The sequence below is a fragment of the Cytobacillus sp. GQ23 genome (assembly GCF_059758675.1).
Window position 1 is genome coordinate 1 of sequence record NZ_JCAXER010000036.1, and the last position, 47,122, is coordinate 47,122.

50 protein-coding genes and 3 riboswitches are annotated in these 47,122 nt (G+C 42.5%); of the genes, 11 read left to right on the forward strand and 39 right to left on the reverse strand.

Annotated features, from left to right (window positions below; genetic code table 11):
- Positions 1-87: 87 nt before the first annotated feature.
- From AC6CHU_RS22875 to AC6CHU_RS23000, 26 genes are all read right to left on the reverse strand, one after another.
- Positions 88-1,665 carry a Na+/H+ antiporter NhaC family protein gene (locus AC6CHU_RS22875; RefSeq protein WP_159867987.1) on the reverse strand — a complete coding sequence of 526 codons (1,578 nt, stop codon included), beginning with the start codon at positions 1,663-1,665 and terminating at the stop codon, positions 88-90.
- Between the two features lie 156 nt (positions 1,666-1,821).
- A riboswitch (Lysine riboswitch) is annotated at positions 1,822-2,028 on the reverse strand.
- Between the two features lie 65 nt (positions 2,029-2,093).
- A complete protein-coding gene (gene yunB / locus AC6CHU_RS22880) occupies positions 2,094-2,840 on the reverse strand; it encodes a sporulation protein YunB (RefSeq protein ID WP_159867990.1) in 747 nt (248 codons plus the stop codon).
- Between the two features lie 216 nt (positions 2,841-3,056).
- The gene (locus AC6CHU_RS22885) at positions 3,057-4,151 is read right to left on the reverse strand and encodes an HD-GYP domain-containing protein (protein ID WP_159867993.1); all 1,095 of its coding nucleotides are present in this window, start codon (positions 4,149-4,151) and stop codon (positions 3,057-3,059) included.
- Positions 4,152-4,658: 507 nt separating this feature from the next.
- Positions 4,659-4,961 (reverse strand): YunC family protein, encoded by a 303-nt coding sequence (locus AC6CHU_RS22890; protein WP_159867996.1) that lies wholly within the window; start codon positions 4,959-4,961, stop codon positions 4,659-4,661.
- Positions 4,962-5,078: 117 nt separating this feature from the next.
- A complete protein-coding gene (locus AC6CHU_RS22895; RefSeq protein ID WP_159867999.1) occupies positions 5,079-5,924 on the reverse strand; it encodes a DUF72 domain-containing protein in 846 nt (281 codons plus the stop codon).
- Positions 5,925-6,081: 157 nt separating this feature from the next.
- Positions 6,082-7,479: a Fe-S cluster assembly protein SufB gene (gene sufB, locus AC6CHU_RS22900; RefSeq protein WP_159868002.1), complete on the reverse strand. Its 1,398-nt coding sequence runs from the start codon at positions 7,477-7,479 to the stop codon at positions 6,082-6,084.
- A gap of 105 nt (positions 7,480-7,584) precedes the next feature.
- Positions 7,585-8,034, reverse strand: a complete 450-nt coding sequence (gene sufU / locus AC6CHU_RS22905) for a Fe-S cluster assembly sulfur transfer protein SufU (RefSeq protein WP_159868005.1) — start codon at positions 8,032-8,034, stop codon at positions 7,585-7,587.
- Complete coding sequence (locus tag AC6CHU_RS22910) at positions 8,024-9,253, reverse strand: cysteine desulfurase (RefSeq protein WP_159868008.1); 1,230 nt, start codon at positions 9,251-9,253, stop codon at positions 8,024-8,026. Before AC6CHU_RS22910 ends, sufU begins: the two co-directional genes overlap by 11 nt.
- A complete protein-coding gene (sufD, locus tag AC6CHU_RS22915) occupies positions 9,253-10,563 on the reverse strand; it encodes a Fe-S cluster assembly protein SufD (protein WP_159868011.1) in 1,311 nt (436 codons plus the stop codon). The genes AC6CHU_RS22910 and sufD overlap by 1 nt, the downstream gene beginning before the upstream one ends.
- A 17-nt stretch (positions 10,564-10,580) precedes the next feature.
- The gene (gene sufC, locus AC6CHU_RS22920) at positions 10,581-11,366 is read right to left on the reverse strand and encodes a Fe-S cluster assembly ATPase SufC (RefSeq protein ID WP_159868014.1); all 786 of its coding nucleotides are present in this window, start codon (positions 11,364-11,366) and stop codon (positions 10,581-10,583) included.
- Positions 11,367-11,699: 333 nt separating this feature from the next.
- Positions 11,700-11,954, reverse strand: a complete 255-nt coding sequence (locus AC6CHU_RS22925; protein WP_498122864.1) for a YuzK family famiily protein — start codon at positions 11,952-11,954, stop codon at positions 11,700-11,702.
- Positions 11,955-12,264: 310 nt separating this feature from the next.
- Positions 12,265-12,636 carry a carboxymuconolactone decarboxylase family protein gene (locus tag AC6CHU_RS22930; RefSeq protein ID WP_159868020.1) on the reverse strand — a complete coding sequence of 124 codons (372 nt, stop codon included), beginning with the start codon at positions 12,634-12,636 and terminating at the stop codon, positions 12,265-12,267.
- A gap of 122 nt (positions 12,637-12,758) precedes the next feature.
- Entirely contained in the window at positions 12,759-13,601 is an 843-nt protein-coding gene (locus AC6CHU_RS22935) for a MetQ/NlpA family ABC transporter substrate-binding protein (protein WP_498122865.1), read from the reverse strand.
- 12 nt (positions 13,602-13,613) lie between these two features.
- Complete coding sequence (locus AC6CHU_RS22940) at positions 13,614-14,282, reverse strand: methionine ABC transporter permease (protein ID WP_159868026.1); 669 nt, start codon at positions 14,280-14,282, stop codon at positions 13,614-13,616.
- On the reverse strand, positions 14,275-15,300 hold the full coding sequence (locus AC6CHU_RS22945; RefSeq protein ID WP_498122866.1) for a methionine ABC transporter ATP-binding protein: 1,026 nt from the start codon (positions 15,298-15,300) through the stop codon (positions 14,275-14,277). The genes AC6CHU_RS22940 and AC6CHU_RS22945 overlap by 8 nt, the downstream gene beginning before the upstream one ends.
- A 152-nt stretch (positions 15,301-15,452) precedes the next feature.
- Positions 15,453-15,557: riboswitch (SAM riboswitch) on the reverse strand.
- A 140-nt stretch (positions 15,558-15,697) separates the two neighbouring features.
- Entirely contained in the window at positions 15,698-17,014 is a 1,317-nt protein-coding gene (locus AC6CHU_RS22950; RefSeq protein ID WP_251284830.1) for an O-acetylhomoserine aminocarboxypropyltransferase/cysteine synthase family protein, read from the reverse strand.
- An 83-nt stretch (positions 17,015-17,097) separates the two neighbouring features.
- Positions 17,098-17,199, reverse strand: a riboswitch (SAM riboswitch).
- Positions 17,200-17,250: 51 nt separating this feature from the next.
- A complete protein-coding gene (locus AC6CHU_RS22955; RefSeq protein WP_498122868.1) occupies positions 17,251-17,589 on the reverse strand; it encodes an SCP2 sterol-binding domain-containing protein in 339 nt (112 codons plus the stop codon).
- A gap of 143 nt (positions 17,590-17,732) precedes the next feature.
- The gene (locus AC6CHU_RS22960; protein WP_251284819.1) at positions 17,733-19,004 is read right to left on the reverse strand and encodes an MFS transporter; all 1,272 of its coding nucleotides are present in this window, start codon (positions 19,002-19,004) and stop codon (positions 17,733-17,735) included.
- A gap of 155 nt (positions 19,005-19,159) precedes the next feature.
- A complete protein-coding gene (locus tag AC6CHU_RS22965; RefSeq protein WP_159868038.1) occupies positions 19,160-19,468 on the reverse strand; it encodes a thioredoxin family protein in 309 nt (102 codons plus the stop codon).
- An 18-nt stretch (positions 19,469-19,486) separates the two neighbouring features.
- Positions 19,487-19,840, reverse strand: coding sequence for a toprim domain-containing protein (locus AC6CHU_RS22970; protein WP_251284820.1), 354 nt, complete (start codon positions 19,838-19,840; stop codon positions 19,487-19,489).
- A gap of 513 nt (positions 19,841-20,353) precedes the next feature.
- Positions 20,354-20,593, reverse strand: coding sequence for a YusG family protein (locus AC6CHU_RS22975; protein WP_159868041.1), 240 nt, complete (start codon positions 20,591-20,593; stop codon positions 20,354-20,356).
- Between the two features lie 159 nt (positions 20,594-20,752).
- Entirely contained in the window at positions 20,753-21,136 is a 384-nt protein-coding gene (gene gcvH, locus AC6CHU_RS22980) for a glycine cleavage system protein GcvH (protein ID WP_159868043.1), read from the reverse strand.
- A 65-nt stretch (positions 21,137-21,201) separates the two neighbouring features.
- Positions 21,202-21,576, reverse strand: a complete 375-nt coding sequence (locus tag AC6CHU_RS22985) for an arsenate reductase family protein (protein ID WP_498122883.1) — start codon at positions 21,574-21,576, stop codon at positions 21,202-21,204.
- Positions 21,577-21,785: 209 nt separating this feature from the next.
- Positions 21,786-23,570, reverse strand: a complete 1,785-nt coding sequence (locus AC6CHU_RS22990; RefSeq protein WP_159871486.1) for an acyl-CoA dehydrogenase FadE — start codon at positions 23,568-23,570, stop codon at positions 21,786-21,788.
- Positions 23,571-23,635: 65 nt separating this feature from the next.
- A complete protein-coding gene (locus AC6CHU_RS22995) occupies positions 23,636-24,811 on the reverse strand; it encodes an acetyl-CoA C-acetyltransferase (protein WP_251284822.1) in 1,176 nt (391 codons plus the stop codon).
- A 40-nt stretch (positions 24,812-24,851) separates the two neighbouring features.
- Complete coding sequence (locus tag AC6CHU_RS23000) at positions 24,852-27,233, reverse strand: 3-hydroxyacyl-CoA dehydrogenase NAD-binding domain-containing protein (protein WP_159871492.1); 2,382 nt, start codon at positions 27,231-27,233, stop codon at positions 24,852-24,854.
- Positions 27,234-27,492: 259 nt separating this feature from the next.
- Here AC6CHU_RS23000 and AC6CHU_RS23005 point away from each other — a divergent pair, with 259 nt between their 5' ends.
- The 3 genes from AC6CHU_RS23005 (at position 27,493) to AC6CHU_RS23015 (ending at position 28,371) form a co-directional block, all read left to right on the forward strand.
- Positions 27,493-27,624 (forward strand): YuzL family protein, encoded by a 132-nt coding sequence (locus AC6CHU_RS23005; RefSeq protein ID WP_076258846.1) that lies wholly within the window; start codon positions 27,493-27,495, stop codon positions 27,622-27,624.
- Between the two features lie 112 nt (positions 27,625-27,736).
- The gene (locus AC6CHU_RS23010) at positions 27,737-28,009 is read left to right on the forward strand and encodes a hypothetical protein (protein WP_159871480.1); all 273 of its coding nucleotides are present in this window, start codon (positions 27,737-27,739) and stop codon (positions 28,007-28,009) included.
- A 14-nt stretch (positions 28,010-28,023) separates the two neighbouring features.
- Positions 28,024-28,371: a spore coat protein gene (locus tag AC6CHU_RS23015; RefSeq protein ID WP_159871477.1), complete on the forward strand. Its 348-nt coding sequence runs from the start codon at positions 28,024-28,026 to the stop codon at positions 28,369-28,371.
- A gap of 75 nt (positions 28,372-28,446) precedes the next feature.
- Here the strand turns inward: AC6CHU_RS23015 and AC6CHU_RS23020 are convergent, their stop codons facing one another.
- The 5 genes from AC6CHU_RS23020 to AC6CHU_RS23040 form a co-directional block, all read right to left on the reverse strand.
- Entirely contained in the window at positions 28,447-28,695 is a 249-nt protein-coding gene (locus AC6CHU_RS23020; protein ID WP_159871474.1) for a YusU family protein, read from the reverse strand.
- Positions 28,688-29,455: an IucA/IucC family C-terminal-domain containing protein gene (locus AC6CHU_RS23025; protein ID WP_251284823.1), complete on the reverse strand. Its 768-nt coding sequence runs from the start codon at positions 29,453-29,455 to the stop codon at positions 28,688-28,690. Before AC6CHU_RS23025 ends, AC6CHU_RS23020 begins: the two co-directional genes overlap by 8 nt.
- Positions 29,452-30,276: an ABC transporter ATP-binding protein gene (locus tag AC6CHU_RS23030; RefSeq protein ID WP_498122870.1), complete on the reverse strand. Its 825-nt coding sequence runs from the start codon at positions 30,274-30,276 to the stop codon at positions 29,452-29,454. Before AC6CHU_RS23030 ends, AC6CHU_RS23025 begins: the two co-directional genes overlap by 4 nt.
- A gap of 81 nt (positions 30,277-30,357) precedes the next feature.
- On the reverse strand, positions 30,358-31,413 hold the full coding sequence (locus AC6CHU_RS23035) for a FecCD family ABC transporter permease (RefSeq protein ID WP_498122871.1): 1,056 nt from the start codon (positions 31,411-31,413) through the stop codon (positions 30,358-30,360).
- On the reverse strand, positions 31,413-32,414 hold the full coding sequence (locus tag AC6CHU_RS23040) for a FecCD family ABC transporter permease (protein WP_251284824.1): 1,002 nt from the start codon (positions 32,412-32,414) through the stop codon (positions 31,413-31,415). The genes AC6CHU_RS23035 and AC6CHU_RS23040 overlap by 1 nt, the downstream gene beginning before the upstream one ends.
- Before the next feature lie 224 nt (positions 32,415-32,638).
- Between AC6CHU_RS23040 and AC6CHU_RS23045 the strand changes: the two genes are divergently transcribed.
- Genes AC6CHU_RS23045 through AC6CHU_RS23065 form a run of 5 tightly spaced genes read left to right on the forward strand, consistent with a single transcriptional unit; the run spans position 32,639 to position 37,562 of the window.
- A complete protein-coding gene (locus AC6CHU_RS23045) occupies positions 32,639-33,607 on the forward strand; it encodes an ABC transporter substrate-binding protein (RefSeq protein ID WP_251284825.1) in 969 nt (322 codons plus the stop codon).
- A gap of 59 nt (positions 33,608-33,666) precedes the next feature.
- Positions 33,667-33,879 carry a hypothetical protein gene (locus tag AC6CHU_RS23050; protein ID WP_159871456.1) on the forward strand — a complete coding sequence of 71 codons (213 nt, stop codon included), beginning with the start codon at positions 33,667-33,669 and terminating at the stop codon, positions 33,877-33,879.
- Positions 33,857-35,350, forward strand: a complete 1,494-nt coding sequence (locus AC6CHU_RS23055; protein ID WP_498122873.1) for a spore germination protein — start codon at positions 33,857-33,859, stop codon at positions 35,348-35,350. The genes AC6CHU_RS23050 and AC6CHU_RS23055 overlap by 23 nt, the downstream gene beginning before the upstream one ends.
- Positions 35,351-35,403: 53 nt before the next feature.
- Positions 35,404-36,507, forward strand: a complete 1,104-nt coding sequence (locus AC6CHU_RS23060; protein WP_159871450.1) for a GerAB/ArcD/ProY family transporter — start codon at positions 35,404-35,406, stop codon at positions 36,505-36,507.
- Positions 36,504-37,562 (forward strand): Ger(x)C family spore germination protein, encoded by a 1,059-nt coding sequence (locus AC6CHU_RS23065; RefSeq protein WP_159871447.1) that lies wholly within the window; start codon positions 36,504-36,506, stop codon positions 37,560-37,562. Before AC6CHU_RS23060 ends, AC6CHU_RS23065 begins: the two co-directional genes overlap by 4 nt.
- A gap of 31 nt (positions 37,563-37,593) precedes the next feature.
- On the opposite strand, the gene rodA is transcribed toward AC6CHU_RS23065, so the two are convergent.
- The 4 genes from rodA to AC6CHU_RS23085 form a co-directional block, all read right to left on the reverse strand.
- Positions 37,594-38,766, reverse strand: a complete 1,173-nt coding sequence (gene rodA, locus AC6CHU_RS23070; protein WP_251284829.1) for a rod shape-determining protein RodA — start codon at positions 38,764-38,766, stop codon at positions 37,594-37,596.
- A 482-nt stretch (positions 38,767-39,248) separates the two neighbouring features.
- Positions 39,249-40,031 carry a DUF4931 domain-containing protein gene (locus AC6CHU_RS23075; protein ID WP_498122875.1) on the reverse strand — a complete coding sequence of 261 codons (783 nt, stop codon included), beginning with the start codon at positions 40,029-40,031 and terminating at the stop codon, positions 39,249-39,251.
- 228 nt (positions 40,032-40,259) lie between these two features.
- Positions 40,260-41,021, reverse strand: coding sequence for a FixH family protein (locus AC6CHU_RS23080; RefSeq protein ID WP_498122877.1), 762 nt, complete (start codon positions 41,019-41,021; stop codon positions 40,260-40,262).
- Positions 41,022-41,174: 153 nt separating this feature from the next.
- Positions 41,175-41,627: a hypothetical protein gene (locus AC6CHU_RS23085; RefSeq protein ID WP_498122878.1), complete on the reverse strand. Its 453-nt coding sequence runs from the start codon at positions 41,625-41,627 to the stop codon at positions 41,175-41,177.
- 122 nt (positions 41,628-41,749) lie between these two features.
- Here AC6CHU_RS23085 and spoIIP point away from each other — a divergent pair, with 122 nt between their 5' ends.
- The 3 genes from spoIIP to AC6CHU_RS23100 all read left to right on the forward strand — a co-directional run bounded on the left by spoIIP (position 41,750) and on the right by AC6CHU_RS23100 (position 43,863).
- Entirely contained in the window at positions 41,750-42,883 is a 1,134-nt protein-coding gene (gene spoIIP, locus AC6CHU_RS23090; protein WP_498122879.1) for a stage II sporulation protein P, read from the forward strand.
- Positions 42,870-43,049, forward strand: coding sequence for a hypothetical protein (locus AC6CHU_RS23095; protein ID WP_159871432.1), 180 nt, complete (start codon positions 42,870-42,872; stop codon positions 43,047-43,049). The genes spoIIP and AC6CHU_RS23095 overlap by 14 nt, the downstream gene beginning before the upstream one ends.
- A 67-nt stretch (positions 43,050-43,116) precedes the next feature.
- Complete coding sequence (locus AC6CHU_RS23100; RefSeq protein ID WP_498122880.1) at positions 43,117-43,863, forward strand: (S)-benzoin forming benzil reductase; 747 nt, start codon at positions 43,117-43,119, stop codon at positions 43,861-43,863.
- Between the two features lie 33 nt (positions 43,864-43,896).
- Here AC6CHU_RS23100 and AC6CHU_RS23105 read toward each other — a convergent pair whose 3' ends face one another.
- The 4 genes from AC6CHU_RS23105 to AC6CHU_RS23120 all read right to left on the reverse strand — a co-directional run bounded on the left by AC6CHU_RS23105 (position 43,897) and on the right by AC6CHU_RS23120 (position 47,024).
- Positions 43,897-44,532, reverse strand: a complete 636-nt coding sequence (locus AC6CHU_RS23105; RefSeq protein WP_498122881.1) for a histidine kinase — start codon at positions 44,530-44,532, stop codon at positions 43,897-43,899.
- 229 nt (positions 44,533-44,761) lie between these two features.
- Positions 44,762-45,496: an amino acid ABC transporter ATP-binding protein gene (locus AC6CHU_RS23110; RefSeq protein ID WP_159871423.1), complete on the reverse strand. Its 735-nt coding sequence runs from the start codon at positions 45,494-45,496 to the stop codon at positions 44,762-44,764.
- Positions 45,497-45,514: 18 nt separating this feature from the next.
- Complete coding sequence (locus AC6CHU_RS23115; RefSeq protein ID WP_159871420.1) at positions 45,515-46,216, reverse strand: amino acid ABC transporter permease; 702 nt, start codon at positions 46,214-46,216, stop codon at positions 45,515-45,517.
- Positions 46,203-47,024: an amino acid ABC transporter substrate-binding protein gene (locus tag AC6CHU_RS23120; protein WP_159871417.1), complete on the reverse strand. Its 822-nt coding sequence runs from the start codon at positions 47,022-47,024 to the stop codon at positions 46,203-46,205. Before AC6CHU_RS23120 ends, AC6CHU_RS23115 begins: the two co-directional genes overlap by 14 nt.
- Positions 47,025-47,122: the final 98 nt, after the last annotated feature.

Below are 47,122 nucleotides of genomic sequence, written 5' to 3' on the forward strand. Positions count from 1 at the left end.
GGGTTCCCTCTGAGGGAACCCTTTTTCTTTTCGATGAACAGCACCAAAAAAGGCCTCTCTCAAAGAGAAAGCCTTTTTCAATAATTTTTAACTTGCCTTGCTTTCCTGCCAGGATTCTTTCTTTCCGCGGCCAAAGAAGGCAAATGCCGCTACAAGAACAGCTACTGCAAGTAATGCGATTACAGTGCTGCTGGTGAAACCTATGATTAAATAGCCAGCTGCAGCAATCCCCGCAGAAATCAAGGCATATGGCAGCTGAGTCATCACATGGTCTATATGGTTACAGCCAGCCCCTGTTGAAGAAAGGATGGTTGTATCGGAAATCGGTGAACAATGGTCACCGAATACCGCTCCGGCAAGAACAGCTGACATAGCCGGCAGTAACAGAGTAATATCAGTTGCAGCGGCAATGTCTCCTGCAATTGGAAGCAGAATTCCAAATGATCCCCATGAAGTTCCAGTACTGAAAGCCATTATTCCTGCTATGGCAAAAAGTAGAAACGGAAGCCATGAAGTGCTCATATTTGTGCTTTCCACAATACCCGCCAAATATTTTCCAGTCTCCAAACGGCCAATTAAATCCACAATTGCCCAGGCAAACAGCAAGATATAAACAGCCGGAAGCATGGATTTAATCCCTTCCCATACCCCTTTGCCGAAGACATTTGCTTTAACGCCTTTCAAAACAAAGGCCTGACGGAAGAATAAACCTAACGAAACCACTAGGCCCACTAGGCCACCGAGGATTAAGGATTTAGAGACATCTGTATTTTCAAAAATTTGTAAAACGGTGGCATTTCCTTCAACCGCCTGTGAACCTGTCCAAAACATTGAACCCACTGTACCGATTACAAGAGCTATAATAGGCCATACAAGATCTCCGACAGATCCTTTAGAACTTGTAGGAAGATCATCCTTCAATTCACCAGGTGCCGGCTTCTCGGGATCCATTACAAGCCCCTCTTCAGCTGCCCGCTTCTCATGAACTTTCATTGGCCCGATCTCTATGCCCCATAACGCTACGATAAATACAATGGCCAGAGTTGACCAAACATAAAGGTTCATTGGAATCATTTGAATAAACGCAGAGAAAGCAGAATACTCAGTAACATTATGGGCCGCAAGAATGGTCCCAATCAATGCAATAATGTACGCACCCCAGCTTGATACCGGTGATACGACACAAACAGGTGCTGAAGTTGAATCAATAAGATACGCAAGCTTCGCACGGGATACACGCTGGCGATCTGTAATCGGACGTGAAATCTGGCCGACTGCCAAAGCGTTGAAATAATCGTCAATGAAAATAATAATACCTAAAACAGCTCCGACAATCTGTGCGCCTGCACGGGTCTTAACCCGCTTCATCGCCCATTCCCCAAAAGCGCGGCTTCCGCCTGAAATAGATATAAATGCAGTAATAACACCTAATACAAGCAAGAATAAAATAATATATACATTCCAGGTGTTCAGTTCTCCATCTGAAACAAATATTCCTTTTACAGCATCCCAAATAATGCTGAAAGTTTCTGTAATGCTGAATTCAGCCAGCAATAATGCAGCTGTTACGATCCCCACTCCCAATGACAGCAAGACGCGCCTGGTCAGGATAACCATAGCGATTGCAACCAAAGGCGGCAGCAGGGAGAAAATCGTGTTTGCCATTTCTTGTCCTCCTCTTGTTTTTTGGGATCACACCATTTAAGGCGTGTCCGTTTTCAATCAGGGGAACAACAAGGATGATGACAGAGTCAAAATAAAAAAGAGTAACGATAGAGAAAAATCTATCATTACTCTTTTGAAGTAATTAGTTTCTCCATCACGATCTGTAGCTCCCCATTATGAAGGCTTTGACAAAGTATATTCATACTTTCCCCTCATAATGACAGTGTTACTCCTATTCGAAGTAACCCCAGCAAGATTAGTTCTGACTCACTAATCATACTTCGGCAACATTCCCTTTCGGCTGCGGTCATTGTTGTCATCCTCACTCAGCGTACTCTTGAATACTGCACCTCTACCCCATCGGATATGATAAGGTTTTTATGAAATTATAGTAGAATTTTATCAAAATACTAAACTATTTGCAAGTATTATTGGCTTGCCGGTATTTCGATTGATGGCGAGGTTCCTCCTCCGCCATTGTAAAATTGCGGGACCTTTCCCGGGTAAATGCCATAAGCGGCCAGCACATCTTCCTGTACTGTAATAATTTTGGTGGCAAAAGGAATGATAATTTGGACCTGAACGTCCAGGCGGACCAGTACCTTCACTTCCACATTATTTATGCCGTGATCCTTTGTTTCAGTTATAAAATTGGAGGTAACAGAACCGACTGCATTAAACTTCACTGGAATACGGGGACCCAAGTTACCAAGGAGTGCATTATTGGTTGCCTGGCCAAGCGGAACATAATAGACAATTCCATTTGAGTGCTGCATTTGCTCCGTATTAATTTCTACGTCTGTAAAAGACTCCAATGCATCCAAATCGCCTTTTTCTGCTTTCTTAATATTATCCTGAACCAGTTCGGTTACTTCCGCTTTGACTCTGTTCAGCTTTTCCACGTTAATGCTGACAACACCGCTCTCGCTTGCCTCAAACATATCTTCCAAATCCATCACATTGGTAATTTTTTTGTTAATCGCATTGTTTATTACCAATGATGCGATTTTCCTTGTCTGTGAATCTGCATAGCTCATGAGTGTGGGCTTAAGCCCTTCATTAATAATCCAAAGGCCGGCAGCTGTTGAGATAACGAAGAATACAAAGGTCAAAAGAAATACATAGCGGAATGGAAGAGGACCTTTCCGGGGCAGCCGGCCGCGAAATTTTGCCAAAACAAATCCCCCCTTTACATGCTATATGTATGCTGTAAAGGAGGGAACTAGGCTCAAAAATCCAAAATAGTTTATCGCAGTCTAACGGGCAATAAGACCGCACTTCAAGAGTCAACGGAATCAAAGGAGGATAAGTGGGGTCAAACTGCCAGTAAAGGCCCGATTGGTTCAACTAACCATCAAGGGGATAAGCCATCCCCTGATTGAAGTTTCAATTTATTGTTGTACAAAAGTCGTATCACAGCCCGTAATAACGGAATTCAATTCAGCCCCTAGGTCTGCTTCATATGGCTCAACGTTTCTGCCCTTTTCTTCAAGTATACGGATGACCGGCCTGTCGCTAAGTCCCGCATTCTGCCGGCAGACAACTCCTTTTCTTCCATCATTCAGCTCAACAGTAATACCAACCGGGTACACGGCTACCGCCTGACGGAAAACTTCAATGACTTTCTTATCAAACAGCTTGCCGGCCCCTGCATACAGGACTTCCAGGCCTTCATGCGGGAGCATAGCCTGCCTGTATATGCGGTTGGATGTAACTGCGTCAAACACATCGGCAATTGCAATAATCTTGCCGAAATCATGAATTTCGTTCCCCTGTAGTCCGCGAGGATAGCCTGACCCATTCAATCGTTCATGGTGCTGAAAGGCACAATGTGCAACAAGAAGAGGAATTGTCTCTACTTTTCTTAATATATTAAATCCATCTTCGGGATGCTTCTTAATGGATTCAAATTCTTCAGATGTCAATTTACCAGGTTTCAAAAGGATATCTGCAGGCACCTTCATCTTTCCGACATCATGGAGGATTGCACCCAGCCCAAGGATTTCAAGTTCCTTCGGCAGGAGCTGCAGCTTCATCCCGATTGCGAGTGAGTAAAGAGTTACGTTCAGAGAATGTGTGAAAATATAGTGATCATATGAATAAACATCTGATAGGATCGTAAGCAGCTCTTTATTTCCCCTTATTTCACTGATTAGCTGGCGAATCAGCCCTGAGAGCCTATTTGAAGCATTCTCCACGACCAGAGTGCTAGAAAATTCTTTATTTGCTTCTACTTCCTTTAGAACCGTTTCTATGGTTTCGATAGCCTTTTTCCGCATTTTGGGATTCAGAGGGTTCTTATATTGGATATCCTCAGTGCGCTGATCTTTGATATACACATAGGCAATACCCACTTCCTGCAGTTTATTTATTAATTTATCAGCCAGCTCCACACCTTCATGCAAAAGGACCTGACCCTTGTCATTATATATAGCTTTGGCCAAAACACTGCCAGTCTCAATTGTATTGGTTGCTGCTAATCTCATATGTATCTCCCATATCCTTTTTTTGCTCTACTTTATATTTCGGGAATTATTTGGTTTTATTTACATTATACGACAAAATTCCTGCATTGGCGGAAGTTCTTCTCTAAAGAAGAGATTTTTTAGGGAATTCCGATTAATTTTGTTGTGTCATCCTTCAATCCGGGCTGTTTTTTTAATCCGTTATCTATTTCTGTGCGGATAGCCTTTATTTATGTGCGGATAAATTTCTTTCTGTGCGGATAGCCGGCTTTTCTGTGCGGATAACTAATTTTATGTGCGGATAGGTTTTTTCCAAAGATGATAATGTCCCTTAATAGCCTAAATTCCGCTTTCTGAGGCTTGGTGCCTGAGCTTCCTGGACGCCCTGCCCCTTCGGAAACTCAGCTGTCCCCGTTATTTGGGCAGGACACCAAATAACGCTCTCGCACCTTCCTCAGTAAACGATTCAACATGCAACATCACTTACGAAAACTCCATAAAAAAAGACAAGCCTCTTAAGGCATGCCTTTAAATCATTTTGAGAAGTGCTTCTTTTCCGATCGTTCCTTTAACAATGCCCAATTCCTCGGCCTCGTAAGTGACAGACTCAAGCGGGGCATTCAACAGCTGATCTATCGTTTTTACACCGACAGCCCTGCCGGCAATTACTTTACGGTCCTTAAGCTTTTCGTTCAGCAAAGCTACATCCAGGGCTCCGCACATAATATACCCTTTATCATTCGTTACCACCAGCAGATTAGTCTTCGGCAGCTGCACCGAAACACTCAAAAAAGTGTGGCCACCTATTTCAATCGGCTTCAAATCAATCATACCTGCACCCACTCCTTTCCTTTTCCCTTACACAATATGTACGGACAAGGAAAAGGGTGAACGTGACAGGCACCTATACCAGTTTGCCGAAGTGGTATAGGTGCCTGTCACCCGGTTTTAAAATAAATCAAGTTGTCTGGGAGCTAGCTGCTGGTATTCGATATTCAGCATTTCGATCATTTGTTTAGCGTTGTCTGCCGCGTCACCGCCTGAGTTGTTGTTGAAGACGACGTATACATTTTTACATTTTTTCTTGAGCTTTTTTAGATGTTCTGCCCATTCTGCCAGTTCTTCTTCGTTATAGCGGTAAAGATAGCGGACCTCACGCCAGTTGTCCCCATTCTTTTTCTGCCAGCCGTGAAAATTGCGTCCGTGGAAACGAACGAGCACTTTGTCCATATTGGTTGTTTCCAGAACTGTTGGAACTGAACCTTCACCGGCTTGCGGCTCGTCACAGATGCTGTGAATCCATTCTTCCTCTTTCATAAAGCTTAGCGTGCTTTCCCTAAACTCCGGCCGAAACCATGATTGATGCCTGAACTCCAGAGCACAGGGGATCTCCCCCATCTTTTCCTTGCACCAGCGAAGATAATCAACATTGGCTTTTTTACAGTCAAACCATGGCGGAAATTGAAACAGCACCATTGCCAGTTTGCCGGACTCAATATAAGGCTCCAATGAATCCTTAAACGCCTCAAACATTTCTTCTTTGCTTTCAAAAGGGATCTCTCCTCTTTGATGGCCCGTCATACCCTGATAGGCTTTTACAATGAATTGAAAACCATCTGGGGTGTCATTAACCCATTTGGCGGAGTTGCGTTTTGGCTGCACGGCATAAAAAGCAGAGTCCACCTCTACTGTCGGGAAGTGGCCGGCGTACTCCTTTAATTTATCTCTTGGCGAAATGGCGCCTGGATAAAGGCTATCATGATCGCCCCAGCCTGTTACGCCTATGATAATCATTGAAATACCTCCGTTTGGCTAAGTATTGTCACGATAAACTGAGAACTAATTTTTATATCTCCACTTTAGCAATTTATCCAAAAATAATATACTCCCTGTTACCTATTTTAAAAACCCGCTTACCATGGCCGGTAAACGGGTTTTCATAAATTAGCTATTAACCGATGGAACCTTCCATTTCAAACTTGATCAGACGGTTCATTTCTACTGCGTATTCCATTGGAAGTTCTTTCGTAAATGGCTCGATGAAGCCCATTACGATCATTTCTGTTGCTTCTTCCTCTGAAATTCCACGGCTCATAAGGTAGAATAGCTGTTCTTCTGATACTTTTGAAACCTTCGCTTCATGCTCAAGAGAGATGTTGTCGTTTAGGATTTCATTGTATGGAATTGTATCTGAAGTTGACTGGTTATCCATAATTAACGTATCACATTCGATGTTGGCACGGGCACCTTCAGCTTTGCGGCCGAAGTGAACGATTCCGCGGTATGTTACTTTACCGCCCTGCTTGGAAATCGATTTTGACACGATCGTTGAAGACGTGTTCGGTGCAAGGTGAATCATTTTTGCACCTGCATCCTGATGCTGCCCTTTGCCTGCTAATGCAATGGAAAGGGTCATGCCGCGTGCGCCTTCTCCTTTAAGGATAACTGCAGGATATTTCATTGTCAGTTTTGAACCGATGTTTCCGTCAATCCATTCCATTGTTGCGTTTGATTCACAAACCGCACGCTTTGTAACCAGGTTGTATACGTTGTTTGCCCAGTTTTGGATGGTTGTATAACGGCAATATGCGTCTTTTTTGATAATAATTTCAACAACCGCACTATGAAGTGAGTTGGTTGTGTACACAGGTGCAGTACAGCCTTCTACATAGTGTACATGTGCGCCTTCATCAACTATGATAAGGGTACGCTCAAATTGCCCCATGTTCTCAGAGTTAATGCGGAAATAGGCCTGCAATGGCGTATCAACTTTAACACCTTTAGGAACATAGATGAACGATCCGCCAGACCAAACGGCTGAGTTTAATGCAGCAAATTTGTTGTCTGTTGGAGGGATAACCTTTGCCCAGTGCTCACGGAAAATATCTTCATTTTCGCGAAGAGCCGAATCGGTATCCTTGAATACAATTCCTTTTGCTTCCAGGTCTTCCTGCATATTATGGTAAACAACCTCTGATTCATACTGTGCAGAAACACCAGCAAGATACTTCTGCTCTGCTTCAGGAATACCTAATTTATCAAAGGTCTGTTTAATTTCATCAGGAACTTCATCCCAAGAACGTTCAGTCTTCTCAGAAGGCTTAACATAATACGTAATTTCATCAAAGTTTAATGACGCTAAATCTCCGCCCCATTGCGGCATAGGCATGTTATAGAAATGGTCCAGTGATTTTAAACGGAAGTCAAGCATCCATTGTGGCTCTTCCTTCAATTTTGAAATCTCTTCAACAATTTCTTTTGTCAAACCGCGTTTTGATCGGAAAATGGAAACGTCTTTATCGGCAAAACCATACTTATAATCGCCGATCTCAGGCATTTTTTTTGCCATCGTCGTATTCCTCCATTCATATAGGAAAGGGTGTACACCCTATCATTTCATAGTATTTTAGCACACAAGACAGATCATAAAGTATTAATCAAACGTTTGATTGATTTATTCCTGTTCTTCTTTCTCTGTGCCAACACCTTTTTCCATTGCTTTCCATGCTAAAGTGGCACATTTGATTCTGGCAGGGAATTGGGAAACTCCCTGAAGAGCTTCGATATCGCCAAGATCAAGATCATCTTCATCATATTCTTTCCCCAGCATCATGTCAGAGAAAACTTTGGAAAGCTTTAAGGCATCTTCAATATTTTTACCCTTGATGGCTTGAGTCATCATGGAAGCTGAGGACATGGAGATGGAACATCCTTCGCCTTCAAACTTTGCGTCTGCCACTTTGCCATCCTCAAGCTTCAGCGTCAATTGAATCCGGTCTCCGCAAGTAGGGTTATTCATATTGATCGTCAGGCTGTCATCTTCAAGTACCCCTTTGTTACGAGGGTTTTTATAATGATCCATTATAACCTGGCGGTAAAGGGTATCTAAATTTTTAGAAGACATCGCTGAAATACTCCTTTGTTTTGACAAGCCCGGAAACAAGCTTATCAATATCTTCTTCCGTATTGTACAGATAGAAGCTTGCACGTGCAGTTGCCGACACCTTGAGCCACTTCATAAGCGGCTGTGCACAATGGTGGCCGGCGCGGACTGCAATTCCTTCTGCATCCAATACAGTAGCCACATCATGTGGATGAACATCGTCTATATTAAATGTAACCAGACCTGCCCGCTTCGAGGCTTCTTTAGGTCCATAAATGGTCATTCCCTCGATAGCAGACATTTTTTCCATAGCATAAGCAGCCAGCTTGTGCTCATATGCCTCGATTTCATTCAAGCCAATCTGCTCAAGGAAATCAATTGCCGCACCAATTCCGATGGCACCTGCAATGATTGGCGTTCCCCCTTCGAATTTCCATGGTAGCTCCTTCCATGTCGATTCATAGAGGCCGACAAAGTCGATCATTTCACCGCCAAATTCAACAGGTTCCATTTTTTCAAGATGCTTTTTCTTACCGTAAAGAACACCGATGCCAGTAGGACCGCACATCTTATGTCCGGAAAAAGCAAGAAAATCACAATCCAGGTCCTGAACATCAATTTTCATATGCGGAGCACTTTGTGCACCATCCACAACCATAATCGCGCCATTCTCATGGGCGATTTTCGCAATTTCCTTAATCGGGTTCATCACACCCAATACATTCGATACCTGCATGATCGATACGATTTTCGTATTGGCTGTGACGGTTGCACGGACATCTTCAAGAGAGATGGTTCCGTCCTCCTGCAGTGGGAGGTACTTTAGCGTGGCACCGGTCTGTTTAGCTACCTGCTGCCACGGAATGATATTGCTGTGGTGTTCCATATAGGTGATAACTATTTCATCGCCTTCAGACAGGTTAGCGCGCCCGTAGCTTGCTGCCACTGTATTGATGGATGTTGTTGTTCCTCTTGTAAAAATAACTTCCTCAGTGGATTTTGCATTTATGAATTTTCGCACCTTTTCCCTGGCACCTTCATAGCCATCCGTTGCTCTGGTGCCCAAGGTATGGACGCCTCTATGAACATTCGAGTTATATTCCCTGTAGTATTTATCAATCGCCTCAATTACCGGAACAGGCTTTTGGGAAGTAGCGGCACTGTCCAGATAAACAAGGGGCTTTCCATTGACTTCCTGATCCAGTATGGGAAACATCTGCCGAATCTCACGGGCATTCATTATTTTACTTTCCCTTCAATAACGGCAGTAAGCTGCTTTTTAACACCTTCGATAGGAAGAGCGTTAACAACCGGCGCCAGGAAGCCGTGAATAACAAGACGTTCCGCCTCTTTCTGGGAGACACCGCGGCTCATTAAATAGTAAAGCTGCAATGGATCCACACGGCCAACTGAAGCTGCGTGACCAGCTGTTACATCATCTTCGTCGATTAATAAAATCGGGTTTGCATCTCCGCGGGCTTTTTCGCTTAGCATCAGAACGCGTGATTCCTGCTCGGCATTTGACTTGGAAGCACCGTGCTCGATTTTGCCGATTCCATTAAAGATGGAAGATGCAGAGTCTTTCATAACCCCATGTTTTAAAATGTAACCTTCGGAATTTTTTCCGAAATGAACTACTTTTGTTGTAAAGTTTTGGGTCTGTTCTCCGCGTCCTACAACAACTGTTTTGGTATCACCGAAAGAACCGTCTCCAACAAGATTAGTTGTATTCTCTGAAACTGTATTGCCGTCGTTCATTAGTCCAAGAGCCCATTCAATGCGTGCATCACGGCCTGCAACTCCTCGGCGGTTCACATACGCTGTTGTTCCCTTAGCAAGTGTATCAACCGCACCATACTGCACTCTTGCATTTGCATTGGCAATGACCTCAGTAACAATATTAAAGACGCTATTCGCTTCCTCAACCACGGAAACATAATTTTCCACGTAAGTAACTGAGCTGTTATCATCAGCTACCACCAATACATGGTTAAATAGGTTTGCCTCTTTATCATCATGGATATATACAGCCTGAATTGGCGCTGAAATTTCCACGTTTTTCGGAATGTACAAGAACGCTCCGCCATTTAAAAGAGCCGCGTGCAAAGCGGTTAAACGGTGTTCGTCCGTTTTGACGCCATCTTTCATGAAATACTTTTGAAGCAGCTCGCTATGTTCTCTTGCCGCTGTAAAGATGTCTGTGAAAATAACACCTTTTTCCTGAAGCTCTTTGGATATAGCCAAATGAGTCGGTCTATTATTTCGCTGAATATATAAGTTCTGATCGCCGGCTTCGGTATCAATCAGGTTTCTTACATCCTCCGGAAGGTCATTTAAAGACGTAAAGTCTTCGCTTCCGACAATATGCTTTTCGAACTGTGTAAAGTTCCATTTATCTATTTTCGTTTTATCAGGCCTTGGCATTGGCAGGCTTTCCGCGTTTGCAAGCGCATTTAGACGGAGTTCTGTCAGCCATGCCGGCTCGCCCATATCTTTTGAAAAGGAACTAACATAATCCTTATCAAATGGTAGTTTTATTTCCGTTGTCATAGTGATCCCCCTAACGCTTACGCTTCTTGCCCAACTGTTTCGTCTTCAATGCCCAATTCTTTCTTGATCCAATCATATCCTTCTGCTTCTAAGCGCTGTGCAAGTTCAGGTCCGCCTGATTTTACAACGCGGCCCTGCATCATCACATGAACATGGTCAGGAGTGATGTAGTTAAGAAGGCGCTGATAGTGTGTGATAATTAAGCAGCCAAATTCTTCTCCGCGCATTTCATTGATTCCTTTAGAAACCACTTTCAATGCATCGATATCCAAACCGGAGTCGATTTCATCCAGGATAGCGATTTTAGGTTCAAGCATCATTAATTGCAGGATTTCATTACGTTTCTTTTCTCCGCCTGAGAAACCTTCATTTAAATAACGCTGAGCCATGTCAAGGTCCATTTCCAGGAACTCCATCTTGCTGTCCATTTTGCGGATGAATTTCATAAGAGAAATTTCGTTGCCTTCATCAAGGCGGCTGTTAATTGCAGAACGTAAAAAATCGGCATTTGTTACGCCGCTGATTTCACTTGGATATTGCATTGCAAGAAAAAGTCCGGCACGTGCGCGCTCGTCAACTTCCATTTCAAGAACATCTTTACCATCCAATGTGATGCTTCCTTGTGTTACTTCGTATTTCGGATGCCCCATGATAGCAGAAGATAAAGTAGATTTACCTGTACCGTTCGGCCCCATGATTGCGTGGATTTCTCCACCTTTAATCTCAAGGTTTACACCTTTTAATATTTCTTTTCCCTCAATAGCAACATGAAGGTCTTTAATTGTAAGTACTGATCCTGCCATAATATATACCTCCGTCAATAAAAGAAGATTTGTAAACCGGTTTTATCCGCAAATCTCTATTCTCATTTTATTCTCATTACAATCTTATAACAAATCAAATATCATAGCAACTCTTTGAGACCATTAACAAACTTTTCAAACGAAAATGTTTAGAAAGCCTGTAAATATAGATTTTATCATACAAAACCAATGTCTTCAAAGAGTGAAATCACCGGGATCCAGGCATGTCCTATCTATTTTTTCCCGGTGCTGTAATTTCATGTATTGCAAAAAGAAAACCAGTGCATCATTGGCACTGGTTACTATTTACTTCATTATTATATATACCTAAACCTAGGAATGAATCTTTCTTTCAAGATCTGCAACTAACCTTTGGCTTTGAAGGTAATCTTCCTCACGTCTTTTTTCAACTTCCATTCGAATATCATGTTTCCGGCTGTACACTTCATATCCAACTCCATGGGCAGCTTGCATAGCTTTTTCCATTTCACTCGTGTAGTTCAGCTGTAACTGACTGATAATGAACCAATCCTTTCGGTTTTTATGCTTTTCAGCATTTAGTTTTACATCTAAAATCTTAACACTCACCATATACCCCGCACAAAGCGGAAAAAACCTGATTTTTTTAGCAATTTCAGGAGTGAGAACCGGTGAAACGCTTTCATATTCCATATCCTTAGAATACTGGCTGAATGCTCGGAAATAATGGTTGTTTTGTAAATTTTCTGAAAATATACATCTAAAAAGGCTCTTTTCGAATAAATTGTTTTTTATGCTTCTCAATGTCGTCCGTTGATTTCCGCTGCAGAATCACACTTTCCACCACAATCTGTAAATATATCCCAATAGAAGCGAACTTCCGAAAAAAAAGCCCCTGCTATTAAGCAGGAGCTGATTTTCAATGATTTTGCTGATTCAATTCTGTCATGGCCTCCTGGACGAGTGTAACCGCCTGGCTCATGGCTGCTCCGCCTCCAAAAGCCGCTGTTACTCCTACTGCCTCCAGAATTTCTTCTTCAGACGCTCCTTGGTCAATGCAGCCTTTTGTATGGTAAATAATGCAGTATTCATCCTGAGAATATAAACTGATTCCTAGCGCGATCAGCTGCTTCTCTTTTTGAGACAAAACTCCTTCCTTAAAGCAGGCTTCAGTAAAAGCATTATAATGCTGTGCCAAATCCGGCATTTTATCAGTGAATACACCTAATCCGACTTTATAATCATGAAGGGCTGCTTCTATTGAGTTAGAAGGTTCATGATAATGCTCCATCGATCTCCACTCCATTTCAAATAGTATCATGGTTAGTATGTTTGTTTGCTTTTCTATCTATACAGGGAGCGGGGCTGCTGATCTGCAAAAAAAACAGGCGCTGCGAACGCCTGTTTTTTTTCTTACTCAGATACCGGTACAACGGCACCTTCATATTGTTCAAGAATGAAATCCTGGATCTCCTTTGAACGAAGCACCTCTACAAGAGCTTTAATTCCTTCTTTCTCTTCATCACCTGTACGGACTGCAATTACATTTACATATGGTGAATCTTTGTCCTCAATAGCAATTGAATCTTTAAGAGGATTTAATCCTGCATCAATTGCATAGTTGGAGTTAATCAGAACTGCATCCCCTTCTCCATTATTGTAGATCTGAGGAAGAAGTGATGCTTCATATTCAGTATCAAACTCTAATTTTTTCGGATTGTCTTTTATATCTTCCAGTGTTGCTTCCGTTTTTTCAACATCTTCATTTAAAGTGATAAGTCCCTCAGCTTCCAGCATGGAAAGAATGCGGCCATGGTCTGCAACTGAGTTGCTCATGATGATTGTAGCACCCTCAGGAAGCTCCTCAAGATTCTTATATTTCTGGGAGTATACACCGATTGGCTCAATATGAATTCCGCCTGCATTTGTAAAATCATAGCCATGCTCAGCTTTCTGCGACTCAAGATAAGGAATATGCTGGAAGTAGTTTGCGTCAAGCTCTTTAGACTCAAGAGCCTGATTTGGCAATACATAATCCTGGAATGTTACAACATCAAGTTCAAAGCCTTTTTCTTCAAGTAATGGCTTTGCTTCTTCAAGAATTTCCGCGTGAGGCACATTGGATGCTCCCACCGTAATCTTTTTGCTATCTTTATCTCCGCCTTCTCCGGCACTGCCGTCTTTTTCTGAAGTGCCGCAAGCTGCAAGTACAAGGGCAACTGCCAGTGCAAGAGCAAGTGATAACCACTTTTTCATGTAAATCTCTCCTTATCGTTTGTCTAATTTTGTTGTAATAATATCTCCAATAAATTGGATGATAAATACGATGATTAAAATAATTACGGTCGCCATAAGCGTCACATCACTTCGGCTCCGCTGAAAACCTTCAAGGTATGCCAGATTCCCAAGTCCACCAGCGCCGATAACACCAGCCATAGCTGTGTAGCCAACCAGTGCGATAGCTGTTACAGTAATTCCCGAAACAAGGGCCGGCATTGATTCCGGAAGCAGCACCTTCCAGATGATCGTGCTTGTTTTTGCGCCCATTGACTTGGCTGCTTCAATTACCCCTTTATCTATCTCCCTCAAGCCGATTTCCACCATTCGGGCATAGAACGGAGCAGCACCAATAATTAATGCAGGCAATGCTGCATCCTCCCCAATCATTGTTCCCAATAGAAACTTCGTAAATGGAATTAATAAAACAATCAGGATGATAAATGGAATTGAACGGAATATATTGACGAACGCAGAGATAACTTTATTAATTGGCGCATTTTCCCAAATATTCCCCCTAGCTGTCAAAAAGAGCAGCAGCCCCAGCACCGCTCCCAAAATAAAGGTTGCGATAACAGAAATAGCAGTCATATAGAGGGTTTCCACAGTAGCCTCCCACATGGAATCCCATTTTACATTTGGAAACCATTCATTAAGCATTGGAAATCACCTCCACGCCTACCTGCTGGGAATGGATATATTCAATTGCTTTTGCAACTTCCTCTGCTTCTCCATCAACATGGATGAATAAGGTACCATAAGAACCATTCTGCGTCTGGGAAATCTTCCCTTGAAGAATATTTACAGTTACCTGGAAATGACGGATCAGGTTAGTAATCAATGGCTGTTCAGCTGATTCGCCGACAAATCCTAATTGAACTACTTTTCCTTGTGGATACAAATCTACAAGATGATCAATCGTTTCCTTCGTTTCTTCAGGCTCTGTCACCTGCTGAACAAACCGCTTTGTTATTTCTGCTTTTGGATTCTTAAAGACATCTAATACAGGTCCGATTTCAACAATTCGGCCGCCTTCCATAACAGCAACCCGATGGCAGATTTTACGGATCACGTGCATTTCATGTGTAATCAGAACAATGGTTAAGCCCAGGCGTTCATTGATGTCAACAAGCAGCTCCAAGATGGAATCTGTTGTTTGAGGATCAAGTGCAGATGTGGCCTCATCACAAAGCAGCACTTTTGGGTTGTTAGCAAGGGCTCTGGCAATTCCGACCCTTTGCTTTTGACCGCCGCTAAGCTGAGATGGGTAGGCTTCTTCCCTTCCTTCCAGACCAACTAGTTTAATGAGCTCGTCTACTCTTTTGAGCCTTTCCTGCCGGGAAACACCAGCGATTTCTAGCGGAAATGCAATATTTTCTCTTACTGTTCTCGACCATAACAGGTTGAAATGCTGGAAGATCATGCTTATTTCCTGACGTGCTTTTCTTAGGTTGCTTCCCTTTATCTTTGAAACCTCATTGCCGGCTACTGTTACGCTGCCATGGGTAGGAAGCTCCAGCCCATTCAGCATACGGATTAATGTACTTTTACCAGCACCGCTATATCCGATAACACCGAATATCTCTCCTTCTTTTACCTCCAGGTTTACATCATCCACAGCTTTTACCTGGCTGTTTTTTGAAGAGAATATCTTCTGAACATCTGTTATAGAAATCAATGTGATAGTCACCTCTTTTATCGAAAGATACAGATAATAATTAATTGGCTGCTTCTATTTACCTATTTTTTACTCACAATAGACTTTCATGCGCAAATGCAAAAATGCCTTCCTGCACATGAGCAGAAAGGCATAAATAAATTTAGTCCTTCCTCTCATCTATCAAAGCTATGCTTTGAGTGAATTGGCACCATTTCAACTAAATTGACGGTTGCCGGGCTTCATAGGGCACTTCCCTCCACCTCTCTTGATAAGAGCGTTACGTTCTATATTCAATTAATACTTTAAATTATTTAAGCAGTTTTTTAATTACGTTTGCTATCGTATCATAGGCGATAAAAAGGTGTCAACGATGAAATTTCAAACTTTCGGAAAAAAGCGAATGGTAAATTATCCTTTACGCTTTTGCGGCCAACGATGTAAGACCCGCAGCTGTTTCAATGGCCTGTTCCAGATCTTCAATCAAATCCTCCGCATTCTCAATTCCGATCGAAATCCGAATTAGATCTTCCGGTACACCGGCAGCCTTTAAACCTTCCTCATCCAGCTGCTGATGAGTGGTGCTTGCAGGGTGGATAATCAGGCTCTTTGCGTCCCCGACATTGGCCACATGTGCCCAAAGCTTCAGGCTATTGATCAGCTTGGCTCCAGCCTCTCTTCCGCCAGCGATTCCAAATACAGCCACTGCTCCGGCTCCTTTTGGCAAGTATTTATCTGCCAATTTTTTGTCCGGGTGGCTTTCATGGCCTGGATAAAGCACCCAATTAACAGCTGGATGCGCCTCCAGATATTCCACTACCTTTTTGGCATTGGCAACATGCTCCTTCATTCTTACATGAAGAGTTTCAAGGCCCAGTGTGAATTGGAATGCACTTTGTGCACTCATTGCAGGCCCTAAATCTCTCAACAGCTGTACTCGGGCTTTGATAATATAAGCCGCTTCACCAATTGCTTCACTATAAACAATATCATGATAGCTCGGATCCGGTTTTGTAAATCCCGGAAACTTAGGGGAATTCCAGTCGAAATTTCCGCCGTCAACAATTATACCGCCCATTGTAGTTCCATTGCCGAGCAGCCATTTTGTCGCAGAGTGTATTACAATGTCAGCCCCATGCTCAATTGGCCTGCAAAGATAAGGAGTAGCAAAAGTGTTATCGACAATTAGCGGCACACCATTTTCGTGTGCAATTGCGGCAACTTTTTCAATATCAAGGATCTTCAGGCTCGGGTTTCCAATCGTCTCGGCGAAGACAGCCTTTGTTTTATCTGTTATTGCACTGCGGAAATTTTCCGGATCCTTTGGATCGACGAGTCTCACCTTTATTCCGTACTTAGGAAGTGTGACTGCAAACAAATTATATGTACCTCCATATAAATTTGAGGCAGCAACAATTTCATCACCTGCTTCAGCAATATTTAAAATAGCCAGTGTTATGGCAGATTGGCCGCTTGCAAGAGCCAGCGCACCCACTCCTCCTTCAAGAAGGGCTACCCTTTCCTCAAATACACTGACAGTGGGGTTATGTATCCTGCTATAAATATATCCCTGCTCTTTCAGAGCAAAGAGGTCTGCAGCGTGATCTGTATCCTTGAATTGATAAGCATTGTTCTGATAAATCGGAACTGCCCTCGCACCGGTTACAGGGTCAGGCTTGAGTCCGCCATGCACTCCAATGGTTTCAAAACGGTAGTTTTGCTTTTTGTCTGTCATCATAATCTCTCCTCTATAATAATGTTTGTTCATATCGAAGAGCTGAAAAGGCCCTCTTCATAAGAAGAGGGCTGTATCGTCTCTTCTTATCTTCCAGAGCATTCCGCTCTGCTGGATTTAGCACCGTGTACTTTACCGGTTGCCGGGCTTCACTGGGCCAGTCCCTCCGCCTCTCTTGATAAGAATATTCCGTTAATTAACAATATAATGATATTATCATACTATTTAAAAAATGGTCAAGTATTGGTAAGTGAAATTTTTTCTAAACAGAAAAAGGACTCGATGAGCAGTTTTTTTCTGAAAGTGGCTTCCATGATTATTTTATTTCGGGAAATTGCTTCCCGTAGCTTTACTTCCCCGGTAATCAGTGACAGCACATCTTCTTCCAATCCCGAGATTTCCACATCAAAATGGCTGGTATGGCTTGCCTTCTTTATTTCCCCATTCGAAACTTTTAAAGGAATGCTTATATTTCCAGCTTTAATAAGCAAAGAAAAATTTGATTTTCTCAGGAAAAATTCAAGATGCCCTTTCGCCTTTAATTCCCTGATAAATAAATCAGGTAAATCTCTCACAGCCTCACCTCTTTTAATGGGTTTATTGTTTTTACTATTCAGTAATAAAGAGCTTTAATCCTTTATTTTTCATTCGACAAAATCAGAAAAGCACTGCCTGTTTGATTGGCATTGCTCTTTCATTTCCTGAGAAATATGTCAGATTAAATTATTTTTACAGAGGGTTCTGCAGCTTTTGTCTTATTATAGCCTCTGAATACAATGAAAAAATAGATAGACCCAATCAAATATAAAGTGGCTGTAATAGTGAATACCAGAGCATATCCCCAATAGTCCCCATATCTCATGACGATTCCTGTTGAAACAGGGCCCATCACAGCCCAACCCAGATTGAAAACCATCTGATTAACTGAGTTTGCCAGCCCTTTCATCGAATCATTTACCTTTGACATCATGAGTGACATTTGTATAGGATTTCCCGCATTCATGAGCGCCTGCCTGAACAAAAAGCAGATGGCAGCCAGCCAAAGATTTTCAGTATATCCTGTTAAAAGCAGGAAGGGCAGTGACATGAGCTGCAGGATCACAACGGCTTTAACCTCTCCCAGCTTTCTTACAACAACCGGACCGATTATCATGGCAAAGGCCGTGGCAGCCTGACCTAATGAGATAATAATGCCAATTGCTGAATTCGAGGCGTCAAAGCGGTCTGCAAAGTATAAATTTAGATAAGGGATAACAAGTCCTGCGCCAATTCCAATGAGGAGCTGAGCCAAAGCAAACATAACTATAATTTTGACACCTTCATTATTAGCAGAAAGGTTTTTGAATGACAGACCTTTTAAGCCCTTTGCATCTTTTTGATCTTTCAAAACCTCTGAGAAATGCAAAATTGGAAAAAAGCCGGCCATGAAGAACACACTTGCAATTAGAAGAGTTATGCGGATACTGGTGAGCTGATCCGTAAACAGGGAAAAAGCATCTGTTAAGACGCCTCCGCTTAAATTGCCGATCACATTTGCACCAGTCATGATAGCAAAATGTATACTGAATAAATGGACCCTTTGGTCAGCTTTTGAATTCTCAGCCAGCCATGGTATGCCCGATACCTGTATAAAAGCTGTTGTCAGTCCTGTTAAAAAAGCAAATAAAATCAGCAGTTCCTGCATTTCAGCTATACTTCTGAAAAGCATAACTGCACCTGTGGCAACTGCCCCAAACAGCATCGCTTTTTTTCTGCCAATTCGGTCGCTCGCAATCCCTGCCGGCACAAGAACCAGGGCTGTCGCGAGAGCAGTCATGGATATGATTTGCCCATTAACACTTTCAGAGTAGCCAAGTTCTCTTATATAGAAATTATAAATTACCATGAATATCCCGAAACCAATTTGTGTAAAGATATTCGCCATAAAAGCCAATTTTATGTTGCGGTTATAGCTTTTAAATTGACCTGCCCACTCCCTGTAAAATGCCATCCGGATCCCTTCCTGCACTGTATAATTTTTATTTCGCTTCCCTAAGTATCATACTCTGTCAGGTGGAATTTGTAAATGTATTTTGAAAAGCGGAAATGGCGCTTCCTCAATATTTAAGCATGCAAAAAACCAGGCCGCTTTTGCTCCTGGTTTCTTTAATGAATACTTCTAATGTGATCCAATAAATAGGGAACGGATCGGAATGCATATATTTTCTCCTGTAAAGTTCCTCTTCTGAAAATAAGGAGGCAGGGGACGCTTTCTACTCCCCATTTTTCAGCCAATTGCGGCATATAATTTAAGTCCGCTTTCCCCATTTTTTGATCTGGCAGCAATTGTTCTATAACTGCCAGCATCTTTCCTGCCATCTGGCAGGTTCCGCACATAGGCGTATACAAATAGATAAGTATCGTTTCTTGTCCGCTAATCGCTTTCTCAATTTCCTGCTGCGACCATTCCTGCATTTTATCATCCTTACTTTATTATCTGTCCAGATATTGTGTATAAACGTCAATGTTAGCACCCAAAAGCACTGTTGCCAAGTGATGCTCCGGTGCTGTCGCTACTTCTCTGTACATTCTATCGATGTATAGATGCTCTGCCTCGGGAAATTCCCTTTTGAATTGTTTTCTCAGCTTTTCACCTGCTGCATCAGCATCCACCAATATATATACATCCTTATCAAATAGTGTGTCAATTAATTCATCCAGTTTGGTAATGCTTATTGTTCCATTTGTACAGATAATCTCAACGGGCTCTCTTATAATGCTTTTAACCTTTGTTTTATCTGACTTTCCCTCGACAATAATCACTTTTTCCGGAATTCCATCGTTCATCGTCATCACCTGAAAGGAGTTATTTTGAAACGGTTCGTTTTAGTTAGGGCTGTTCTCTATTAGATTCTTGATAGATATAGATGTAGCCCGTTGATTTCAGCATAGGGGACATGCTTTCTGCGGGAATGATAGCCTCCCCCCCAGGACGTTGATTAAGCTTCCTTGAATCAGCACCGCTCGAAGAAAAAGCGGAGACATTTCGAGGAGCAGGTGCCCATAGCAAAAGATCAACTCAGTAAATTAATTATCCTCTGAAAAAATCTTTAGGAACAGCAAAAGCAAAAAGCTGCCAGTCATGCATTGGTTTTTATCTTAATATATTCAATATTCTCGGTTATGGTGTGAATCTCCTGCCCATTTTGGAGTTTAGGACTGCGCTGATTCCTTGCCCAATTTAGGGAAGAAAATGCTTTTGAAGAAAAATGTTAAAAACGGCTTATCTCATTGTATGCCTGGTCATATTGCTTTAGCCTATTAAATAAACAGCGGAAATCATTCCGCTGTTTACAGTAGTCAGCACCAGCCGCCTTCGTCACAGTCTGTGTAGCGCTCTTGCGCTTTATCCGGTACGGAGACATTCTGGTATATTTTTTGGTGTTCGGATTCAAAATGATGGGACAAATTGAAAGAAGAGCCTTCAGGAAGACTGATTTGACCAATTTTTTCGTCTTCAAGATAAAGATCTATCCCATTGTTGTTAAGCTTGCCGACAACCCGGTCAGTTATATCGATTTTCTGCTGCTTCAATGTCATGGATAACCAATCCTTTCATGCCTTTGGGGTACTTATAGTTTTGCCATGTCTCTGTAAAAGAAAAATAGCAATTAAAGGTAAGTACAAAAAGCAAATACGGCTTGATATGATTGCCCCATAGAACGAAAAAACCGGTTCGTAAGAGAACCGGCTTTCAAATTAGTCTTCGTTAGTCATTTCTTCGTATTGCTCAGCAGTCATCAAGCTTTCTACTTCGCTTAGATCTGTGGGCTCCACAACAACCATCCATGCTTTTTCATATGGAGATTCATTTACGAACTCAGGGTTGTCGTTAAGGTCTTCATTTACTTCAACCACTTTACCGCTTAGAGGCGCATAAAGCTCAGACACTGTTTTTACAGATTCTACGCTTCCGAATGGTTCATTTGCACTTAGCTCATCGCCAACTTCAGGAAGTTCAACGAATACGATGTCACCAAGTTCTGATTGCGCGAAATGTGTAATCCCAATGCGGACTTTCCCATCTTCTGTTTTTACCCACTCATGCTCTTCTGAATAACGTAATTCTTTTGGTGTGCTCATTATGTATCCCTCCGTATTAATATTTCAATTTATGATCAGTAAATCGATCTCCTGGTTAAGATGGCTTAAAAGCTCTGCACTTTAGTTAGCCATGTCTTTTCATATTCCTCTTCTTTAAAGCCCACAGTTACTTTCTCTCCATCTGTCAGCAGCGGACGCTTGATCAGCATGCAGTCTGTAGCCAGTATATCGAGCAGTTCTTCATCCGAAGAGGTTTTTACTTTGTCCTTCAAGCCAAGCTCCCTATATTTTTGGCCGCTCGTATTAAAGAACTTTTTTAGTTCCATCCCGCTCTTTTTATAAAGCGCTTCAATATCGCTTCGTGAAGGCGGATTATCTGTTATATGTATTGCTTCATAGGACAGATTATGTTCGTCAAGCCATTTCTTGGCTTTCCGGCATGTCCCGCATTTAGGATACCAATAAAAAGTCAACGCCATTCTTTTCACCACCCATTTTGCAATTTCAGGCTCAGTCAAAATTGCCGCCTTTTAATTGAATAGTAACATAAAAGGGTGACAAAGCATAACACTGATCACCAATTTAATATTCGACATTTTTCTATTTGTTCCTGCAAACTGTAAAAAGTTTTTTAATGGTTTTTTTTACAAGAATAAAGCCCTCTTCTTATGAAGAGGGCTAAGTCAAATTAAACTGTAAAACGTTCTGCATCAATCAGTTTTTCTGATGCTTCACGTTTCTTTGTAATTACGTTTACTGGCGTGTGGCGTGTGAATTTACGCAGTGCGGACATCATCATGCGCAGGGCATCACCGTTTTCAACTGCCACAAGTGTTTCTTTTGCATCCTGCTCAATTTCGTTAAATGCCTCCTGGCAGAAAATTTGAGTGTACAGAAGTTTTTGTTTGCTCTTTTCAAGCCCAGCTTTTTCAATGGCCTTTTCAGTGCGGAGAACCACAGATTCCATTGCGTAAGCATTCGAAATAATATCCGCAATGTTTACGAGTACTTCCTGTTCCTTTTCAAGAGCCTTTCCATACTTTTGTGCTGCCAGACCCGCAGCAAGCAGTCCGATCTTTTTCGCATTCTTGACCAGATATTTTTCCTGTGCAAGCGGCTCGTCACCAGGCTCTTCAGGCATCATCATCATAAGCTCTTCCTGCAGCGCCTGTGCTTTCTGGAATAATGGGAGCTCTCCTTTTAGCGCTTTGCGCAGATACGTGCCTGGTACCAGCAGTCGATTGATTTCGTTTGTACCTTCGAAAATACGGTTAATGCGTGAATCACGGTAAGCTCTTTCAATCTCGTACTCAGCCATGAAACCGTAGCCACCATGTATCTGAACACCTTCATCTACTACGTAGTCGAGTACTTCCGTATTAAAGAATTTATTCATGGAGCACTCAATGGCATATTCAGCAATTGACTTTGCGACTTCCTTGCCATCTTTTATTTCATCATCTGTCAGCTTGCTCATACGGTCCTCGAACAGGCCTACAGTACGATACACAGCACTTTCTGCTGCATAAATCTTGGAAGCCATTGTTCCCAGTTTTTCTTTAGTCAAGTTAAATTGAGAAATAGGTGTCTTAAACTGCTGGCGCTGATTTGCATACTGAACAGCCAGCTCGAATGCACGCTTTGCACCGCCAACCGCACCAACACCTAGCTTATAACGGCCAATGTTTAAGATATTAAAAGCAATCACATGACCCTTGCCAAATTCACCCAGCAGGTTTTCCTTTGGCACCTGGGCGTCTTCAAGAATTAATGTACGGGTAGAAGAGCTCTTAATTCCCATTTTCTTTTCTTCTGCCCCTACTGATACACCAGGAAACTCTCTTTCGACGATGAATGCAGAAAAGTGTTCGCCGTCAATTTTTGCGTATACAACGAAAACATCTGCAAAGCCTGCATTGGTGATCCATTGCTTTTCTCCGTTTAATACATAGTGTGTGCCCTCAGCATTCAGCTTTGCAGTCGTTTTTGCCCCAAGAGCGTCTGAACCGGAGCTTGGCTCTGTCAATGCATAAGCAGCAAGCTTTTCACCAGTAGCAAGTGCAGGAAGGTATTTTTGTTTTTGCTCTTCGTTTCCAAATAGAACAATCGGAAGGGAGCCAATGCCGACATGGGCGCCGTGTGAGATGGAAAAGCCGCCCGCACGAGCCATTTTCTCTGCAATAAGTGCTGAGCTTACTTTATCTAACGCAAGTCCGCCATATTCCTCCGGCACATCTGCGCCTAATAGGCCAAGATCTCCAGCTTGCTTCAATAGTTTTACTGAACGGTCAAATTCATGGTTTTCAAGATGTTCAATTTGCGGAACAACTTCATTTACTACATAATCTTCAGTCGTCTTTGCAATCATAACCTGTTCATCTGTATAGTCTTCAGGTGTAAAAATCCGGTCATATGAAACATCTTCGATTAAAAAGCTTCCGCCTTTGATTAGATTTTCAGTTTGATTTGACATGTTCTTTCCCCCATTCTGTTTTTCCGGAAAAAAGCCTGTGGCTTCCCTCCTTATTTCAGTTAATCCTATAAAAGTTCAAATACTCCGGCTGCACCCATTCCGCCTCCGATGCACATTGTTACTACTCCGAATTGCTGATTGCGGCGTTTCATCTCATGAATCAGTGACAGAGTGAGCTTGGCTCCGGAACAGCCCAGCGGATGTCCGAGTGCAATTGCTCCTCCGTTTACATTTACTTTCTCTTCATCTAAGCCTAATTCACGAATAATTTGAATGGATTGGGATGCAAATGCTTCATTCAATTCAAACAAATCGATATCCGAAATCTCCAGCCCTGCAAGCTTTAATGCTTTAGGAATAGCCACAACTGGACCGACACCCATGATTTCAGGAGGAACACCGCCCACCGCAAAGCTTCTGAATTTAGCTATTGGCTTCAACCCTGATGATTCTGCCTTTTCCCGGTCCATAACCATTACTGCTGCAGCTCCATCACTTGTCTGAGATGAGTTCCCTGCTGTAACAGTACCGGTTACCGAGAATGCGGGACGAAGTTTTCCAAGTGTTTCAACTGTGGAATCCGCCCGAACCCCTTCATCCTGACTGAAATGGATTGTTTTTTCTATCAGCTTATTGTCTGTTCCAACAGATCTGAACGTTACGTCTACAGGTACAATTTCATCAGCAAATTTTCCTTCCTGAATTGCCTTCGCAGCCTTCTGATGACTTCTAACAGCAAATGCATCCTGATCTTCACGAGTAATGCCATACTTCTTTGCAACCTCTTCAGCTGTATGTCCCATTCCCATATAGTATTGAGGAGCTGTTTCCGCCAGCCTGGCGTTCGGGCGTACTACATGCCCCATCATCGGCACCAGGCTCATAGATTCGGCTCCGCCAGCAATAATTGTATCTGCATGGCCAATCATAATTTTTTCAGCTGCATAGGCAATAGCCTGCAGGCCTGAAGAACAATAGCGATTGATTGTTATCCCCGGCACTTCATGAGAAAGTCCGGCAAGGGCTCCGATATTCCTGGCCATGTTCAGACCCTGTTCCGCTTCAGGCATAGAGCATCCGATAATTAAATCATCGATATTACCTTCGTAGTTTCCTGCTCGCTTTAGGGTTTCCTTTACAGCAAGCGCTCCTAAGTCATCCGGCCTCACGTTTGCAAGCGTGCCTTTTTTGGCTTTTCCGACCGGTGTCCTGGCACCTGCAACTATAACCGCTTCTCTCATTATGTTCCCTCTCTTTCTATTAATGTCCCAATCTATCACTTTAATTGCGCAATGGTTTCCCTTTTAAAAGCATGTGCTGCATGCGCTGCTGGGATTTCGGTTCCGCTACAAGGCTAAGGAATGCTTCGCGCTCAAGGTCAAGCAAATATTGCTCATCCACTTCTGTTCCGTATGGCACTTTTCCGCCTGCAATTACATAGGCAAGCTTTTTGGCTATTTTCAAATCATGCTCTGAGATATATCCGGAGTAAAGCATTGCCTGTGCTCCAAGCAGAAGGGTTGCATAACCTGTTTCACCGACAACCGGCACCTTTTTGCGGACGGGAGGCTTATAGCCGTTCTCATGCAGTGCTAGGACAGCCTGCTTTGCGTCATGAAGGAGATGGTCCCCATTCACACTGATTCCATCTGCCAGGTTCAGGAAGTTATTGTCTCTTGCTTCCTCGCCTGATGTTGAAACCTTTGCCATTGCAATCGATTCAAATACTTTATTCGCTACCTTTTGAAGGTCAAATTCCACACCATTTGGCATACTTTCAAGATGCTTCATATAAAGCTCCTTGTTTCCGCTGCCTCCCGGGATCAGACCGACACCCACTTCAACCAGTCCCATATATGTTTCACTTGATGCCTGTATATGTGCAGCAGGCAGACATACTTCAGCCCCACCGCCAAGCGTCATGCCAAATGGAGCCGCAACAACCGGTTTTGAGCTGTACTTAATTTTCATCATGGCATTCTGGAAGTGGCGGACTACCATATCCAATTCATAAATATTGTCATCCTGCGCTTCCATGAGAATCATCCCAAGATTGGCACCTACGCAGAAGTTTTTGCCCTGATTCCCGATTACAAGCCCTTTGTAATTCTTCTCCACTTCATCTATCGCAAAGTTAATCATTTGAATAATGTCCAATCCAATGGCATTGCTTTGAGAATGGAACTCCAGCAATGCAACACCATCGCCTAAATCAACAAGGCTTGCACCGGTGTTCTTTTTAATTACACCTTTTTGCTTCTTAAGCTGTTTTATATTAATTACTTTAGGGTTTTCCTCGATCAATCTGTACTCGCCATTATGGTAAAAGTACCGCTGGCCATCTTCTTCTTTGTAGAAAGAATGAAAGCCTTTTTCCAGCATCTCTTTTATCCATGCAGGCATTTCTTCGCCTGCTTCCTCCATTTTTTGAACCGATTTCTCTACTCCGATGGCATCCCAAGTTTCAAACGGACCCAATTCCCAGCCAAAGCCCCATTTCATTGCACGGTCTATCGCTGTCACATCATCAGCTATTTCTCCATGGAGCTGTGCTGAATAAAGAAGGGCGGAACTAAGGATGTTCCATAATAATTGGCCAGCGCGATCATCTGAATATACAAGCGCTTTCAATTTTCCTGGAGTCCCTTTTTCCTGTCTGGCCAGCTCAGTCGAAGCTGTCTTAAGCTTTTGACGCGGGCCATATTCCAGTGTTTCCGGATTCAGCTCCAGAATCTCTTTGCCCTTTTTAAGGAAGAATCCCTGCCCTGTTTTGCTTCCCAGCCAGCCTTTTTCCTGCATCACTTTCATGAAGTCTGGAACTTCAAAAACAACCTTTTCTTTCCCGTCGACCTGGTCATAAACATTGTTTGCCACGTGTATAAATGTATCAAGACCTACTACATCAAGCGTTCTGAAGGTAGCACTTTTCGGCCTGCCAATCAGCGGCCCAGTTATGGAATCCACTTCCCCGACACTGTATCCGCCTTTGAGCATCTCCTGTACTGTAACCAGCAAGCCATATGTGCCGATTCGGTTTGCGATAAAGTTCGGAGTATCTTTTGCTTCAACTACTCCTTTTCCCAGTACATCTTCGCCGAATTGCTTCATAAATGACAGCACTTTAGATGAAGTCTTTTTAGTAGGTATGACTTCAAGAAGCTTTAAGTATCGCGGAGGATTAAAGAAATGTGTTCCAAGGAAATGCTTTTGAAAATCCTCCGAGCGCCCTTCTGACATTGCTTCAACCGAAATTCCGGACGTATTGGAGCTGATGATGCTCCCTTGCTTACGGTGCTGGTCTACTTTTTCAAAAACCTGTTTCTTTATGCTGAGGTTTTCCACAACTACTTCAATAATCCAATCGACATCCTTCAGACGCTCCATGTCATCTTCAAAGTTTCCTGCCTCAATCAGAGCTATATTCTTTTTGGAAGTTAAAGGAGCGGGCTTTTGCTTTAATAGCTTTTGGCGGTTTTCTTCACTAATTCGATTGCGGACTGCTTTATTTTCAAGAGAGAGCCCTTTTGCCTTTTCGGCATCGGTTAATTCGCGAGGCGCGATATCCAGTAATAGTGTCGGAATTCCGATATTGGCCAGATGGGCTGCGATGCCCGAACCCATGACTCCTGAGCCTAAAACGGCTGCCTTTTTTATTTGTTGGATCAACTTTATTTCCCCCTTTTGCTTTTGAATGAATACTCATTCATTTTATTTTCAAAAAAAATATGCATCTCTTTAGAATGAGTTCTGTTAATTATAACTATAAAATATTTGCAAAATTTACGCAATGATTTTAAGCGGAAATTTACAAATGTTTTGAAATTTCATAATGACCTGCTGATATATTTTGTGCAATTTGAAATAAGTGTTTTGGACAATCTAAGAAGGAAAGATTTTTTAGTCTGTGACGGAGGTGAAATAAATGGGAAAAATGAAGAAAGATCCTTCTAAGGCAGGAGTAAGCGCTGCAAGTGTACAGGGCGATGCAGGACCTACGGTTGAAAGGGAAGGACCTAAGAAAAGAAATAGCCAAAATAATCAATATAAGAGATGATTTGTTTTTGCATCCCTGGCGTTTTTTATAGTTTGCCTTAAATTATTTTAACCATAGAAACCAGATATCTTCATAAAGAATTAAGCGTATTATTAAAATTGGAGGGAAAAAAATGCAACAGCAAAATATGAATATGCAGAACCAGCAGGGCATTATGCAGCAGCCTCCTGCTGTCATTTCCACTAAAGATGCCCTTTACTTAACAGATATGCTTTCCTGGAACCTTCTTGCATGTAAAAAAGCGCATTTTTATGCGCAGCAATGCCAGGACCAGGAACTAAAGACTCATTTCGAGCAATGCGGCCAAATGCATCAGCGCCACTACCAGCAGCTGCTTGTTCATTTAAACCAGCAAAGCCAGCAAAACTTTATGGGAATGCAATAGGAAGGAGCCTTAAAATGAACCAGAACCAGAATCCAAATACGATTCAAAACCCCGAAACCCAGGTGAATAAAACACCGCAAATGAACGAGCGTGATTTTACGAATGATCTTCTGTCTACTGAAAAGTATCTGACAGGCGCTTATTCGGTTGCCTTAAATGAGGCAAGCCATCAAAGTCTATATCAGGACATTCTTGCAGCATTCAATGAAACACAAAACCAGCAGAGGGAATTATATAACCTTATGTTCAGAAAAGGCTGGTATAAAGTTGAAGCTGCAGATCAGCAGAAGCTCCAGCAGTCTTATCAGCAGTTTCAAGGCTATACTAATCAATTGCCTTATGGCAATGGCCAGATGCAATAGCAAAAGCGCAACTCTTTCTGCATGCAGCAAAAATAAAATTAAACACCGCTGCTATTGATGGCAGCGGTGTTTTTGTTATTTATTTTGGTTTCTCTTTTCTTCATTCAGTGTTTTAATTTCTGCTATGAGTGTTTTCATTTCCTCTTTTGCATCAGGGTATGTATCATTCCAATGCTTGGCTAAAGGAGGCATGGATTTTGCAATAAATGAGTACAATGCCCAAGCTTCCACCTTTTCGATTAACTCCGGACTGGCCTCACCGATTAAGAGTTCGGTATATTTTTCAAGCAGGCCATCCAGCTGTTCCTTTAAACGATCATTCATCAGGATTCCTCCTTTTGCTCTTGCAGGAATGCGGGCAAGTCCCGCATCGTTTACCGCTGCTGGTCAAGTAAGAGTAGCAGCAGGTTTTCCTCGGTCTTACTGTTTTTCCAGTGCTTTCAATCACTATTTTTCTGCTGTCAAATTTCCTTAAGGGATTAGCAGTCTCGCTGCCGAATAAATTGCCTGAAGCTTCCTCCAGGATAAACCTATAATCTTCAGCCGCCCTTTCAGAGCATGTTTCCAATGGTAAAACCTTTTCGTAAAGCCAGAACAGGTAAATCGCAATATTCTCCCAAAGAATTAGTTTTGAGATTTTTGTCTCACTTGCTATTTTATTGAGCAAAGGAGAAATATGGCTGCTAAAAAGAGTGCGTACAGCATCCTCTCTCCATTGTTCTCTCTCCTTACCAGCGCCTTGGCCATGAAGGCGGGTAAAGCGAAAGCCCGGAAGCCATAGTCCATCTCTATCCTGACTGACTATTGTGATATTCTCATTCCTGATATCCAGCTTTACATTCCAGGACGTCATGCAATACAAGTAAATGACAGGCAGGAAGGCATACCTTTTCAATAATATGGAAGCTGCTGTTTTTTTATCAGGTGCTCCTAAATGGTTTTTCACTTTATCCAGATAAGCACCAGTTTGAGTTGTGTCCAGTAAATTTCCCACTTTAATGGTTAAAGGAGAGCTTTCCTCTGAATCCCGGGTAAGTCTGAACTGCCCCAGAGCTTCTGCCTGTTCTCCTGTCAATTTAATCATCCCGGGATCCCTTGCCCCTTTAAGATACAGCGCCCTTTTCCATATGGGATGCAAAGAGGTGTGCCGAATAACGGGTCCATCGTCACTTCGCATTCCATGCCAAAAACGTTTTTAACCAATCCGCAGTTAATGACATGTTCCGGCTTGCCCTGAGCAAAAACCTTTTGAGCCTTTATTGCCACAATATTATGAGCATACCGGCAGGCCAAATTCAGGTCATGAAGCACCATGACGATGGTCCGTTTTTCCTTTTCATTCAACTCAAATAATAAATCAAGAATTTCGATTTGATGTGTCATATCCAAATAGGTAGTTGGCTCATCCAGCAGAATGGTATCTGTGTCCTGTGCAAGAGTCATGGCAATCCAGGCCCTCTGACACTGCCCTCCGGATAGGGAGTCCACTGTCCGGTCTTTCAATTCTTCCATTCCTGTTGCCTTTAAAGCATTTCTGACTTTTAATTCGTCTTCAGTAGACCATTGCTTCAGCCAAGTTTGATAAGGGTATCTTCCCTGTTTGACAAGCTGAAGCACTGTGAGTCCTTCCGGAGCTGAAGGAGATTGGGGCAGAATCGCCATCTTTCTGGCAACATCCTTTGTGGAAAGCTTGGCTATAGCTTCACCTTCCAGTAATACAGCACCAGATTTCGGCTTTAGCAGCCTGGCAATAGACCTTAGCAATGTTGATTTCCCGCAGCCATTTCCACCAATAAATACAGTGATTTCCCCTTTTGGAATTTCCAGGTCCAGCTCATTAATTATAATGGTGTCTCCATATGACAAGGTTAAGTCTTTTGTAGCGATTGCTTGCCCTGCTGTCATGTCTGCCCTCTCCTTTTCCTAATATCTATATTTATAGGCTCTCCAGTTGCCGGTATGATACGAGCTTTAAGCTTTTCCAGCTTATGCGTTTCTTGTCTTAAAAAGCAGGTAAATAAAGTAAGGTGCGCCAATGCTGGCTGTAAACACCCCCGCCGGGATTTCAAGCGGCGAGAACAAAGTCCTGCCTATCAGATCGGCAGCCATGACCAGGATGCCTCCAATCAATGCAGAAGCCGGAAGCAAAGCGCCAAAAGCAGAGCCGACCATCCTTCTCGCCATATGAGGAGCCATTAAGCCCACAAAGCCTATCCCGCCGCCAAATGCCACAGCGCCGCCAATCAATGCCGTACTGACCATCAGGAGCAGAAACCGGTATTTCTGTACAGTGCTGCCTACTCCCATCGCAATATCATCGCCAAGTTCCTGGATATTAACATTGCGTGCCAGAATAAACGCAAGCACCAGAAACACGAGCGTCCATGGGACCAAAATGGCGACATTATCCCAATTTGAACCGTAGACTGTCCCGGTAATCCAAATATTCGCCTGGCTTGCCTGGAAAATTGGCCCAAAGACCATCATCAGAGTGGTAAGTGCCTTCGTCAAACTTGCAAGTCCAATTCCAATAAGAACAAGGCGTATTGGCGACACACCGTCCTTGTAAGCTAGAAAATACACAAGAAAAGCCAAAGCTGCAGCACCCGCAAAAGCAGCAAGAGGCATCCAATTAATACTTACAGTTAATGCATTGTTTTTATCACTAAAAAAAGCAAGAAAACCTACAACTGCTACAGATGCTCCCCCTGTAATACCGATAATATCAGGAGATGCAAGCGGATTTCTGATAATTCCCTGCAGGATTCCTCCAGCAGCAGCCAGCGCCATTCCCACCATAAAGGCAACAATGATTCTTGGAAGTCTGAATGACTGAATGATCAGCTTTTCCATATCTGACCCCCCGCCAAAGAACACCTGTACAACCTTAAGGGGGCTGATTTTCATTTCACCTGTGCCGGTGCTGATTACAAATACTCCAGCAGCAGCTGCTGCCAAAAATAAAAAAGTGATAAGTGCTTTCCGGTTTACTAAAAAAGATATCTTATCGCCTAAAAGGCGGAGATTATAATATTTTTTCACTATTTATTGAACCCCCTTCTGGCAATGTACACGAAGAAAGGAGTTCCAATGACGGCAGTCATAACGCCGACAGGGACTTCCTGCGGCATGATGATGTACCTTGATGCTATGTCTGCAATCAGAAGGAGCATCCCGCCAAGAAGACCTGCATAGGGAATCACCCAGCGATGATCAATGCCAACGACAGCCCGGGTCAAATGTGGAATGACAATGCCGAGGAAGCCTATAGGACCTGCAACAGCAACCGCTCCTCCTGACAGAAGCACAATAACAATGCCGGCACCCAGTTTAAGCAATCCCGTTTTCAAGCCCAGCCCCTTTGCTACGTCCTCCCCCATTGACAAAACGTTTAATTTTCCAGCAATAACGAGTGAAAAAATCCAGCCAGCTAGTAAATAGGGGAATACAGCTGAAAGTGTCTCAAGCTTCCTTCCTGATACAGATCCGGCAAGCCAAAACAGCACCTGTTCCAGAGCAGTCTCATTGATGACGAGAAAGCCTTGTGTCATTGAAGCAAACATGGCACTCATCGCTGCACCGGCAAGTGTCAATTTCATCGGTGTCAGGCCTTCCCTGCCGATTGACCCGATAATGTATACGAATATAAAGGAAACAGCAGCTCCCAGAAATGAAACCCAAGTAAAGACCTGCAGATTACTGGTGGAAAATAGCGTTACTGTAATAACAACTGCAAACCCGGCACCTGCGTTAATACCGAAGATCTCAGGTGCCGCAAGGGGATTCTTGGTTAATGATTGGAGCAGGACACCCGCGATTGCCAGGCTTGCCCCTACCGCAGCTGCAATCAATGCTCTCGGCAGACGCACAGACTGAATGATTATGTGTTCATTCGTTCCATCGAAGGTTGTAAATGCATCAATGGCCATCTTCCAGGTTGTGTCGGTATAACCGTATACAATACTGAAAGACATTAATACTAATAATAGGAGAGCAGCTGCAAGCAGCCCGGCCCACCTCAGAGAATTTGTTTTTAGTAGCATAGTAAGATCCTTCTTGCGTCTATTTGGTATGGTAAGTTACATTTTCAGTCTATTGTACAGAGGATTAGCTGTCAATGAGTTTGAAAATCATTTTCATTGGATATTTCTGAAATTAAATGAAAATGATTTTCAATTAACTATTGACAATGTAAAGCGTTCACATTAGTATAAAATTATCAATTGAAAATGATTATCATTAACAATGCAAAATGGAGGAGTACATAATGAAATTCAAATCTTTACTTGCCATTCTTTCAGTTTTCACAATCTTGTTCCTTGCTGCCTGCGGTAATAGCAGTGAACAGGAAGAGAAAGCTGACAAGGATAAAGAAGGAACAAATACAGAAGATACAAGCTATACTGTTGAGCATGCAATGGGCGCAACTAAGCTTGATAAAACACCTGAAAAGGTTGTCATTTTGACAAACGAAGGTACAGAAGCATTACTTTCCATGGGTGTTACTCCAGTTGGAGCCGTTCAATCCTGGACTGGCGATCCATGGTATGACCATATCACGGATGAGATGAAAGATGTTCAGGTTGTGGGTACAGAAAGTGAAGTCAATGTAGAAGCAATCGCTGCGCTGCAGCCGGACCTTATTATCGGCAACAAAATGCGCCAGGAAAAAATCTATGATCAATTAAATGATATTGCCCCTACTATTTTCGCTGAAACATTGCGCGGGGACTGGAAGGAAAACTTTGAGCTTTATGCAAAAGCAATTAATAAAGAAGAAGAAGGCAAAAAAGTCCTGGCTGATTATGACAGCCGGATTGAAGAAATTAAAACCAGCCTTGGCGATAAATTAGACCAGGAGGTTTCCATCGTCCGCTTCATGGCTGGGGACGTCCGCATCTACCATAAAGACTCCTTCTCAGGTGTCATTCTTGATCAAATTGGACTTGCACGACCAGAAAGCCAGAATGTGGATGACTTCGCTGAAAATAATGCTACGAAAGAGCGCATTCCTGCCATGGATGGAGATGTATTATTCTACTTCACTTATGAAACAGGCGATGGCGAAGCAAACAAGCTTGCTAAAGAATGGCTTGAAGATCCTTTATTCAAGAACCTTAAAGTAGCTCAGGAAGGCAATGTTCATGAAGTCAGTGACACCATCTGGAATACTGCTGGTGGCGTTAAGGCTGCTAACCTGCTGTTGGATGACATAGAGAAATACCTTTTAAAGTAATGCCAAATTTGTGATTGCGCTCCCATAATACCCCCTCTTTTATGAGAGCTCAATATATATTGAAAGCTTCACCGCCTGCCCGACAGACACCAGGTGCTGGAGCTCGACAAAAAAGGAACCTGACCCAGGTTCCTTTTTTACATTCCGCCACTATTTCCCCCGCACCTAAACCTTTTTTATTGCCTACCATTCATAAGTTTTCCAAAACCGGCAACAATAAGCGTAATGCCGAAAATGATGGTGATTTCTATGAGGAAATGGTTAAAGAATAAACGGATTAAAGAGGATATCGAGCATAAAGAGTGGGAGCAATCCTTTATTAAATCCAAAGACTTTAAAAAAATCTTTTACTATAACCAGAAAACAGATGTGCGTTTTGGACTTACTTTCATGTCTACTTTAATCGATGAAAATATTATCCAAGATGGTATTCTCCCTAATCTGCTCGAAGACGAGTTTCGGGAAATAGAAGACATTAAACAACTTGTCCCTGTAGCGGATGTGCAGATTTGCGATGACCCTTCTTTAATAGAACAAAAGCTGATGAATGGCTACGTCATGCTGACTATTGAGACAGAGCTCAAACATTTCGGCTTTATAGCTGCGCAAAAAGAAATAGTTAGAGGTCTAAGTCAGCCAGAGGTTGAGTTTTCTGTTATCGGTCCTAAGGAAGCCTTTGTAGAATCTTTGGGCCAAAATTTGAATTTAATCAGGAAACGTCTGCCTGTAAAAGAACTGATCATTGAAGAATTCACATTGGGAAGCCTGTCAAAGACTTCTATTGCAATGCTTTATATGGAAAATATCACAAATGAGGATAATATAGCTACTGTCAGGCAGAGACTTAATAACGTGAAATTTGATGCCATAACAGACAGCTCCTACATTGTCCAGCTGATTAGCGATAACTCCAATTCCCCTTTCCCGCAGCTGCTTGATACAGAGCGGCCGGACAGGGTCGCAGGGATATTGGCAGAAGGAAAAATCGCTATTGTGGTTGACGGCTCACCCCATGTATTAATAACGCCAACTACTCTCGTTGAGTTTTTCAGCTCTTTTGAAGATTATTTTTTAAATTGGATTTTATCTTCTTTTTTCCGTCTTATCCGTGTGTTCGCGGTTACGTTTTCTATTTTAATAACACCTATTTATGTAGCAACTCTTTCATATCATTATGAACTGATTCCTAAGGATTTGATGAGTACTTTAATCACATCAAGGCGGGAAATTCCGCTTCCTCCTATTCTTGAAGCGCTGTTTTTGGAGCTTACGATTGAATTGCTTCGCGAAGCTGGAGCACGCCTTCCGACGAAGGTCGGCCAGACAATCGGTATCGTGGGAGGGATTGTAATAGGAACTGCATCTGTAGAAGCTGGCCTGACGAGTAACGTCCTGCTCATTATTGTAGCTCTTGCAGCTCTCGCTTCCTTTACAACACCTGTATACAGGATGGGCAATACTATTCGTTTGCTTCGCTTTCCTTTTCTGTTTTTCGCAGAGCTATGGGGTCTGCTCGGAATTGTATTTTGCTTCTGTATACTGCTGACTCATTTAACCAGGCTGACTTCACTTGGAAGGCCATTCCTTGAACCGCTCTTCCCCCCTCGGGTAATGGATATGAAGGATGCTCTTATCAGGCTCCCATTTGAAGCACAATCGAAACGGCCGATTTTCTTAAGGACTAAGAACCCTATCCGATTCAGCAAGAAAAAAGAAAAAAAGAAAAAAGATATTGATGAATGATGAAGCAGGAACCTGCTCGCAGCGTTTAAGATCATCATATGGAGGTGAACCAGGTGAAGGAACAGCCACTGCCAGAGAGATTACAAATATCCCCCTTTTTAGTATTTTTCATGGTCATGTCTATACAAATCGGGATTGGCGTATTAGGGTATCAGAGGATTATTGCAATGGATGCAGGATACGATGCCTGGATGTCGATACTATTTGCAGGCGGATGTATCCACGGCATTATTTGGATGATCTATAAAATCTGTGATACTGCTGGCGGTGATATTGTAACTGCACATAAATACATTGCAGGAAACTTTATTGGCAAAGCACTAAGTGCCATTTTTATAGGCTATTTCATCCTGTTCTCCTTAACGGTATTAAGGACATTTATTGAAGTCATACAGGTTTGGATGTTTCCTGAAATGAGCACCTTCTGGTTCGCCTTACTCTTTATGGCACTTTGTGTATACATTATTTTTGGGGGATTTAGGACAGTGGTGGGTATCTCATTTTTTGGGCTTGTTTTGCCTGCTTACCTTCTCCTCACATTTGGCTGGGCAATTAAATTCTCCAACTTTTACAATCTGCTGCCCATCTGGGATCATTCCATAAAAGAGCTGCTTACTGCTTCATACAGTATGTCACTTACTTTTATTGGGTTTGAAAGCATCATATTTTTCTACCCTTTTATTAAAGAGCCAAAAAAATCGCAGAAATGGGCTCATTTAGCCGTATTGACAACTACATTAATATACACGATTTTAGCCATCATTACCTTTGCTTATTTTTCTGAAGCACAGCTGTCCAAGCAAATTTGGGCCAGTTTAACAATGTGGAAAATAGTTGAAATGCCCTTTGTTGAACGGTTTGAATATATTGGAATTGCCAACTGGAACTTAATTATTCTTCCTAATGTGTGCATATCCGTCTGGATCGCCTCACGGCTCATTAAAAGGGTCTTTAATATCCGTCAGAAAGTGGGTGTATTTTTTGTTGTTGCCGCAGTGCTTTTCATGATAATTTTTTTGGATACAAGGGACAAAATTAATATGCTTAACGACTCTGTTGGCAAAATGGGATTTGCATTCAACTTTATTTATATTCCTTTGCTTTTCGCTGCTGTCATGATCGCCAAGAAGCTGAAAAAGGGGAGGAAGAAGAAATGAAAAAACTGCTTCTTATCTGTATTCTTCTGCTGCTTTCCGGCTGTGTGGACAAAGAAATATTGGATGATATTAATATTGAAGTAGGAGTTGGCTACGATTTAGCTGAGGATCCAAAAGACAAATACAGAGGGACAGTATTATTTCAGGAATTCCAGCCTGATAAAAGTGTAATAAACCGGACTTTTTCAGGTAATGGAAAACTCAGGCAGGATCTTATAATAGATGTAACCAAGCAATCATCTGAGCCGGTAGTGACAGGCGGGTTAAAGGTGGCCGTCTTCGGATCGGATATTTCGAAACATGGGATCTATGACCTGATAGATTCCTTTCAAAGAGACCCGAGTATAGGGGCACGGGTATTTGTTGTGACCTCAGAGGATAAAGCAGAAGACGTGATGAAGGGAGAGTATGGAACAAGGGGAAATTCAACTTACATTTATAATTTAATACAGCATAATATTGAACATCGGGATATTCCGGAAACCAACCTTCACATCGTTTCCCGTGATTATTATGAGAAAGGGAGAGATACTTTCCTTCCCCGCATCAAAAAAATTGCGGATGATAAGGTGGAGATAGTAGGAATTAGTCTCTTCGACAAGGATAAGGAGGTAGATATCCTGCCGATAAAAGATTTGTTCTTTTTTAAACTGCTGGTTGATAAATATAGTGAAGGAAATTTCGACATAAAGCTAGATAAAGGAAATCTTGCCGCTATAAAGAGTATTAGTTCCAAACATAAAATTAAGATTACTGATAATCGCGCTTCCATTCGCATTAATATTGAAGGCATTATCCGTGAGTATACCGGCAATAAGCTGGAGAAGTCGGTCGTTGATGATGTTGAAAAAAAGCTGGAGACAAAGGTTGAAAGGGAATGCCTCAAGCTGCTGAAGAGGTTTCAGGAACTTGAAATTGATCCAGTCGGGCTTGGCCAAATAAAAAAAACACAGCACCGGAATTTTGATTATAAAAAGTGGGAGGATGATTATAAAACGCTTGAATTTGATGTTAAATGCAAAGTCAATATCGAAGAAACCGGCATTATTGAGTAAGAGCGGGCTATAATAAGCCCGCTCTTTCCATTTAATCACTAGTCGAGAACATATATTTTTTATAATGGTAGCGAATGGAGAAAATCAGCCCCATCGCCAGCATATTCCCCATCAGCGAGCTTCCTCCATAGCTGATGAAAGGAAGTGGAATCCCTGTAATGGGCAAAAGGCCGATAGTCATTCCGATATTTTGAAAGACATGGAATGTAACCATGCTGATAACACCTACACAAATATAGGTATAGTAATTGTTCTTCGTTTCCATACCAATCTTGGTAATATGGTAAATCAGCAGAAAGAAAAGGCTGACAACAACGCTTGCACCTACAAAACCAAATTCTTCCCCTACAATACTGAAAATAAAGTCGGTATGGCTTTCAGGCAAATACACCTCCCTCGTTCCATATCCTTTCCCGCTTGTTTCACCTGATCCGATGGCAAGGAGTGAACGTGTCAGCTGAAACCCGGTTGAACTTTGATAATTATAGGGGTCAATCCAGGAATAAATGCGCGCAAACTGATACTCCTTTACTCCTAAATACTTCTCAAGAATATCCGGATGCCACAAAACAAAATATAAAATAGTGCCTGCAAGAGCAGCTCCTGTTCCAAAAATCGGTGCCAGCAGCTTCCAGCTGATTCCTGAAATGAAAATCATGCCAAGCATGATGGCCAGAAATACAAGGCTTGTACCTAAATCGGGCTGCTGCATAACCAGCAGCAGGGGCACCATTGTTAATCCAGCCAATTTAATTAGCAGCCATAAATCAGTCTGCATGGTTTTATATACATTTTTTTGATGATGCTCGTCAATCGTTTTCGCCAATACCAAAATAATGAACACTTTAACAAGCTCAGCTGGCTGAAGGGAACCCATCCCCGGAACCTTATACCATGCTTTTGCCCCATTAATGACAGGAGCTATGCTTGCTGGCGCCACAATCAGGAATCCCAGGAGTACGATGCCAAGGCCATACACATACCAGGAAATCTTCTTCAGCTGATCGGAATCCAGTGTGATTACCGCAGCGATGATACCTGTTCCTACTGTATACCAGACAACCTGCTTCAAAAGGAAGTTTTCTGTATATTGCCCTGTTGTCTGTGCGCTGTAAATAGATATGGCACTTACCAGGAATAGCAGCATTAATATTAAAACTAAGCCCCAGTCCAGCTTAGGAGGTGTATATCGATTTGAGGTCATGATCATTCTCCTTTAAAGAAAAGCGGAAGCACCTTGCCCACGAAGGAACGAAGACTAAGAAAGCCGCATCCTCCGAAAAGCTGCTGACTTTTGCATGTGCGAAGTTTGTGCGGACGAAGGCTGCCTTCCTAATTCTGCGGGCCTCAAGCACAAGCCGAGCCTCACGGGAGGCGTCCTTTGCCTTCTTGGGAGAAGCGGCTTGTAACTTTGAGGGGGCAGGTGCTGCGGATAAACAGTTATCTAACTCAAGAAGTTATACTTTCAATCAATTAACAGACCATTTGCCTTTTAGCTTATAAGGCATACGGAGCTCACAGCAAGGAATATCATAAGTACGTCAATTTATTCCTCGTTACAATATTCCATTATATTTTTTATAGAGATAAATCACAACTTCTAAAAGCGAATGGTTATTATTTCAAATTTTTACGATTGCTGTGAATGGTTATTTGCGCTCATCTTCTTATTCGATGCAAAGAGTATTAAGACCCCGTTTTAAACTCCCCGCTGAAATATCTCACTTTTATATCATCTCTCATCCACTCGAGATTATTAGGCACCTGGGGGATGCTGTAGCCGATAAAAATTGGCGTTGTAATAAAGCGCGGAACGATTTTCGCGTAAATCTCCCTGCCCAGCTTGTAGAAAAACAAGTTATAACTATTACTAGGAAAAGGGAAGGCATTCAGAATATAATGTGCCGCAGTCTGGATGCATTTCGCAAAGTACGGAATATCATCCTGGTCGGCGAGCTTCACATTAAATTCATAAAAACCGATTCTCGGGGAAGTCGATAAAGTAAACACCGTATCGCTTTCTTCATGAATAAGGAGCCCCTCAAAATCCTGAGCCTGAACTTTTTCCTTGTAATCAATATTTTTCAATCCCACAATCTGCATATGCGGGTGGGCGATACTTCCCCCGGATAATGGGCCATGGTTTTTAAAAAATAATACAGACTCATATTCCCTGCTTTCTTCCATTAAGATCCAATGTTTTAGCCCAAATGAAATTAACCTGACCAAATGCTCCTCAGGATAAACCGACAGCTCACCGTCGCATTGATCCGTTTCGATCAGCACCGTCTGATAGGAGTTTTCCAGAACAGGATACTTATTTTTCAGCAAAATAATTGAATCCTCTACCGCGATGATATCTGTCAGCTCTTCCCTTGCACAAAAAGGGCAGCTGATATCCTTATTTCGAATGCTATTAGGCTTTTGGACTCCAATCCCCGTATTAAAATGCAAATGTGTATCTGACATCTCTCTGACACCTGCTTTTCTGTAATCTCTCCTTTTATATTATCATGAAACTGGGAGTGGGGTATCTGTCCCGGATTCATAATAAGCCTTGATCGATAATGCTCTTTTGGCCGGGGCGTCTTCAGACTTTCAGGTGTTCTGTGCCCGAAAGTTACCGATAAGAATTGTGTTTCTAATAAATCTCCAAATAAAAATTCAGCGGGGTTATTTAACCCCGCTGAAAAGTATTTAATGCACCGTTAATTCAGTTTCTGTGTGCTCGTGAATGTCGTCGCCCTTTTCGACATGTGTGGTAATGGTATAAGTGCCTTCATCTGTAAACTGGTGGCTGGCTGTGTATTTGCCCGGTTCTTCTTCAGCCATGTTCACCCATTGGGGTGTTGCACCATTCAGTGTGATTTCAAGCCTTACTTTAGCATCCGCCAGAGGTTCCCCTTCATTATCAACTAAGGCTGATAATTGTGTTTGTTCGTTTGCATGGATTTGGTCTGGAGCCTCAAGCTCTATGGTTACCTCACCACCATGGCCGTGAGAGTGTCCTTCTTCATGGCCCGCATTTTCTTGATCATGCCCCGCTCCTGAGTCCTCCGCTTTTGCTTCACCAACCTGTATCGAAACCATTGGCATGGTATGCTGGCTTCTTGCCGTAACATGGGACTGAACATAGTAGAGGCCATCCTCTGCAAAGGCATGATCAGCAGTATATTTACCCTCTGAGTCGTGCTTTGCCTCAATCATTTCACCGTTTTCTTTTTGTCCTTCCTGCCAGATTTCAAATTTCACCTCATCCGCATCTGTTACAGCCTCATCTCCATGCTTAACAGTGACAGCAAGGGCTGCCTCCTCGCCAGGATTGATGGTTTCAGGCACCTCGATGACAGCTTCGATAATTTGCGGCACCTCGTCGTTCTTCGCAGGCTTTTCTTCTGATTGGCTGCATCCGGCTAGAACAAGGAAACCAGCCATTAAGCTGAATAATACCTTTTTCAAATTAGTGTCCCTCTCTTTAACGTTATTTTTCTATGATAAGATAACTATAAAGTCCATTTGTGATAAAACAATGAAATCTTTTCAAAAAATATAAGGCCCCTTCAAGCCCTTTAAGATTTAGTACAAGAATTGCTTTCAACTATGTATTTTATACTAAATGGATTCAAGATCATTCAGCACCACTATTTTGTCCTCTTCATTTGCAATCTCTCCAGCAGCCTCGAAAGCAAGCATCTTATACAGCTGTACATTTTTTTCATCACCGGCTATCTGATAGGCACGTGCCAATGCTTCATATGCGAATGCCAAATCAAAGTCCCCAATTTTGTTAGAAAGACAAATTTCCAGATTTCTTTTAGCATGAAAAAGAGCAGGCTCAGCCCGGTTCAAGACTGTATATACCCTGGATATCTGCCATTCTCCCCTTGAAAGGTTAACTGGCTGTCCGACCATTCCCCAGTAATAGCGTGATGTGTGCACCATATGAATCATTTCATGTTTTTCTTTTTCCGTTTTATCAGGTTTTTCCATTAAGTCCCACACTTTGTTGAATAAGCTGATAGCCAATTTTTTATGTTCGTCCTTTTCTAATACATGCTGTACCATTCCCGACATCTCCTTTTAAAAGGCTCTTTTACTTAATTCGTCAAATGACCCCGTTTTCCTTTCACTCCCCATCTTCTAAATCGGCTTATCCGTCATATATTTAAAGAGTGGAGGGGATTTATATGAATTCTAAATTGAGTGTCCATTCTATCTTCTTTTACATAAACAGCTGGCTTTTCAGTATTTGTGCCATAGTGGCGCTTGCAGGGGCTATTACGCTTTATCCGGCTGCCTTTTCCTCGTCACATATGAATGTGCTGCTTAAGGATATTAAGGCTGACCAGCTCTTCATTCACTTTTTAAAGGCTGAGAATCACTATTTTCAGGGGGATACTCCAGCCGAAAGCTATTCCTTATCTGGAACCCTGTTTAAGCTGGCAACCAACACACAGCCGCAGGATATAAGAACGTTCCTTGGCCGGGAGCTGCCTGGTTTTTCGATTTTTGATACCGGTATTGCCATTGCCGGAGAGGGTACCGATTTTACTAACCTGCCAGTGGAATCCGCCCCTCCGCTTGAAGTCCTTTTAAAAGAAAAAGAATTGGCTATGAATAACGGCCAAAGTGGGGAAAATGCTGCTCCTCCGGTTATTCCTGAGGAAAAAGGGGTCTTCATCTACCATTCCCACAGCTGGGAATCATTTGCTCCGTTATTAAAAGATGTAAAGAATACCGATGAGGCTGTTAGTCCCAATGAACAGGTGAATGTTATTGCAGTCGGGAAAAAGCTCAGTGAAGAACTGGCCAGAAACGGCATAGGTGCTGAGCATAATAAAACCAATATAGCCGCAGAACTGAAAAAGAAGGGCTGGAACTGGGAAAATTCCTACACCATGTCCAGGGAAACAGTCCAAGCAGCCTTGGCAGAGAATAAGGATGTTAAATTCCTGATCGATATCCACAGGGATTCACTTCCGCGCGGAAAAACAACCGCCATAATTGGCCAGAATTCATACGCGCGGCTGTTTTTTGTAGTTGGCAAGGAGCACAAGAACTATGAACAGAACTTAAAAGTGGCTACGGAGCTTCACCAGGCACTGGAAGCAAAATATAAGGGAATCAGCAGGGGGGTAATTATAAAAGGAAAAAGTGAAGGCAACGGTGTCTATAACCAGGATCTTTCCGAACGGGCCCTTCTGCTGGAGTTCGGAGGCGTGGAAAACAATCTGGATGAACTGAATAATTCCATTAAAGCATTTGCGGATGTATTCAGTGAATATTACTGGAAGGCAGAGCCGGTCAATGCGGAAAATTAAAGCATGCCATTATTGCCTCCTGTTCACTTTTTTCAGCACATGTATTCTTTACCTTCTATTCGGGTTAAGCAATATTACAGCTGCCTCCCTGTTTTCAGGAATTATCCTCTCAATCATTAATTTAATAGAAGATGAAATGATGGAATTCAGAAAGGGCAATGGCTGATAAAGGAAAATTTGATCAATTTCTGTTTTAATAGAAGTTAACGAAACAGGAAATAGGAGTGATCAATGTGAAATTAGCCATTATTACTGGTGCATCCAAAGGCTTGGGAGCTTCCATCGCCAAGAGAATGATAACAGAAGGAATAGGCATCCTAGCTGTCTCAAGGACTGAGAATCCCGAGCTGTCAAAGCTTGCTGCAGAAAATCAAGTATTTTATGCCCATTATTTCTGCAATCTTTCCTCACCGAATGAGCTTGAAAGGGCTCTAAGCGAACTGACGGGCTTATTGAAGGAGAAACAGCCGGAGACCCTATATGTATTTAACAACGCAGGGGTTATTGATCCAATCGGTACAGCAGGGAATCTTGATCATGCTGCATTCATTCAAAATGCTCACGTTAATTTAATTGCTCCTATATTGATTTCGAATATCCTGCTGCGTGAAGTTTCAAGTGATATGAACATTGTTAATATTACTTCAGGCGCTGCGGAAAGACCCATACAGGGGTGGAGTGCTTACTGCAGCACAAAAGCCGGACTAAATATGTTCACGGAAACTGCGGCATTGGAATTGCAGACAGCAGGAAGCAGCCATAAGATAATTGCCTTTAGCCCTGGCATCATGGACACAGAAATGCAGGGAACCATTCGCTCTTCAGCAAAGGAAGCATTTCATGACCTGGAGAAATTCCAGTCATATAAGGAGAAAGGATTGCTAAGAAAAACGGATACTGTGGCAAACGCATTGGTCGGCCTGCTGCTGCATAAAGAAATTGAGAACGGAAAAGTTTATTATGTAAACGACTTAATTTAAATATGTTAAAAGCCGGCTGGCTGGCCGGCTTTCTTAATTATCTTCCAAAATATTATTATCAACAATACCATGGTGAATACGCAGAACTTCATGGTTATTTTCTCTTTGTATTACAAAAAAGCCATTTGAGAAGTCGGAGGATAATTCTTTATAGAAGATGCCATTGACCCCGTTCTCGTGATTTTCTCCAATGGTAAGATGATAATCAGAGCCTTTTTTCACAATCTGCGCCCGCAGTCCTTTATCTGTATCATCAGAAGGATCATGGACCTTTCTTGACACTTCTGCGACATGAATATCCACCCCGTCAAGCAGCTGGAATAATTCATTGATCAGTGAAGGCCTTACTATTCGCTCCAGCTTGGTTTGAACAGCCTGACCAAGAATAATCTGGGTAATTTCATAATCCCGGACCACTTCAGCGATTACATTTGACGTTTTTTTGCCTCCCGCATACTTGGCGAGCATCTTCAGCCCATATTTCTCTGCTAAACTTTCGAACAGGTATTTTGTCTGCAGCTCATTAAAAGTAAACTCTTCCTGTTTCCGGTTTTCTACGGAGAGAATATATCCCTCTCCCTGAAAAGCTTCCTTCAGTTTTTTTCCTCTCCGGGCCAGTATTTCCGCATGATTGGGATTGCTTACACAAACTAAAATATTTTCCTTCATTTTAACACCTCTCCCACCGGATTCTACTTTCAGTTTAGCACGAATACGTCTGATTAAACCTCTGCATGAGGAAACCAAAAGTTTAAATTAATGTATTTAGAAAATATGAATAATGTACTCTCCTGCCGGGCATACTAATCCTACAAGTGTAAATCCCCCTTTTTTCCGCTTCCTGTTAAGGAAGCATTTTTTTGATAAAAAAGGCCTCTGCCTGTCTGCAGAGGTCTTTTCATTGAATTAAATTCAGGAACTGGCTTGTGCGGACTTCTTTGGGACTGGAAAATATCTGATCGGGCTTGCCGCGTTCTATTATGATACCGCCGTCCATGAAAATGACTTCATCCGCTGCATCCCTGGCAAATCTCATTTCATGAGTAACAATTACCATGGTCATTCCTTCAGCGGCCAGGTCCCTCATCACCTTCAGCACTTCCCCAACAAGTTCAGGGTCCAGTGCGGAGGTAGGTTCATCAAAAAGCATGACCTTTGGCTCCATCGCAAGAGCCCTGGCAATTCCAACCCGCTGCTGCTGGCCGCCTGAAAGCTGGTAAGGATAGTAGCCCGCTTTATCCGCTAAACCCACTTTTCTTAAAAGAAGTTCCCCTTTTTCCTTCGCCGTTTCCTTTGATACGCCTTTCACTGTAACCGGCCCTTCCATGACATTTTCCAGTGCAGTCATATGCGGGAATAAGTTATAGTTTTGAAACACCATTCCTGTAAGGCGTCTGAAGGGTGGAATTTGCTTTTTCGGGACCTGCCGGGAAAAGTCGAGAACTTGATCACCAATGGCAAGAATTCCTGAAGTTGGCTGCTCCAGCACATTGATGCACCGCAGCAAGGTCGTTTTTCCGGAGCCAGATGGCCCGATCACTACAACCACTTGCCCTTTCTTCACTTCCAAATCGATTCCTTTCAGTACTTCCAGCTGATCAAATTGCTTATGCAAACCTTTTATATTAATCATCTATAGCACTGCCTCTTTTCATGAAGAAATATATCTGTCCAGCCGGCGTTCAAGCCTTCCCTGCAAGATCGAGAGCATAAAGCAGATCACCCAGTATATAAGGGCAGCCTGCGTATATAAAAGCAAAAATTCATAATTGGTTGAAGCTATTTCCTGTGCTCTTCGAAACATCTCTGCAACCAGAATCATGGAAGCCAGAGAGGTATCCTTTACAAGACTGATGAATGAATTGGATAGCGGCGGTATCGATACCCTGGATGCCTGAGGAAGAATAATTCTCTTAAGTGTCTGCGAATAAGACATGCCTATGGAATATCCCGCTTCCCATTGTCCTTTTGGAATTGACAGGATGGCTGCCCGGATAATTTCGGAGGCGTACGCCCCTACATTCAGCGAAAATCCAATAATTGCTGAGGGTAAAGGATCAATAATCACACCAATCGTTGGAAGCCCGTAAAAAATGATAAACAGCTGTACAAGAAGAGGCGTCCCCCTAATGGCTGATACATAAATTCTCGCTATCGCCCCGAGTGCCTTATTTCCCGAAATGCGGGCAAGTGCCGTAAATATTGCCAATGCCAGCCCGCATATAAAGGAAATTAGTGTTAACGGGATGGTATAGAGAATGGCCCCCTCCAGCAATGGCTGAAATGAATTCATGCCTATCGCTATCAGTCTTTCGATCCTTTCCGGGCTGGCAAAAATATTACTTAAGTACATTTTCGCCAAACCATTTTTCTGAAATCTTCAAGTACGTGCCATCCTCAATCATATCAGCCAATGCTTTATTGACTTCATCAGCCAATGTATCGCTTCCCTTTCTGAACATTAGACCGCTTTGGGAAGCATCATCGGATTGATCAGCGATTTTGACCGGAGCATCTGGCTTATGTTTTTTAAAATCCAAAAATGACAAATTATCGTTGAGAGTAACATCTGCTCGCTTAGAATTAATCAGCTCAATTGCCTGGTTAAATCCGTCTACTCCTACAATTTCCGCACCATACGACTTTGCCAAATCAGCATAATTGCTTGTCATGGACTGTGCGGCTTTCAAGCCCTCTATGTCTTCAAAGCTCGAAACTGAATTATTGGATTCATGTGTAATCAAAACTGCTGAAGAAGATATATAAGGATCCGAAAAATCATATTTCTCCTGCCGATCAGGACGAATTCCCACCTGGTTTGCAATCATATCAAATCGTTTTGAATCCAATCCGGCAAACATGGCATCCCATTGTGTTTCCAGAAATTCCGGTTTCACACCAAGCCTTTTGGCCACTTCCTTTGAGATGTCCACATCAAAACCAGTTAGCTCCCCTTTATCGTCATGGAACGTGAATGGCGGATACGTGCCCTCTGTTCCAATTAGCAGTTTCCCCTCATCCTTCACTTTTGACCATAAATCCTTCCCCTTCTCTTCTGTGGCAGGCTGATCCTGATTCTCCGGATTTGCTTTATTCGTTCCGCATCCTGAAATGATTAAAATTAAACAGATTAACAAAGCACTAAAAAGTGTCTTCTTCATGTTAGCCTCCTGTTTGAAAAGTAATTTTATAGTTATCTTTTCCTAAAGTGCTTAGTTTATAGGAGGCCAAAGAAAAAAACCCTCTTTCTAAAAGAGGG

Coding starts and splice junctions, on each gene's coding strand:
- AC6CHU_RS22875 (WP_159867987.1), bottom strand. CDS start 1,665: ATGGCAAACACGATTTTCTCCCTGCTGCCGCCTTTGGTTGCAATCGCT.
- AC6CHU_RS22885 (WP_159867993.1), bottom strand. CDS start 4,151: ATGAGATTAGCAGCAACCAATACAATTGAGACTGGCAGTGTTTTGGCC.
- AC6CHU_RS22890 (WP_159867996.1), bottom strand. CDS start 4,961: ATGATTGATTTGAAGCCGATTGAAATAGGTGGCCACACTTTTTTGAGT.
- AC6CHU_RS22895 (WP_159867999.1), bottom strand. CDS start 5,924: ATGATTATCATAGGCGTAACAGGCTGGGGCGATCATGATAGCCTTTAT.
- sufB (WP_159868002.1), bottom strand. CDS start 7,479: ATGGCAAAAAAAATGCCTGAGATCGGCGATTATAAGTATGGTTTTGCC.
- sufU (WP_159868005.1), bottom strand. CDS start 8,034: ATGTCTTCTAAAAATTTAGATACCCTTTACCGCCAGGTTATAATGGAT.
- AC6CHU_RS22910 (WP_159868008.1), bottom strand. CDS start 9,253: ATGAATGCCCGTGAGATTCGGCAGATGTTTCCCATACTGGATCAGGAA.
- sufD (WP_159868011.1), bottom strand. CDS start 10,563: ATGACAACGGAAATAAAACTACCATTTGATAAGGATTATGTTAGTTCC.
- sufC (WP_159868014.1), bottom strand. CDS start 11,366: ATGGCAGGATCAGTACTTACAATTAAAGACCTTCATGTTGCTATTGAG.
- AC6CHU_RS22930 (WP_159868020.1), bottom strand. CDS start 12,636: ATGGAGCATTATCATGAACCTTCTAACTCAATAGAAGCAGCCCTTCAT.
- AC6CHU_RS22935 (WP_498122865.1), bottom strand. CDS start 13,601: ATGAAAAAGTGGTTATCACTTGCTCTTGCACTGGCAGTTGCCCTTGTA.
- AC6CHU_RS22940 (WP_159868026.1), bottom strand. CDS start 14,282: ATGCTTAATGAATGGTTTCCAAATGTAAAATGGGATTCCATGTGGGAG.
- AC6CHU_RS22950 (WP_251284830.1), bottom strand. CDS start 17,014: ATGACAGACAAAAAGCAAAACTACCGTTTTGAAACCATTGGAGTGCAT.
- AC6CHU_RS22960 (WP_251284819.1), bottom strand. CDS start 19,004: ATGGCATTTTACAGGGAGTGGGCAGGTCAATTTAAAAGCTATAACCGC.
- AC6CHU_RS22965 (WP_159868038.1), bottom strand. CDS start 19,468: ATGCAGGAATGGTCGCAGCAGGAAATTGAGAAAGCGATTAGCGGACAA.
- AC6CHU_RS22970 (WP_251284820.1), bottom strand. CDS start 19,840: ATGAACGATGGAATTCCGGAAAAAGTGATTATTGTCGAGGGAAAGTCA.
- AC6CHU_RS22975 (WP_159868041.1), bottom strand. CDS start 20,593: ATGACATTGAAGCAGCAGAAAATCGATATAACTGACCGGGTTGTCGGC.
- gcvH (WP_159868043.1), bottom strand. CDS start 21,136: ATGAGCACACCAAAAGAATTACGTTATTCAGAAGAGCATGAGTGGGTA.
- AC6CHU_RS22985 (WP_498122883.1), bottom strand. CDS start 21,576: ATGGCGTTGACTTTTTATTGGTATCCTAAATGCGGGACATGCCGGAAA.
- AC6CHU_RS22990 (WP_159871486.1), bottom strand. CDS start 23,570: ATGTCAAATCAAACTGAAAATCTAATCAAAGGCGGAAGCTTTTTAATC.
- AC6CHU_RS22995 (WP_251284822.1), bottom strand. CDS start 24,811: ATGAGAGAAGCGGTTATAGTTGCAGGTGCCAGGACACCGGTCGGAAAA.
- AC6CHU_RS23005 (WP_076258846.1), top strand. CDS start 27,493: ATGGGAAAAATGAAGAAAGATCCTTCTAAGGCAGGAGTAAGCGCTGCA.
- AC6CHU_RS23010 (WP_159871480.1), top strand. CDS start 27,737: ATGCAACAGCAAAATATGAATATGCAGAACCAGCAGGGCATTATGCAG.
- AC6CHU_RS23015 (WP_159871477.1), top strand. CDS start 28,024: ATGAACCAGAACCAGAATCCAAATACGATTCAAAACCCCGAAACCCAG.
- AC6CHU_RS23020 (WP_159871474.1), bottom strand. CDS start 28,695: ATGAATGATCGTTTAAAGGAACAGCTGGATGGCCTGCTTGAAAAATAT.
- AC6CHU_RS23025 (WP_251284823.1), bottom strand. CDS start 29,455: ATGATTAAATTGACAGGAGAACAGGCAGAAGCTCTGGGGCAGTTCAGA.
- AC6CHU_RS23030 (WP_498122870.1), bottom strand. CDS start 30,276: ATGACAGCAGGGCAAGCAATCGCTACAAAAGACTTAACCTTGTCATAT.
- AC6CHU_RS23040 (WP_251284824.1), bottom strand. CDS start 32,414: ATGCTACTAAAAACAAATTCTCTGAGGTGGGCCGGGCTGCTTGCAGCT.
- AC6CHU_RS23045 (WP_251284825.1), top strand. CDS start 32,639: ATGAAATTCAAATCTTTACTTGCCATTCTTTCAGTTTTCACAATCTTG.
- AC6CHU_RS23055 (WP_498122873.1), top strand. CDS start 33,857: ATGAGGAAATGGTTAAAGAATAAACGGATTAAAGAGGATATCGAGCAT.
- AC6CHU_RS23065 (WP_159871447.1), top strand. CDS start 36,504: ATGAAAAAACTGCTTCTTATCTGTATTCTTCTGCTGCTTTCCGGCTGT.
- rodA (WP_251284829.1), bottom strand. CDS start 38,766: ATGACCTCAAATCGATATACACCTCCTAAGCTGGACTGGGGCTTAGTT.
- AC6CHU_RS23075 (WP_498122875.1), bottom strand. CDS start 40,031: ATGTCAGATACACATTTGCATTTTAATACGGGGATTGGAGTCCAAAAG.
- AC6CHU_RS23085 (WP_498122878.1), bottom strand. CDS start 41,627: ATGGTACAGCATGTATTAGAAAAGGACGAACATAAAAAATTGGCTATC.
- spoIIP (WP_498122879.1), top strand. CDS start 41,750: ATGAATTCTAAATTGAGTGTCCATTCTATCTTCTTTTACATAAACAGC.
- AC6CHU_RS23095 (WP_159871432.1), top strand. CDS start 42,870: ATGCGGAAAATTAAAGCATGCCATTATTGCCTCCTGTTCACTTTTTTC.
- AC6CHU_RS23105 (WP_498122881.1), bottom strand. CDS start 44,532: ATGAAGGAAAATATTTTAGTTTGTGTAAGCAATCCCAATCATGCGGAA.
- AC6CHU_RS23110 (WP_159871423.1), bottom strand. CDS start 45,496: ATGATTAATATAAAAGGTTTGCATAAGCAATTTGATCAGCTGGAAGTA.
- AC6CHU_RS23115 (WP_159871420.1), bottom strand. CDS start 46,216: ATGTACTTAAGTAATATTTTTGCCAGCCCGGAAAGGATCGAAAGACTG.
- AC6CHU_RS23120 (WP_159871417.1), bottom strand. CDS start 47,024: ATGAAGAAGACACTTTTTAGTGCTTTGTTAATCTGTTTAATTTTAATC.